Raw genomic sequence first — 56286 nt, 5'->3', positions numbered from 1 at the left:
GCTGATATCGTTTTCCCGGGCGCTGTGGAAAGTCTGCTCGGAGGCCTCACCGCTGAGGAACAGATCGACCCCCGCCGCCACACCCTGATCGATATAACCTTGACCGCCACCGGTGCACCAGCCGACCCGACGAATCATCGCGCTGCCTTCGACCAGCAGCGGCTCGCGGCCCATGACGTCTTTCACCTTGCGGGCGAAATCACCCGCGGTCATTGGCTCACTCAACGAACCAACCAGCCCGACAATCTTGAGGTTGTCCGGATCCAGCGGCCCTTCGACGGTAATGTCCAACTGACGCGCCAACTGCACGTTGTTGCCGACCTCCGGATGCAGGTCCAGCGGCAAGTGATAGGCGAGCAGACTGATGTCGTGCTTGAGCAACGTCTTCAAGCGGCGCTGCTTCATGCCGGTGATGCACGGGTTCTCGCCCTTCCAGAAATAGCCGTGATGCACCAGCACCAGATCGGCTTCGGCTTCCACCGCAGCATCGAGCAAGGCCTGACTGGCGGTGACGCCACTGACGATGCGCATCACTTGCGGACGGCCTTCGACCTGCAGCCCATTGGGGCAGTAATCGGCGATTCTGGCACTGCCAAGGTAACGGTCGGCTTCTTCGACGAGGGTGCTGAGGGCGACGGCCATGAAAGACTCCTAAATATCCCGTTCAGAGGCGCGCGCGGCCTCGTATAATGCGCGACATTATGGGCGGTCTGACCCCGCCTGCAACTTTTCCAGGACGTGCTTAATGCTCAAGGCGCTGCGTTTTTTCGGCTGGCCGCTGTTGGCCGGTGTGCTTATCGCTCTGTTGATTATTCAGCGTTACCCGCAGTGGGTCGGGCTTCCAAGCCTCGACGTCAATCTGCAACAGGCTCCGCAAACCACCAGCGTGCAACAGGGGCCAGTGTCCTATGCCGATGCGGTCACCATCGCCGCGCCATCGGTGGTCAACCTCTACACCACCAAGGTCATCAATAAACCGGCGCACCCGCTGTTTGAAGACCCGCAGTTCCGCCGCTTCTTCGGTGACAACTCGCCGAAGCAGAAACGCATGGAATCGAGCCTCGGTTCCGGCGTGATCATGAGCCCGGAAGGCTACATCCTGACCAACAACCACGTGACGACCGGCGCCGATCAGATCGTTGTCGCCCTCAAGGACGGTCGCGAAACCCTCGCCCGGGTGATCGGCAGTGACCCGGAAACTGACCTCGCGGTCCTGAAGATCGACCTCAAAAGCCTCCCTGCGATCACCGTCGGCCGCTCCGACAACATTCGCATCGGCGACGTCGCACTGGCCATCGGCAACCCGTTCGGCGTCGGCCAGACCGTGACCATGGGCATCATCAGCGCCACCGGGCGTAACCAGTTAGGCCTGAACAACTACGAAGATTTCATCCAGACCGACGCGGCGATCAACCCGGGCAACTCCGGCGGCGCGCTGGTCGATGCCAACGGCAACCTCACCGGCATCAACACCGCGATTTTCTCCAAGTCCGGCGGCTCGCAGGGCATCGGTTTCGCGATCCCGGTGAAACTGGCGATGGAAGTGATGAAGTCGATCATCGAGCACGGTCAGGTGATTCGTGGCTGGCTCGGCATTGAAGTACAACCGCTGACCCAGGAACTGGCCGAATCGTTTGGCTTGTCCGGGCGTCCGGGGATTGTCGTGGCGGGGATCTTCCGCGATGGTCCGGCGCAGAAGGCCGGGCTGCAGTTGGGTGACGTGATTCTGAGTATCGACGGTGAACCGGCGGGCGATGGTCGGCGTTCGATGAACCAGGTGGCGCGGATCAAACCGACCGACAAGGTGACCATTCAGGTGATGCGCAACGGTAAAGAACTGAAGCTGACCGCTGAAATTGGTCTGCGTCCGCCTCCGGCGCCGGTGAAAGAAGAAGAGTAAGCCGCCAGTAAAAACCAATGTGGGAGCGAGCCTGCTCGCGAAGGGGGCTAAACATTCAGCATTGATGTTGAATGAAAAACCGCTTTCGCGAGCAGGCTCGCTCCCACAGGTTCAGTGCTGCTCAGAGGTCGCCGAGGCCGTCGATCAGCGCCTGATTCTGCTCCGGCGTACCAATCGAAATCCGCAGGAACTGCGCAATCCGCTCTTGCTTGAAGTGCCGCACAATCACGCCTTGCTCGCGCAGCTTGGCCGCCAGGCCCGCTGCGTCATGTTGCGGATGCCGGGCGAAAATGAAGTTCGCCGCCGACGGTAGCACTTCAAAGCCTTTCGCCTGCAACTGCGCGATCACCCATTCACGACTCTCGATGACCAGACGGCAGGTCTTGTCGAAGTACTCACGATCTTCGAACGCCGCTGCAGCCCCGACAATCGCCAGACGATCCAGCGGATAAGAGTTGAAGCTGTTCTTGATTCGCTCCAGCGCCTCGATCAAGTCCGGATGCCCTACCGCCAGACCAACGCGCAAACCAGCCAGCGAACGCGACTTGGACAGGGTCTGCGTTACCAGCAGGTTCGGGTAACGGTCCACCAGGCTGATCGCCGTTTCGCCGCCAAAGTCGATGTACGCCTCATCCACCACAACCACTGAATCAGGGCTGGCCTTGAGGATTTGTTCAACCGCGTCCAGCGCCAGCAGGCAACCGGTCGGGGCGTTCGGGTTAGGGAAAATGATCCCGCCGTTCGGCTTGGCATAGTCGGTCGGGTCGATCTGGAACTGTGCGTCCAGCGGCACCGCGTCGAACTTGATGCCGTACAGACCGCAGTAAACCGGATAGAAGCTGTAGCTGATGTCCGGGAACAGCAGCGGCTGATCGTGTTGCAGCAAACCGTGGAAAATGTGCGCGAGCACTTCATCCGAACCGTTACCGAGGAACACCTGATTGCTCTGCACGCCGTAATACTCGGCGACCGCAGTTTTCAGCAGATCGCTGTTCGGGTCCGGGTACAGGCGCAGGTTGTCATTCAGTTCGACCTGCATCGCCGCTAGAGCTTTTGGCGATGGGCCGTATGGGTTTTCGTTAGTGTTGAGCTTGACCAGTCTGGTCAGTTTCGGCTGTTCGCCCGGCACGTACGGCACCAGATCCTTGACGAACGGGCTCCAGAATTTACTCATGTTCACTCCCCCTGCCCTTGAAGAAAGTCTTCGTCTTTGATGCGGTATTCGGCGCTGCGTGCGTGCGCGCTCAGGGATTCGCCACGGGCCAGCACCGAAGCGGTCTTGCCCAGCTCGGAAGCACCGGCTTCGGAGCAGAAGATGATCGACGAACGTTTCTGGAAGTCGTACACACCCAACGGCGAGGAGAAACGCGCGGTGCCGGAAGTCGGCAACACGTGGTTCGGGCCCGCGCAGTAATCGCCCAGCGCTTCCGAGGTGTGACGGCCCATGAAGATCGCGCCGGCGTGACGGATCTGCGGCAACCAGGCCTGTGGGTCAGCGACCGACAACTCCAAGTGTTCCGGGGCGATGCGGTTGGCGACTTCGATGGCTTGCGCCATGTCCTTAACGTGAATCAGTGCACCACGGCCATTGATCGAGGTTTCGATGATGGTCGCGCGGTCCATGGTCGGCAGCAGTTTGTCGATGCTCGCGGCCACCTTGTCGAGAAACTCGGCGTCAGGGCTGACCAGAATCGCCTGGGCGTCTTCGTCGTGTTCAGCCTGGGAGAACAGGTCCATGGCGATCCAGTCCGGATCGGTCTGGCCGTCGCACACCACGAGGATTTCCGAAGGGCCGGCGATCATGTCGATGCCGACCTGACCGAACACGTGACGCTTGGCAGTGGCGACATAGATGTTGCCCGGGCCAACCACCTTATCGACTTTCGGCACACTTTCGGTGCCGTAGGCCAACGCAGCGACGGCTTGTGCACCACCGATGGTGAACACGCGGTCAACGCCGGCGATACATGCAGCCGCCAGCACCAGTTCGTTGATCTCACCGCGCGGGGTCGGCACAACCATGACCACTTCGGTCACACCGGCGACCTTGGCCGGAATCGCATTCATCAACACCGACGACGGGTACGACGCTTTGCCGCCCGGCACGTACAGACCGGCACGATCCAGTGGCGTGACCTTCTGGCCGAGCACCGTGCCGTCAGCCTCGGTGTAGCTCCAGGAGTCCTGTTTCTGTTTTTCGTGGTAGCTGCGCACACGAGCGGCGGCTTTTTCCAACGCCTCGCGCTGCGGCACGGTGATCCGAGTCAGGGCCAGTTCCAGGCGCTCGCGCGGCAGGATCAGGTCAGCCATCGAGGCAACTTCGAGGCCGTCGAACTTCTGGGTGAACTCGACCAGCGCCGCGTCACCGCGCTCGCGCACAGCCTTGATGATGTCCAGCACCCGCTGATTGACCGAGTCGTCAGACACACTTTCCCAGCTCAGCAGATGATCCAGATGATGCGCGAAATCCGGGTCAGCAGCGTTGAGTCGGCGAATTGCAGTCGGTGCGGTCATAGCGAGAGCCTCATAGGAATGGCGAAAAACTCAGGCGCCCGAAACTATCATTCGATCCGCTTGGGCACCTGAGAATTCTGGCTATGAGGCGGATAGACGGCGCGACCTGGGGTCGCGCAGGTAAATCAGCCGCGGTGTCGCGATTCCACTGCGTTGCGCAGGGTATCGATCAACGCCTGGATTCGGGCGTGTTGCATCTTCATCGAAGCCTTGTTGACCACCAGGCGCGAGCTGATCGTGGCGATCAGTTCCTGAGGTTCCAGACCGTTGGCGCGCAGGGTGTTGCCGGTGTCGACCACGTCGATGATCTTGTCTGCCAGACCGATCAGCGGCGCCAGTTCCATCGAGCCGTAGAGCTTGATGATGTCGACCTGACGACCCTGCTCGGCGTAGTAACGCTTGGCCACGTTGACGAATTTGGTCGCCACACGCAGACGGCCCTTGGGCTCCGGCGCACCGATCTTGCCGGCGGTCATCAGCTTGCACTGGGCAATCTGCAGATCCAGTGGCTCATACAGGCCCTGACCGGTGTATTCCATCAACACGTCTTTACCGGCGACACCGAGGTCAGCCGCGCCATGCTCGACATAGGTCGGCACGTCGGTGGCACGCACGATCAACAGACGTACGTCATCCTGAGTGGTGGGGATGATCAGCTTGCGGCTCTTGTCCGGATTCTCGGTCGGCACGATGCCCGCTTCGGCGAGAAGCGGCAGGGTGTCGTCAAGGATGCGGCCCTTGGACAGTGCGATGGTCAACATGGGAAACGTCAGTCCTTATCAAGGTACTCATGTCCGGTCGCAATCGACGCCGGACACACATCGAGCCGGGACCGGCTCGACTCGAAACGAATTCAGTGGACACTTCCCTGTGTCCGCATGCAGCGATTAACCCGGAACGCGACGGATCTTGGCGCCCAGCATCTGCAGTTTTTCTTCGATGCACTCGTAACCACGGTCGATGTGGTAGATGCGGTCGATCAGCGTGTCACCTTCAGCAACCAGTGCCGAGATCACCAGACTGGCCGAAGCACGCAGGTCGGTCGCCATCACTGGCGCGCCCTTGAGGACTTCAGTACCGGTGACGATGGCAGTGTTGCCTTCGACCTGGATCTTGGCGCCCATGCGGTGCAGCTCGTACACGTGCATGAAACGGTTTTCGAAGATCGTCTCGATCACCGCACCGGTGCCTTCGGCAATGGCGTTGAGCGAGATGAACTGGGCCTGCATGTCGGTCGGGAACGCCGGGTACGGCGCAGTGCGCACGTTGACCGCTTTCGGGCGTTTGCCGTGCATGTTCAGCTCGATCCAGTCTTCACCGCTGGTGACTTCAGCGCCAGCTTCGCGGAGTTTTTCCAGAACGGCTTCGAGGATGGTCGGATCAGTGTCCTTGACCTTCACCCGGCCACCGGTGACTGCAGCGGCCACCAGGTAGGTGCCGGTTTCGATACGGTCAGGCATGACCTTATAGAAGCACGAACCCAGGCGCTCGACGCCATCAATGGTGATGGTATCGGTGCCGGCGCCGGAAACCTTGGCGCCCATGGCGTTGAGAAAGTTCGCCAGGTCAACCACTTCAGGCTCGCGCGCAGCGTTCTGCAGCACGCTGCGGCCTTTGGCCAGAGCAGCAGCCATCATGATGTTCTCGGTACCGGTCACACTGACGGTATCGAAGAAGAAACTCGCGCCGCGCAGGCCGCCTTCAGGCGCCTTGGCCTTGATGTAGCCGCCCTCGACGTCGATGACCGCGCCCATGGCTTCGAGGCCACGGATGTGCAGGTCGACCGGACGCGAACCGATGGCGCAACCGCCAGGCAGTGCGACTTCGGCTTCACCGAAACGGGCAACCATCGGGCCCAGTACCAGGATCGAGGCACGCATGGTTTTCACCAGTTCGTACGGTGCGATCAGGGTCTTGATAGTGCGTGGGTCGATTTCGACGCTGAGCTTCTCGTCGATCACAGGCTCGATGCCCATGCGACCGAACAGCTCGATCATGGTGGTGATGTCGTGCAGGTGCGGCAGGTTGCCAACGGTCACCGGGCCATCGCACAGCAGAGTGGCGGCCAGAATCGGCAGGGCGGAGTTCTTCGCCCCGGAGATACGGATTTCGCCATCAAGACGAACGCCACCGGTAATAATCAATTTATCCATAAGAATCTCGACGCCCTAGGGCTCAGGTGCGCTCGGCCCAGGCCGCGCGGCTGAAAAATTTCATAGTGACCGCGTGGATGCTGCCATCAGCAATCCAAGGGTTCAAATGGGCATAGATGCTCTGCTGACGCTTGACCGGGCTTAACGCCGCCAGTTCATCGCTAATCACGTTCAGTTGGAAATTGCAGCCTTCGCCTTCAACTTCTACCTGAATTCCTGGCAGCTTCCCTTCAAGGAAGCTCTTCACTTCTACGGCCTGCATGCTCAACCTCAATCGGCGCCCTGTGCGCACGGGTCGGACATCATACAAAAAAGCCCCGCGCCTGCGAACCCCGCATTGGCAGGACTCTGACGGGGGGCTTCTTTATCGATGCGGGTTCAGGGGTGCGCCAGCAACTCGGTCAGCTCACTGACCTGAGCGATTTCGCGCATGTCTTCCGGCATCGCGCGAATGCTCACGGCCTTGCCGGCCGCCTGGGCATCGCGCATGAAGCACAGCAGCAACGACAAGCCAACGCTGCTGGACTTCTTCACAGCCGAACAATCGATCACAAGCGTAGCAGCCTTGCTGGACTTGATCAGCGCCTGGCCTTCCTTGCGCAGGTCGGGACCTGTGCGGTAGTCCAGCACTCCGCTGAGCAATAGCTCGTCGACATCACTCATACGAACTGCCGCCTCATTCATTGCGCTGGCTTCGCGGCAGCTTTGTCGGTTTCTTCCTTGGCCTTGGCGACTTCACCAGCCCAACCGTTGATGGTCTTGTCCAGATCGTTGCCATTGCGCTGCATCGCATCCGCGAACTGATCACGGAACAGCTTGCCGATGTTGATGCCGTTGATGATCACGTTGCGCAGCTTCCACTCGCCGTTGATCTTCTCCAGCGTGTACTGCACAGGGTAGATCGCGCCGTTGCTGCCCTTGACGGTCATGCCGACGCTGGTGCGATCGCCCGACTCATCCTTGGCAGGATCAACCGTGATGCCCTGGTTGTTGTACTCGAGCAAGGCGTTGCCATAGAACTGGAACAGGCCTTTCTTGAAGTTTTCCTGGAAGGTCTGCATCTGCGCAGGGGTGGCCTTGCGCGAATACTTGACCGTCATGATGCTTTTGGAAATGCCTTCGGCATCGACCACCGGACCGACAATAGTGTTCAGCGCGGCATAGAAGTCAGCCGGATCCTGCTTGTACTTCGCTTTATTGGCCGACAGATCGGCCAGCATCCGGTTCGTGGTGTCCTGAACCAGTTCGTGCGCCGACTGCCCAGGCGCAGCGTTGGCCAGCAGTGGCAGTGTCGCGAGCAACACCAACAGGCCACGTCGCAAGGTAGAGATCATTCAAAAGCTCCTCATTTGGCGTCTTTGCTAACGGTATTGAGCAGGAATTTACCGATCAGGTCTTCCAGTACCAGAGACGACTGCGTGTCGTGGATGGTTCCACCATCCTTCAGGCGGGTATCTTCCCCGCCCACGCTGATACCGATGTACTTCTCGCCCAACAGGCCAGCGGTCAGGATAGACGCTGTGGAGTCGGTCGGCAGGTTGTCGACCTTTTTATCCACTTGCAGGGTTACCCGACCGGTGAAGCTGTCGCGATCCAGATCGATTGCCGTGACCTTGCCGATCGTCACACCGGCCATGGTCACTTTGGCTCTGACCGTCAAACCGGCGATATTGTCGAAGTAGGCGTAAAGTTTATACGTGTCAGTGGTCGAAGTCGGAGACAGGCCACTGACCCGCAGAGCAAGCAGCAACAAGGCCAGGATCCCTGCCAGCAGGAACAGGCCGACACCGATTTCCAGGGTGCGGTTTTGCATCAGAAATCTCCAAACATCAAAGCGGTCAGAATAAAGTCCAGGCCCAGTACTGCCAGCGAGGCGAATACCACGGTCTTGGTGGTGGCGCGACTGATGCCCTCGGAAGTGGGCTCACAGTCATAGCCTTGGAATACGGCGATCCAGGTCACGACGAAGGCGAAAACGATACTTTTGATGACGCCGTTGAGCACATCGCTAGTGAAGTTCACGCTGTTTTGCATGTTCGCCCAGTAGGAGCCTTCATACACTCCGAGCCAGTCGACAGCCACCCACGAACCGCCCCAGATACCCACCACGCTGAAAATCATCGCCAGCACCGGCAGGGAAATGAAACCGGCCCACAGACGCGGGGCAATAATGTACTTGAGCGGATCGACACCGATCATTTCCAGGCTGGAAAGCTGTTCGGTGGACTTCATGTTGCCGATTTCAGCCGTCAGCGCCGAACCTGCACGCCCGGCAAACAGCAATGCCGTCACCACCGGACCCAGTTCACGCAGCAACGTCAGGGCCACCATCTGCCCCACCGCCTGCTCCGAACCGTAGCTCGACAGAATACTGAAGCCCTGCAGCGCCAGCACCATGCCGATGAATATCCCGGACACGACGATGATCACCAGCGACATGACACCGACCGAATGCAGCTGTTTGACCAGCAGGCCGAAACCGCCGCTGATGCCGCCGCGACCAAGCAGGGCATGAAACAGGAACAAAGTCGCGCGGCCAAACACCGCGACGGCGTCGATCGCCGTCTCGCCAAACCGGCGCACGCGTTCTATCAATGAAATTCTGCGCATCAGCGCTTCCCCAGAAGATCTGCGCGGTAATCCGTCGCTGGAAAATGGTACGGCACCGGGCCATCGGGGTTGCCGGTCATGAACTGGCGGATACGCGGCTCATCCGAATTCATCAACTCGTCCGGCGTGCCCTGCCCCAGTACCTGACCATCACCCACTACATAGATGTAGTCAGCGATGCTCGCGGTTTCGGCCAGATCGTGGGAGACCACGATACTGGTGATACCCAGCGCATCATTGAGCAGACGGATCAGGCGGACCAGCACGCCCATGGCGATTGGATCCTGACCGACGAACGGCTCGTCGTACATGAGAATCTGCGGATCGAGTGCAATCGCACGGGCCAAAGCGACCCGACGCTTCATGCCCCCCGAGAGCTCGTCGGGCATCAGCTCGATCGCACCGCGCAGCCCGACCGCCTGCAATTTGAGCAGGACGATGTCGCGGATCATCTCATCCGGCAATTGGGTATGAACACGCAGGGGGAAAGCGACGTTCTCGAAAACATCGAGATCGGTGAACAGCGCGCCACTCTGAAACAGCACGCCCATGTGCTTTCGCGCATCGAACAGATCACTGCGCGACAGCGTCGGCAGGTTCTGACCGTTGACCCAGACTTCCCCGCTGGAAGGACGCAATTGCGCGCCCATCAAACGCAGCAGCGTGGTCTTGCCGCACCCGGAAGGTCCCATGATGCCGGTGACCTTGCCGCGCGGGATGCGAATATCGACGTTATTGAAAATGCTGCGCGCACCGCGCTTGAAGGAGACTCCCTTCAGCTCGACCGCGTAGGCGTTATCGGCACTCATCTAAACTCCTTGCGATGCAGCCTCTCACTCGGACGCCTGGCTTTCCTTGGAAAGCACATACCTCCCCCGGGCAGGCCGAACTGGCGGCGAACTATATCACTGCAAACGCCAAGCGCCCAAGGCCCATGCCCGTCCACGTTCAGCGATATGACAGGCCTGATGGCACTTTTTCAGGGTTTTGGTTACGAGGAATGACAAAGCACGACGAACTTGCGTGAGGCTTTTCAACATAACCGCTATAATCGCCGCCTTTTCATCGGGCTATACGATTTCTGACATGAGCCAATCCAGCGACCTGATTCAATCGGCACAACGCACCATCCGCCTCGAAGTGGAAGCCGTACAAGGCTTGTTGCCCCATATCGACGCCGATTTCGTACGCGCTTGCGAGATGATTCTGGCCAGTAAGGGCCGTGTGGTCGTGGTGGGCATGGGCAAGTCCGGGCACATTGGCAACAAGATTGCCGCGACTCTGGCCAGCACCGGCACCCCGGCGTTTTTCGTCCACCCGGCTGAAGCCAGCCATGGTGACATGGGCATGATCACCCGCGACGACGTGATCCTGGCCCTGTCCAACTCCGGCTCGACCAACGAAATCGTCACCCTGCTGCCACTGATCAAACGCCTGGGCATCCAGCTGATCAGCCTGACTGGCAACCCGCAGTCGCCGCTGGCCAAGGCCGCCGAAGTCAACCTCAACGTGCATGTCGAGCACGAAGCCTGCCCACTGAATCTGGCGCCGACTTCCTCGACAACCGCTGCGCTGGTCATGGGCGACGCCCTGGCCGTGGCGCTGCTGGAAGCCCGTGGCTTCACCGCTGAAGATTTCGCATTTTCCCACCCGGGCGGCGCACTGGGCCGACGCCTGCTGCTGAAAGTGGAAAACGTCATGCACGCCGGCCAGGAGTTGCCGCAAGTACAGCGCGGCACCCTGCTCAAGGACGCGCTCATGGAAATGACCCGCAAGGGCCTGGGCATGACCGCGATCCTTGAAGCCGACGGCAAACTGGCCGGGATCTTCACCGACGGCGATTTGCGTCGCACGCTGGATCGCAGCATCGACATCCGTAGTGCCACCATCGACCAGGTCATGACCGCACACGGCAAGACTGCACGGCCGGAGATGCTCGCTGCCGAAGCGCTGAAAATCATGGAAGACCACCGAATCAACGCACTGGTGGTCGTGGACGACGAAGATCGCCCGATCGGCGCCTTCAACCTCTCCGATCTGCTGCGTGCAGGAGTGATGTAATGACGAACGATCTGCTGCAGCGCGGCAAAGCGATCAAACTGGCAGTGTTCGACGTTGACGGTGTGCTCACCGACGGGCGCCTGTACTTCCTTGAAGACGGCAGCGAATTCAAGACGTTCAACACCCTCGACGGCCAAGGCATCAAAATGCTGATGAACGCCGGCGTCGAAACCGCCATCATCAGCGGCCGCAAGACTCCAGTGGTCGAGCGCCGGGCGAAGAACCTCGGCATCCCGCACCTGTTTCAGGGCCGCGAAGACAAATTGGTGGTTCTGGACGGTCTTCTGCAGCAACTGGGCCTAAGCTATGAACAGGTCGCCTACCTCGGTGACGACCTGCCTGACCTGCCGGTGATCCGCCGCGTAGGTCTGGGCATGGCCGTCGCCAATGCCGCCGACTTCGTGCGCGAGCACGCCCATGGCGTCACTCGGGCCCGAGGTGGCGAAGGTGCCGCCCGCGAATTCTGCGAATTGATCCTGCGCGCCCAGGGCCGCCTCGATGCGGCCAACGCCGCGTACCTGTGAGCCAAGCCATGTTTAGCAAAAAATTTCGCAACTTCCTGCTGTTCGGCTGCATCGCTGCAATGTTTGCAGCGGTCGGCTACTGGAACATCAGCCCGGAACGCTTCCTCGACAAACCCCCGGTCAAGGTTGAAGACACGGCCATCGACTGGTACGCGACCAATACGCATACCCTGCAATATCTGCCGGACGGCAAGCTGCAGTACGAGATGACGTCCGACAAGGCCGAGCACCTGAAAGCGACGGACGTGACCCTGGTCACCAAACCTGACCTGAACATGTTCCGCGGCACCGAGTTTCCGTGGCACGTGACCAGCGAGCGCGGCGAAGTGAACCCTGACGGAACTCAGGTAGAACTGATCGACTCGGTACGTATCAAGCGCACCGATGAAAAAAACCGCGACACCCTGATCACCAGCACACGCATGACGGTGTTCCCTCAGCAGCAATATGCGCAGACCGAGCAACCCGTTAGAATCGACGGCGCTGGCGGTGTATCGACTGGCGTGGGAATGAAGGCGTATTTGAAGGAAAGCAGGATACACCTGCAATCGAACGTAAGAGGACAGTATGAGGCTCGTTAAAACCCTCCCTATTTTGCTCAGTCTGGGCGCAGCACTGGGAAGCGTGAGCGCCTGGGCTCTGCCGAACGATCAGCAGCAACCTATCCGCATCCAGGCCGACGACGCCCAACTGGACGACAAGAACGGCATCGCCACCTATAAAGGTGATGTGATCATCACCCAGGGTTCGATGATCGTTAAAGGCAACACGGTCACCATCACCCGCACCCCGACCGGCGACATCGACGTGGTGACCTCGGTGGGCAACCTTGCCTACTTCGAGCAACTGCAGACCCAGGGTGACACCAAGCCTGTACAGGGCTGGGGCGTGACGATCCAATACCACGCCGCGCAAAACCGTGTCGTGCTGATCGACAAGGCCAAGGTTGTCGACAAGGACAACAACACCACCCTGGGCGAGAAAATTGTCTACGACACAGTGAGAAAACTGGCCAGCGCCGGCCGCGCTACCGGCAATAAAGTCACCGAGACGCGCCCGCGCATCGACATGGTGATCCAGCCGAAGAAGAAAACCGACGAGAAGGCCCAGTAATGGCAACTCTGAAAGCCCAGCACCTGGCCAAGGCCTATAAAAGCCGCCAGGTTGTGCGTGACGTCAGCCTGTCGATCGACAGCGGCCAGATCGTCGGCCTGCTCGGCCCGAACGGTGCCGGCAAGACCACGTGCTTCTACATGATCGTCGGCCTGGTGCAGGCCGATCAGGGCCGCGTGCTGATCGACGATCTGGACGTCAGCCATCAGCCAATGCACGGTCGCGCCAAGGCCGGTATCGGCTATCTGCCGCAAGAAGCGTCGATCTTCCGCAAGCTGTCGGTGGCCGATAACATCATGGCCATCCTCGAGACCCGTCAAGAACTCGACAAGGCCGGTCGTCGCAAGGAGCTGGAAAGCCTGCTGCAGGAATTCCACATCAGCCACATCCGCGACAACCTCGGCATGAGTTTGTCCGGTGGTGAGCGCCGCCGCGTGGAAATCGCCCGCGCCCTGGCCACCGCACCGAAATTCATCCTGCTCGACGAACCGTTCGCCGGTGTCGACCCGATCTCGGTCGGCGATATCAAGCAGATCATCCACCACCTCAAGGCCAAGGGCATCGGCGTACTGATCACCGACCACAACGTGCGTGAGACCCTGGATATCTGCGAAACCGCCTACATCGTCAACGACGGTCAACTGATTGCCGAAGGTGATTCCGCGACTATCCTGGCCAACGATCTGGTCAAGGAAGTGTACCTGGGCCACGAGTTCCGCCTCTAAAGCGCGATTGAGTTCGGCCAGCCGGCAGAGTGCTGTAGCGTTGAAGTGAAGTTTTATACGCTTTTATTGTTACAGCGCTCTAGGCAAACACGACGCCTCAAAGATGTTCACCGCGCTTTGAGGCGATACGTCAACAAAGTTTTATAAGCTTTTATTGTTACAGCGCTCTAGGCAAACACTTCAGTTTCAGGCATATAATTTGCTTAAGTTTGGCGCTTCGGCGCCCTGTAGTGGATGGCGCATGTGCGCCGGCGAATAAGGTGTTAAGCCCCTGCCATGAAACCATCGCTAGTCTTGAGAATGGGCCAGCAGCTGACGATGACACCGCAGCTGCAACAGGCCATCCGCCTGCTCCAATTGTCGACCCTGGACCTGCAACAGGAAATCCAGGAGGCCCTGGAATCCAATCCGATGCTCGAACGCCAGGAAGAAGGCGACGACTTCGACAACTCCGATCCTTTGGCCGACAACGCCGAACAAAAACCCAACACCGAAATTCAGGAACCCTCCTATCAGGAAACCGCACCGACGGTGGACAACCTGGAGGATGGCGAATGGAACGAGCGCATCCCCAACGAATTGCCCGTCGATACCGCCTGGGAAGACGTCTACCAGACCAGCGCCAGCAGCCTGCCCAGCAGCGATGATGACGAGTGGGACTTCACCACCCGCACCTCCGCCGGGGAAAGCCTGCAAAGCCATCTGTTGTGGCAATTGAACCTGGCGCCGATGTCCGACACCGACCGCCTGATCGCCGTGACCCTGATCGACTGCATCAACAATCAGGGCTACCTCGACGAAACCCTCCAAGAAATTCTCGACGCCTTTGATCCGGAGCTCGACATCGAGCTGGACGAGATCGAAGCCGTCCTGCACCGCATCCAGCAGTTCGAACCGGCCGGCATCGGCGCCCGCAACCTCGGCGAATGCCTGCTGCTGCAACTGCGCCAACTGCCGGCCAAGACCCCGTGGCTGAACGAAGCCAAGCGTCTGGTCAGCGATTACATCGACCTGCTCGGCAGCCGCGACTACAGCCAACTGATGCGGCGCATGAAGCTCAAGGAAGATGAGCTGCGCCAGATCATCGAACTGGTACAAAGCCTCAACCCGCGCCCGGGTTCGCAGATCGAATCGACCGAAGCCGAGTACGTGGTCCCCGACGTCATTGTGCGCAAGGACAACGAACGCTGGCTGGTCGAACTGAACCAGGAATCGGTGCCGCGCCTGCGGGTCAACGCTCAGTACGCCGGTTTCGTTCGCCGTGCCGACACCAGCGCCGACAACACCTTCATGCGCAATCAGCTGCAGGAAGCGCGCTGGTTCATCAAAAGCCTGCAAAGCCGCAATGAAACCCTGATGAAGGTGGCCACCCAGATCGTCGAGCACCAGCGCGGCTTCCTGGAATATGGCGACGAGGCCATGAAGCCGTTGGTCCTGCACGACATCGCCGAGGCGGTGGGCATGCACGAATCGACGATTTCCCGGGTGACCACGCAGAAATTCATGCATACCCCACGCGGTATTTATGAGCTGAAATACTTTTTCTCCAGCCACGTCAGCACCTCCGAAGGCGGCGAATGCTCGTCCACGGCGATCCGCGCGATCATCAAAAAACTGGTTGCAGCGGAAAATCAGAAAAAGCCGTTGAGTGACAGCAAAATCGCTGGTTTACTGGAGGCACAAGGCATTCAGGTGGCTCGCCGCACCGTCGCCAAGTACCGCGAATCCCTCGGGATCGCGCCTTCGAGCGAACGCAAGCGGTTGATGTAAGCCACGTTACAGCGTTCCAGTGGCAGGCTATCCAGCCTGCCGCTTTATGCACTGGCAACGAAGGAGAAGCTGTATGCAAGTCAACATCAGTGGACACCAACTGGAAGTGACCGAACCGCTGCGCACCTACATCAACGAGAAACTCGAACGATTGGAGCGCCATTTCGACAAGATCACCAACGTGCAAGTCACGATGTGTGTCGAAAAACTGAAGCAGAAAATCGAAGCCACCTTGCATATTCCCGGCAGCGAAGTGGTCGCCAACGCAGAAGATACCGACATGTATGCTGCGATCGACTCACTGACCGACAAGCTGGATCGCCAACTCAAAAAGCATAAGGAAAAGACCCAGAGCCTCCTCCAGGGCGCAACAGGTCGTTAACACCCCCAACCCATGATCCGACTTGAAAGTATCCTGACCCCCGGCCGTTCCCTGGTGAACGTGCCGGGCGGCAGTAAAAAGAAAGCCCTCGAACAGATTGCCAACCTGATCGCCCGCGAAGTGCCGGATCTGGAGATGCAGGATGTCTTCGAAGCGCTGATCGCCCGAGAAAAACTCGGCTCTACCGGTTTCGGCAACGGCATCGCCATTCCCCACTGTCGTCTCAAAGGCTGCGAAGCGCCCATCAGCGCATTGATGCACCTTGACGCCCCCATCGATTTCGATGCAATCGACGGCGCACCGGTTGACCTGCTGTTTGTCCTGCTGGTCCCGGAAGCGGCCACCGATGCTCACCTGGAATTACTCCGCCAGATCGCCAGCATGCTCGATCGCAAGGAAGTGCGCGAAAAACTGCGCAGCGCACCGAGTAACGAAGCCTTGTATCAGGTTGTCCTGAGCGAGCAAAACGGTCATTAATCATGCGTTTGATCATCGTCAGCGGCCGTTCCGGCTCGGGTAAAAGTACCGCCCTGGATGTCCTTGAGGACAACGGCTACTACTGCATCGACAACCTGCCGGCCGGCCTGCTGCCTGAATTGGCCGAGCGCGCTCTGGTTCACACCGAGCTGGCCCAGCCGCTGGTAGCCGTCTCGATCGATGCCCGCAACCTGCCAAGCCATTTGTCGCGCTTCCCCGAGCTTTTGGAGGAAGTCCGCAGCCGCCATATCCAGTGCGATGTGCTCTATCTGGATGCCGATGAGGAAACCCTGCTCAAGCGTTTCTCGGAAACCCGTCGGCGCCATCCACTGAGTACCGCCAATCGCTCGCTGGCCGAAGCAATCAACGACGAAACCGCCCTGCTCGGCCCGATCGCCGACCTGGCCGACCTCAAGGTCAACACCACCAATCTGAATCTGTACCAGTTGCGCGACACCATCAAGCTGCGCCTGCTGAACCAGCCGGAGCCGGGTACGGCCTTTCTGGTCGAGTCGTTCGGCTTCAAGCGCGGCATGCCGGTGGATGCCGATCTGGTGTTCGACGTACGCTGCCTGCCCAACCCGTACTGGAAGCCGGAACTTCGCGCACAATCGGGTCTTGATGCACCGGTCGCCGAATACCTGGCGGCGCAGCCGGAAGTCGAAGAGATGTATCAGGACATCTTCGGCTACCTGAATAAATGGCTGCCGCGCTTTGCCGCGAGCAATCGCGCCTACGTCACCATTGCCATTGGCTGCACCGGCGGGCATCACCGCTCCGTTTACCTGACCGAACGCCTGGGTCAGGCCCTGCAGAAAACCCTGAAGAACGTCCAGGTTCGCCACCGCGACCTCACTTAAAGGATTCACACCGCGATGCCTGCTCTGGAAATCGAAATCATCAACAAACTGGGCTTGCACGCCCGCGCGTCGGCCAAGTTCGTTGGCGTGGCAGGCCAGTACCCGGATTGCACCATCAGAGTGGGTCGCACCCCTGAAGCCACGGTGGACGGCAAAAGCATCATGGCGATGATGATGCTCGCCGCCGGCAAGGGCACGAAAATCTATCTGAGTACTGAAGGCCATCAGGAACAGGAAGCGCTGGATGCACTGGTGGCGTTGATCAACAACTACTTCGACGAAGGTGGTTGACTCCGTGTAGAGAGGGAGCTTGCTTGCTCCCTTTCTAAACTTCAGCTCAATGCTGTATCCATCACCATCATCAGACAGAAGCCGATCAGCAAGCCAAGACTGGCGAGCTTGTCATGACCATTGCGTCGCGACTCGGGAATCACTTCATGAGTCACCACCAGCAACATCGCTCCCGCCGCCAGCGCCAGCCCCAACGGCAGTAACAGCTCTGCCAGGCTGACCAGCCACGCACACAGCAACGCAAACACCGGCTCGACCAGACCTGACGCCGCGCCGATCAAGAACGCCTTGACCCGCGACATCCCCGCCCCGACCAGCACCAGCGCAATCACCAACCCCTCCGGCACATCCTGCAAGGCAATGCCCATCGCCAGACTGTCCGCGTCGACCATGCCACCACCGGCCGACACACCGACTGCCATGCCTTCGGGAATGTTGTGGGCAATGATCGCGAAGACGAACAGCCAGATTCTTGGTGGAATCACCGGGTGCTCAAGGGTGCCAACAAGCATTTCCGGTGAAGCGCCGGACAACCGCAGGTCCACCATATACAGGCCGAACGCACCGAGCATGATGCCCAGGCAGATCAGACCACTGGCGCCCCACGGGGTCATGCCCAGGCTTTGCGCGGCGGCGATGCCTGGCACGATCAGCGAAAACGCCGTGGCGGCCAGCATCACCCCGGCGCCAAACCCCAGCAGAGTATCGCTGAGCATCTGCGGCATGCGCCGGATCACCAGCACCGGCACCGCCCCGAGCGCCGTGCCGAGGGCGCAGATCGCCCCGCCTTGCAACGCCCGGGAAAGCCTCGGCTCCAGATCCAGCCATTCCAGCCCGTGCGCCGCCAGCAAGGTCATGCCCGCCAGCAGCAACAGCGACCCGACCGCGTAACGAAACATGCGCCCACCGCCGATCGCCAGTGTTTCAGTGCCCATAGTCTGCCTTGGATTGTTTTTATAGAAGACTTAAACCAGTGCGGCCTGATAACGCGCAGCGACTTCCGGCCAATTGATCACGTTGTAGAACGCGTTGATGTATTCCGGCCGACGGTTCTGATAACGCAGGTAGTAGGCGTGCTCCCAGACGTCCAGACCGAGAATCGGCGTATTACCGTTCATCAACGGGCTGTCCTGGTTACCGCTGCTTTCCACCACCAGTTGCTTGTCCGGCGTCACGCTGAGCCAGGCCCAACCACTGCCAAAACGGGTCAGCGCGGCTTTAGTGAACGCTTCCTTGAAACTGTCGAGGCCGCCCAGTTGTGCATCGATCGCCATGGCCAGCGCACCGTCCGGCTTGCCGCCGCCGTTGGGCACCATGACTTCCCAGAACAGCGAATGGTTGGCGTGTCCGCCGCCCTGGTTGATCACTGCGGCGCGAAGTTTTTCCGGCAGTTGCTGAACGCTGGCGACCAGTTTCTCGACCGGCCACTCGGCAAACTCAGTGCCCTCGACCGCCGCGTTGAGGTTGTTGATATAGGTCTGGTGGTGCTTGGTGTAGTGAATTTCCATGGTTTGCGCATCGATATGCGGTTCCAGGGCGTCATAGGCGTACGGCAAGGCAGGCAAGGTAAAAGCCATTTCAGTGAACTCCATGGTGATGTGCGGCTGACGCGCGGCGCGCATTGCCGGTATCCGGGTGCAGCAGGCGTTGCGTGCGCGGGTATTCGCCGTGCTCGCTGATGAAACTCAGCAGCTCGACGTAGGTCTTGCTACTCTGGCGCAGCGCCGCTTCACGCAGGGCCGGGCGCAAGCGCTCGTCCTGCATGGTCTCCAGCAGCCGATGATGGATCGCGCAGAGGTACTCGGCGCTTTCCTCCGGCTGGTTCAGGCGCAAGTGCAGATCCGCCAGGTTGTGGTGGGAGATGACGCAGGCCGCCACCGCTTCGTCAGCATCGGCCCAGCGTTCGAACAACACTTGCGCCAGGGCCAAGGCTTGCAGGTAAGCCTCGCGGGCATCGATCAGCTCGCCGAGCATGAAGCAGCGATTGGCCCGTTCGATCGTGCGTTTCCAGTGCTCCATGGTGAACCTCCAAAGCGGTTGCGGGATTTACACGCCGCCGGCGGTGAGTTTCTCGGGATTGAGCAACTCTTCCAGCTGGCTGCGGGACAGGTCGGTGTGCTCCAGTGCAACGTCGATCACCGGGCGCCCCTGTTTGTAGGCCTGCTTGGCGATTTGCGCGGCTTTCTGGTAGCCGATGATCGGGTTGAGCGCGGTCACCAGAATCGGGTTGCGCGACAACGCTTCCTTGAGCCGCGACTCATTGACCTTGAAGCTGGCGATGGCTTTGTCACCGAGCAAGCGACTGGAATTGGCCAGCAATTCGATGCTGCTCAGCAGGTTTTGGGCGATGATCGGCAACATCACGTTCAGCTCGAAGTTGCCCGACTGCCCGGCGATGGTGATCACCGAGTCATTGCCGATGACTTGCGCGGCGACCATCGCGGTGGCTTCCGGGATCACCGGATTGACCTTGCCCGGCATGATCGACGAACCCGGTTGCAGGCCCTCAAGTTCGATTTCTCCGAGACCGGCGAGCGGGCCCGAGTTCATCCAGCGCAGGTCATTGGCGATTTTCATCAGCGACACAGCGGTGGCCTTGAGCTGCCCAGAGACGGCGACGGCGGTGTCCTGCGAACCGATCAGGGCGAACAGATCCTTGCCCGGAGTGAACTGCACATTCGTCAGTTGGCTCAATTGGCGGCTGAAACGCGCGGCGAACTCAGGATGCGCATTGATCCCGGTGCCAACTGCCGTACCGCCCTGCGCCAGCGACTGCAGGCTCGGCAACAAATCCTGCAGGTGAGCGATATTGGCCTTGAGCTGCTGCGCCCAGCCATTGAGCACCTGGCTCATACGCACCGGCATCGCGTCCATCAGGTGGGTGCGACCGGTTTTGATGTGGTGATGCACTTGCCCGGCTTTCTTTTCGATCACCTGTACCAGGTGCAGCAGCGCTGGCAGCAGTTGTTCGTGCAAGGCCAGGGCGGCGCTGACGTGGATGGTGGTCGGGATGATGTCGTTGCTGCTCTGGCCACAGTTGACGTGATCGTTCGGATTGAGCGGTTCGTCGAGCAGACGGCTGGCGAGGGTCGCGATCACTTCGTTGGCGTTCATGTTGGAACTGGTGCCAGAACCGGTCTGGAAGATATCCACCGGGAAATGCTGCATGAAATCGCCTTCGAGCAGGCCTTGCGCCGCGTCGCTGATGGCCTTGCCTTGTGCGGCGCTGAGCTGATTGAGTTCGACGTTGGCCCGGGCAGCGGCGGCTTTGGCGAGGATCAGCGCGCGAATGAATTGGGTCGGCATCGGTTGGCCGCTGATCGGGAAGTTATCCACTGCGCGCTGGGTTTGCGCGCCGTAGAGAGCGTCCACCGGCACCCGCAGTTCGCCCATGCTGTCGCGCTCAATACGTGTCTTGGTCATCGGTAAATCCTTGGACTAATTCAATAAGAGGAATCGAGGGAAGCAGTTCGCAGGTGGCGAGCTGCCAGGTGTAGCGCTGCCAACGCTGGAGCCGGCAGTTACACCGCGACAGGCGCTCCATTTCACGCAACGGGCGCCAGGCTTGATCAAGACAGAGGCTGCGCCAGTGCCACGGCAACGCGATGTCGGTGGCCGTGTCGAGTAGCAGACGGAAGGAAGTTTCAGCGATGTTCCAGGGAGACGTCGCCGTGCAGCAGGCGAGATAACGGCCTTCGGCCAGGTAATGTTCGATCAGGCGCGGTTCGTCAGGATCCATCGCGCAACGGATCTGGCGACTCATCCAGCGCCAGCTTTCGAGGTATGGCTGCTCGTGCAAGGCAGAACTCATGATCCGGGACTCGTTCGGAGATGAGATTTATTATTAGATGATAATGAGAACCAAAACAAGAGTACCGAGTTACGCAGAGTCCATTGTGGGAGCGAACCTGCTCGCGAAGGCGTCGTGTCAGTCACCACTGCGATCGGCAGTTAAATCACTTTCGCAAGCAGGCTCGCTCCCACATGGTTTTGTGTGGGGCCAATAAAAAAGGCGCGCCACCCGTTGAGGTGGCGCGCCTTGTTTTGTGACGGCTGAGGTTAGCTGCCCGCTACCGTCATCCGCTCGATCAGCACCGAGCCTGTACGAATGTTGCTGCGCAGTTCCAGATCATTACCGACCGCGACGATCTGCTTGAACATGTCGCGCATGTTGCCGGCGATGGTCACTTCCTGCACCGCGAACTGGATTTCGCCGTTCTCGACCCAGAAACCTGCCGCCCCGCGCGAATAGTCGCCGGTGACCATGTTCAAGCCATGGCCCATCAATTCGGTGACCAACAGCCCACGACCCATACGGCGCAGCAGCGCCGCCTGATCTTCATCGCCGTGCGTCACGAACAGGTTGTGCACGCCGCCGGCGTTGGCGGTGCTCGGCATGCCGAGTTTGCGCCCGGAGTACGTGCCGAGGATGTACGACACCAGCTCGCCCTTCTCGACGAACGGTTTGGCGTAGGTCGCCAGGCCATCACCGTCGTAGGACGCACTGCCCATGGCGCGCATCAGGTGTGGACGTTCGTCGATCGTCAGCCACTCCGGAAACAGCTTCTGCCCTAGCGTGCCTTCCAGGAACGACGATTTGCGGTACAGACTGCCGCCAGACACCGCCGACAAGAAGCTGCCGAACAAGCCCCCGGCCAGCTCAGCGGAGAACAGCACCGGCACTTCGCAGGTCGGCACCGGACGTGCGCCCAGACGGCTCGCCGCCCGTTGCGCGGCACGCTGGCCGATACTCACCGGGTCTGCGAGCAGACTGCCCTGACGATTGACGTCATACCAGTAATCACGCTGCATCTGGCCGTCGGCTTCAGCGATCATCACGCAGCTGAGGCTGTGCCGGGTCGACGCATAACCACCGACAAAACCGTGGCTGTTGCCATACACACGGCAGCCCTGATGGGTGCTGAGCGTGGTGCCGTCGGCATTCTTGATCCGCGCATCGGCATCGAACGCGGCCGCTTCACAGAGCAACGCCTTCTCGATGGCTTGTTCCGGGGTGATGTCCCATTCATGGAACAGGTCGAAATCCTGCTGATCCTTGGCCATCAGTGCCGCATCGGCCAGGCCCGAGGCTTCGTCTTCAGAGGTGTGTTTGGCGATTGCCAGTGCCGCAGCAACCGTTTCGCGAATCGCATCCGGCCCGGTGGCGGACGTGCTGGCCGAGCCTTTGCGCTGCCCCACGTACAGAGTAATGCCAAAGCCCTGATCGCGGTTGAACTCGACCGTCTCGACCTCACGCTGGCGCACCGATGTCGACAAACCCTGCTCCAGCGACACCGCTACTTCGCAGGCACTGGCGCCCTGACGCTTGGCTTCGGCGATGATCTGCTCGACCTGTTCCTGCAGTGCCGGCAATGCTTGCGGGCCGACGCTTTGAACTGCACTCATGCTCATCTCCACTCAAATTCTGCTTTCGGCTGGGGTCATCGAGCGACCGGGCCGGACAAGCGGCCCCCGACTGGTTATCATGGCGGCGTTTCTTTGCGGACTGCCACCATGGTTGATTCTTACGACGACTCCCTCGATACGGGAGAAAAAAGCAAATCTCAGGTCAAACGCGAGCTGCATGCTCTGGTTGACCTTGGCGAGCGCCTTACAACACTCAAGCCCGACTTGCAGGCAAAACTGCCATTGACCGACGCTTTGCGCCGGGCCCTGGCCGATGCGCCCAAGCACACCGCGAACATCGCGCGTAAACGGCACCTGCAGTTCATCGGCAAACTGATGCGCGATCAGGACACTGACGCGATTCTGACGTTGCTCGATCAACTCGATGCCTCCACCCGTCAGTACAACGAGCGTTTCCACAACCTCGAACGCTGGCGTGACCGCCTGATCGCCGGTGACGATGCCGTGCTGGAGAAATTCGTCGTCGAGTACCCGGACGCCGATCGCCAGCAATTGCGTTCCCTGATCCGTCAGGCTCAGCACGAGGTTGCGCAAAACAAACCTCCTGCTTCCAGCCGCAAGATCTTCAAGTACATCCGTGAGCTGGACGATACCCAACGCGGCCTGCGTTGATATTCGCCATCGGGTGGCCGCACTGTGCGCCACCCGCAGCTCCATCCCCTTTTATGCGCCCGTGCCACCCACGGTGATCGCATCGATCTTCAATGTTGGCTGACCGACACCCACCGGCACCGACTGTCCATCCTTGCCACATGTGCCCACACCGCTGTCCAGCGCCAGATCGTTACCGACCATCGACACCCGGCTCATCGCTTCAGGGCCGTTGCCGATCAACGTCGCGCCTTTGACCGGCGCAGTGATCTTGCCGTCCTCGATCAAGTAGGCCTCGCTGGTGGAGAACACGAACTTGCCGCTGGTGATGTCGACCTGACCGCCGCCAAGGTTGGCGCAGTAGATGCCTTTCTTCACCGAGGCGATGATTTCCGCCGGATCGCTTTCGCCACCGAGCATGTAGGTGTTGGTCATGCGCGGCATCGGCAGATGCGCGTAGGACTCGCGACGACCGTTACCAGTACGGGCCACGCCCATCAGGCGCGCGTTGAGCTTGTCCTGCATGTAGCCCTTGAGCACGCCGTTTTCGATCAGCGTAGTGCACTCGGTCGGAGTGCCCTCGTCGTCGACGCTCAGCGAGCCGCGACGACCACTCAGAGTGCCGTCATCGACGATAGTGCACAGCTTGGAGGCAACCATTTCACCCATGCGCCCGCTGTAGGCAGAGCTGCCCTTGCGGTTGAAGTCGCCTTCCAGACCGTGGCCGACCGCTTCGTGCAGCAGCACGCCGGACCAGCCCGACCCCAACACCACCGGCAAGGTACCGGCCGGCGCCGGGATCGCTTCCAGGTTCACCAGTGCCTGACGCAGCGCTTCACGGGCATAGCCCATGGCGCGGTCTTCGGCGAGGAAATAGCGATAGTCGGTCCGCCCGCCACCGCCATGTCCGCCGCGCTCGCGACGGCCATTCTGCTCGACGATCACGCTGACGTTGAAACGCACCAGCGGACGCACATCGGCGGCCAGACCACCGTCGGTGGACGCCACCAGAATCCGCTCCCAGACCCCGGCCATGCTCACACTGACCTGCTGAATTCGCGGATCGAGGGCGCGCGTGGCAACGTCGATGCGCTTGAGCAGCTCGACTTTTTCGGCACGGCTCAGCACTTCCAGCGGGTTGTCCGGTGCATACAACTGCGCGACATCCTGGGTGGTGAACGCCTGCACCGTACCGTTCTGCCCGGCGCGGGAGATCGAACGCGCGGCACGGGCCGCAGCGCCGAGGGCTTCGAGGGTGATCGCGTTGCTGTAGGCAAAACCGGTCTTCTCCCCGGACTGCGCACGCACGCCGACACCCTGGTCGAGGTTGAAGCTGCCTTCCTTGACGATTCCGTCTTCCAGCGACCACGACTCGGAGATCTGGCCCTGAAAATACAGGTCGGCAGCATCGATGCCCGGGCCGGCCAGGTCGCCGAGCACGCCTTGCAGGCTCTCGATCGTCACGCCGCCGGGCGCCAACAGGTGATCACTGACTGAGGACAACAACTCGCTCATAGGTTTACGCCTTAAATTCATGTTCTGAAGCAGGTCGCTGTGCGCCCTGCGAGAAAAACCGCCGATGATTCGTCACCGGCATTCGCGCCCTGATAGACGCTTGTTCATCACTGTCGCGTTCGGCCAACAACACCGCTTCGCCTTGATCCTGTTGCGCCAGCACACGGCCCCACGGATCGATGATCGCCGCGTGACCGAAGGTTTCCCGCGGTCCCGGGTGGGTCCCGCCCTGTGCTGCCGCCAACACATAACACTGAGTCTCGATGGCCCGGGCGCGAATCAGCACGTCCCAATGCGCCGCACCGGTCACTGCCGTAAATGCCGATGGAGCGGTGATCAACTCGGCACCGGCCGCGCGCAATTCGCTGTACAGCTCGGGAAAGCGCAGGTCGTAACACACCGTCAGACCGACTCGGCCCACCGGCGTATCCGCCACCACGACGCCGCTGCCATAAGCATAGTCATCGGATTCGCGATACCGCCCGCGATTGTCCGCCACATCGACATCGAACAGGTGCAACTTGTCATACCGCGCAACGGTTTCACCCTGATCATTGACCAGCAGCGAACAGGCGTGGGACTTGGCATCCGGCTGCCCAAGCGGCGGCAACGGCAACGTGCCGGCCACTATCCATAACTTGAGGTCGCGGGCGGTCTGTTTCAACCATGGCAGGATCGGGCCTTCGCCGAGCGCTTCGGCGCGGCCGATGTCGGCAATGTCGCGACGGCCCATGGCGGCGAAGTTTTCCGGCAGCACTGCCAGCTTCGCGCCGCCGGCCGCAGCCTGCTCGAGCAGGCGTCGGGCCTGGGCCAGATTGGCCAGTACATCGCTCTGGCTGACCATTTGAATCACCGCTAAAGACATGGCGCACTCCGCAACAGGTATGCGGCCATGCTACTCCATAGGCTTGGGATGTGGCTGTTCAAAAAGGCTTGTCAAAGGTGATTTTCGGCTCTTTCCACGGGCCTTTGACGGTGTATTTGACGCTGGCGAAGCGCGCCACGCGGTCACCGATCAACTTGTCGATCAGGAACAATGCCCCGCCGACGGCCGGCGCGCCGACAATCAGCGCGGCAATCGGCAGGTTGTTGGTCACCGGCAATGTCACCAGCAATTTCGCATCGACCTGCTCACGGACCAGGTCCAGCGTGCCGTTGAGTTCAATGTTGCTCGACGGCCCGGTCAGGCGGATCGGCTCGCGAGTGTCATACACACCGGCGTTGGCCACCAGCAAACCCTTGACCCGGTCGTAGCTCAAGCCTTTGCCAAACAAGTCGGAGAAGTCCAGTCGCAGGCGGCGGCCAATGGAGTTGAAGTTGAGCAGACCGAACACCCGCAGCGCCTGCGCGCCGCCCTCGACTTCGACGAACTGACCTTTATTGAGCGATGCATCCAGCGTGCCGGAGAAACGTTTGGTCGCCAGCCATGCCGGCGAACCAGGCCAGCGGCCATCGACGTCCATGTGAAATTCTTCGCTGGTCACGCTCGGTGCGAAGCCCCAGCCCTTGAGCACATCGGCGAGGTTCTTGCCGCTGATCCGGCCCTTGAACCAACTGTTGGTCGAGCCCGGTGTACCTTCCCAGCCGCCGTTACCCTGCAACAGGATGCCCTTGAGGCCCATGTCGAGGTTGTTCAAGGCGATGCCTTTGGCGGTCGGGCGCACCTTCAGCGACCAGCCTCCGACCAGATCCTGGCCCAGATACAACTGATTGATGGTGATATCCAGCGCGGGAATCTTCGTTGGGTCGACGGAAACCAGTGGGTCGGGCGAATTCTCGTCAGCCTGCACCGTCGGATCCGGCGCCGGCAGCCGCACGTATTGCAGATTGACCGCAATCGGTGCGCCTTTGGCATCGGGAAGGCTGGCCGAACCCTTGGCCTGCTGGCTGTCGAGCGACAGGTTCCAGGCCCACGGCTTGCGATTGACTTGCACCGCAGCCTGATCGAGCGTGGTGCCGAATGCAGTGAGCTTGCCCACCTTGAAATCGGCACTGTTGAGCAGTTGCCTGGCGCTGCCACCCGGATCGTTGCCGGCGTATTTATTGACCAGATCCTGCCACGGCGCGACGTCAAGTTCCGATAGCACACCGCGTATGCGCAAGCCCTTGGCGTCCGGCAAGACCGCGTCGCCGGTGCCGAGAAACAATTCGCCCCGACCATCGGCGATATTGCTCGGCGGCGCGGCGAAGGTGAAGCTGGCCAGTTGATCGTAACTGACCCAGTAGCGCCGCTCCGGGCCCTGCAAGGTCATGCGGAACACCGTGTCGCGCCCCTGCTCGGCCGACATGCCAAACGGCGCCGGCAGATCCACCGCGACGCCTTTCATGCTGGAACTGACCGTCAGTTGACTGTCGGTACCGTCCAGGTTCACCTGCAACTGATAAGGAATGGTCCCGGATACCGGCAACGGCTGGGTCACCCCCAGCCAGTCGGTGAGTTTCTTGACCTCGACCTGCCCGGAGGCCGCGACCCGGGTTTTGAGCTTGTTCGGGCTGCCATCGGCGAAAATCTGTGCGGTCACGGGCTTGTCGAAAGCCCTGGCAGCGATGTTCTGCCCGCTCAGCCCCTTGGCGCTGTCGAAGCGGAAATCACCCTTGAGCTGACTCAGTTCAAGCTTCGGCTCGGCCAGTTTCAGGCGCGCATTGGCGGTCTTGAAGTCGACGAGGATCTTCGGCAGATCGCCCTTTTCCAGCGGAATGTCGAGTTTGACCTTGCCCTGCAGATCGCCCTCGCCTTCCCACCCGGCAAAGGTCTCGCCGGTGCCAATCGGTGCGGTCTGCAGAATTTTCAGGCCATCGCCCAGCCCGCCGGCAAACCCGCCGTCAAGGAACAGATGCGTATGCTGCCCGGCCGGCACATGGGGAATGTTGACGAAAACATCGCTGACCTGGGTGTCGAGCAACTGGCCCTTGTCGGCCACGATGCGCACACCGCTGTCCTCGATGAACACGTCGCCGCTGACCTTGCTCACATGCGGCCAGCCCGGCTGGAACGCCAGCTCGGCGTCATGCACCTTGAAGAACAGACTGATGCTGCGATCAACGTCCTTGGCGTTTTTGCTCAGCGAGCCTTGGTACTGGAAGAAGCCCTGGTCCACCGCGCCCTTGAGGATCGCCGTGCGCAGCCACTCGTCGAGGGCCGGGCTGAGGACTTCGGGCAGGTATTTGGCGGTGTAACGACCGTCGCCATCGACCAGACCGACACGCAGGTCCATGTAGTCTTCCTGGGTATGATCGAAGTGCAGGCGGATCAGGAAGTCGCCGGCAATCTTGCCTTCCTCGCCCAACACCTTCAGGTATGGCGCGATCAGGGTGAAACCGTCTTTGTCGAGTTTCCAGGTCAACCGGGCGTTGGCCTGAATGTATTGCCATGGCTTGGCGAAAATCGGGTCGAGGTGCAGGACGAAATCCTTGCTGTCCATGCGCAATTCGCCACCGTCGAGGTTGCCGCTGAGGCTGCCACTGACGTTGCGCGCTGCCGGAGCACCGTGATAGGCATCGAAACCGACTTGATCCAGATTGGCCGCGAAGCTGAATTTCGAGCCGTCGGTGGCATTGGGACGAAAATCCAGCAGCACGTTGCGCAGCCCACCCGTCACCTTCAAGTGGTCGACGACAGTGGCGAAACCTTCCGGCAGCGGCCCCAGCGCATTCAGCAACGGGGTGATCGGCGTCAGATCGAAACGGTCAGCCTGCAAATGCCAGAGTTCTTCAACTTTATCAGTGGCCGCCGTCTGCTTGAGCTGCACATGGGATTCCCAGCGGGTCTCGCCGAAATTCATCGCCAGTGAGTCGAGGGTAACCGTCGCGCCGTCATCGTCGCGCTGGTAATAACCGTTGAGCGCCAGGTTGTTGATCCGGATCGGCTTGCGCTCGGCGTAGGCGCCGGTCAGTTGTGGCGCGTTCAAACGAATGACGGCGCTCTGCAGGGCACCGTCATTCCAGTTGACCCAGAGCTCGCCACCGGCCTTGATCTCGGAAAAATTCCACTGTTGGGTCAAACGCTCGGGCAGCCACTTCGACCAGTCGCTTTGCGGCAGGCTGACATAGCCCTCCACCGAGCTGTCCGGCAACTGCGTGGGACGGATCCGCGTACGCAGACTCATGGCCACCGGCTGCCCGTCAGGCAAGGTCAACCGCGCATCGAGACGCTGACGACTGGCCCCGGTTTTCAGGTTGAGGCCGACGTAGGTGAAGGTCATCGACGCTTGATTCAGCGGCTGCAAGGTCACCTGACTGTCGAGCACCGACAGTTGCTGAATCATCTGCGAGCGATTGAACAGTTGCTCGGGATCCAGCGGCTGATCGTTTTGCACCGGCAAGCCTTCCAGCGCCCAAGTGCCGTCCTGCGCTTCCTTGAGGCTGACCTTCAGACCGTTCAACTCCAGATGGGCGATGCGCACTTCGCGCGCCAGCAAGCTGCCCCAGAGATCCGGCACCGCGCGTACCCGGTCCAGACGCAAGGCATTCGCGCCATCGCCAACCATCACATCATGGGCCAGCAGGATCGGCGCAAATCCACTCCAGTTGCCTTCCAGTTCGCCGATCCGCAGCGGCATGCCAAGCGCGGCGCTGGCCTTGTCTTCGATATCGGCGCGGTACTCTGCCACCAGCGGCGTCAGTTCCCGACCGAGGCTGACGTACAACGCCATCAACACCAGAACCAACGCGCACAGGCCCAGCCCCCAGCGAGTGAGTGCGGCCAAAATGCGTGTCAGACGCTCCATGTCAGTTGGCTCCCATGGCGAAAATACTGCAAAAAGCTGAGGCCAGCCGTTGTGGATTAAATGTGCCGCAGGGGTTCAGAGCAGCACCACGTCATATTGTTCCTGGGAATACATGGTTTCGACCTGAAAACGTATGGTGCGACCGATGAACCCTTCAAGCTCGGCGACGTTACCGGATTCTTCATCGAGCAGTCGATCCACCACTTTCTGGTTCGCCAAGACGCGATAACCCTCGGCCTGATAGGCGCGGGCTTCACGCAGAATCTCGCGGAAAATTTCGTAACAGATGGTTTCCGGAGTTTTCAGTTTGCCGCGGCCCTGGCAGCTGCTGCACGGCTCGCACAGCACCTGTTCCAGACTTTCGCGGGTGCGCTTGCGGGTCATCTGCACCAGGCCCAGCTCGGTGATGCCGATGATGTTGGTCTTGGCGTGGTCGCGCTCCAGCTGTTTTTCCAGCGTGCGCAGGACCTGACGCTGGTGCTCTTCATCTTCCATGTCGATGAAGTCGATGATGATGATCCCGCCCAGGTTGCGCAGACGCAGTTGACGGGCAATCGCGGTGGCCGCTTCGAGATTGGTCTTGAAGATGGTCTCTTCGAGATTGCGATGACCGACGAACGCCCCGGTGTTGACGTCGATGGTGGTCATGGCTTCCGCCGGATCGACCACCAGATAACCGCCGGACTTGAGCGGTACTTTACGCTCGAGGGCTTTCTGGATTTCGTCTTCGACGCCATAGAGGTCGAAAATCGGTCGTTCGCCCGGGTAGTGTTCCAGACGGTCGGCGATTTCCGGCATCAGTTCGGCGACGAATTGCGTGGTTTTCTGGAAGGTTTCCCGCGAGTCGATGCGAATTTTCTCGATCTTCGGGCTGACCAGATCGCGCAAAGTACGCAAGGCCAGGCCGAGGTCTTCATAAATCACGCTCGGCGCGCCGATGGTCTGGATCTGCGCATTGATCTGATCCCACAGGCGCCGCAGATAGCGGATGTCCATGAGAATTTCATCGGCCCCGGCGCCTTCGGCGGCGGTACGCAGGATGAAGCCACCGGCCTCCTTGATCCCTTCCTTGGCCACACAATCGCTGACCACCTGTTTCAGGCGCTCTCGCTCGGCTTCGTCTTCGATTTTCAGGGAGATGCCGACGTGGGCAGTGCGCGGCATGTACACCAGATAGCGCGACGGAATCGACAGCTGCGTAGTCAGCCGCGCGCCTTTGGAGCCGATCGGGTCCTTGGTGACTTGCACCACCAGGCTCTGGCCTTCGTGCACCAGCGAGCTGATGCTCTCGACCGCCGGCCCTTCGCGCAGGGAGATTTCCGAGGCGTGAATGAAGGCGGCGCGATCCAGGCCGATGTCGACGAAAGCCGCCTGCATGCCCGGCAACACGCGCACGATCTTGCCTTTATAGATGTTGCCAACGATCCCGCGTTTTTGCGTGCGCTCGACGTGGACTTCTTGCAACACACCGTTTTCGACCACCGCCACACGCGATTCCATCGGCGTGATGTTGATCAGAATCTCTTCACTCATGGCAGGGTCTCGTTCAGGCATGTTCACGATAATGGCCGCATCTTGATTCGTACGACGCTCATTGCGCGTGGAGGTTTTGCCAACAGGGTATGCCGAAATGGCCCAACAGTTCTGCGGTTTCGCAAACCGGCAGCCCGACCACCGCCGAATAGCTGCCGTTGAGGCCCGCGACAAACACCGCGCCCAGGCCCTGAATGCCATAACCGCCGGCCTTGTCCCGGGGCTCGCCGCTGGCCCAGTAGGCGGCGGCTTCGTCGCGACTGATCGGGCGGAAGCGCACCAGACTGCGCACAACCTGCGACTCACAGCGCTCGCCTTCGAGCACGGCGATGGCCGTCAGCACTTCATGCTCCTTGCCGGACAACATCATCAGCATGGCGCATGCCTCGGCTTCGTCCACCGGTTTACCAAGAATTTTGCCGTCGAGTACCACGGCGGTGTCCGCTCCCAGCACGCAATACGCCGCGTCGGACGCGAGCGCGCGTTGACCGGCCTCGGCCTTGCCGCGCGCCAGACGCTCGACATAGGCCGAAGGCGATTCTTCGGCTAGTGGGGTTTCATCGATGTCCGCACTGATGGCGGAGAACGGCACGCCGATCTGCGTGAGCAATTCACGCCGGCGCGGCGATCCTGAGGCGAGGTACAGCGGCTTCATCAAAACATCTCCCTGTTCAGTGCCCAGCCTCACCGGATCAATTGATTTTGTAGCGGCGGCGCAATCCACGCAAAGCGAAGCTGACCCAAGGCCAGAGCAAGGCGCTGGTCAATGCCGGCAGCACCAGTGCCAGTGTTGGCTGGCGGTTGCCGGTCAGGGCGCTGAGCCATAGTTGAACCAACTGGGCGAGGCCGAAGATCACCAGGATGACCAGGCATTGCTGCCATATCGGGAACATCCGCAGGCGTTGCTGCAAGGACAGCACCAGGAACGTGATCAGGGTCAGGATCAAGGCGTTCTGACCGAGCAGATCGCCCTGCAGCACGTCTTCGGCCAGCCCCAGACAGAACGCTGTGACCATGCCGACCGTATGCGGCATATACAAGGCCCAGAATGTCAGGAGCAAGGCCAGCCACAGCGGACGCAGGATCTCCATGAAAATCGGTAGTGGCGAGACACTGAGCAGTATGCCAATCAGAAACGTCAGCCAGACAATCCAGCCGTTACGCGATGCGGTAGCCCCGACCATTATTCTTGTCTCCCGGTTGTTGCCGGCGCGATGACAGGCGGTTTGGCCGCCGGTCGAGCAGCAGGTTGACTCACCGGTGGCTTACTGGCTGCAGGTGGTTTTGCAGCAGCGGGCGGTTTGCTTGCAGCGGGCTTGGCCGGTGGAGTACTGGCAGCAGGTGCAGGGGGTGTTGCGGCGGCAGGCGGGGTCACGGTTTTCGGTACCGTTGCGGGAATCACCGGACCACCGCCCTGCGCATCGAGACTTTCCTGGGCCTGCGCCGCATCGTTGGCACGTTCTTCGGCCGTGCGATTGTCGCTGAACACCAGCAACATGTAGCGGCTGCGGTTCAGCGCGGCAGTCGGTACGGCACGAACGATGGCAAACGGCTGGCCGGAATCGTGGATCACTTCCTTCACGGTCGCGACCGGATAGCCTGCCGGGAAGCGCTGACCGAGACCGGAACTGACCAGCAGATCGCCTTCCTTGATGTCCGCCGTGTCGGCCACGTGGCGCAATTCCAGGCGCTCAGGATTGCCGGTGCCGCTGGCAATCGCCCGCAAACCGTTGCGATTGACCTGCACGGGAATGCTGTGAGTGCTGTCAGTGAGCAGCAGCACGCGAGAGGTGTACGGCATCAACTCGACCACCTGGCCCATCAAGCCGCGCGCATCGAGTACAGGCTGACCGAGGACCACGCCATCACGCTCACCTTTATTGATGATGATGCGATGAGTGAACGGGTTGGGGTCCATGCCGATCAACTCGGCCACTTCGACCTTTTCGTTGACCAGCGCGGAGGAATTGAGCAACTCGCGCAGCCGAACGTTCTGCTCGGTGAGGGCGGCAAGCTTCTGCATGCGACCCTGCAAGAGCAGGTTTTCGGTCTTGAGTTTTTCGTTTTCGGCGACAAGCTCGGTGCGGCTGCCGAACTGGCTGGCAATCCCTTCCCACAGCCGTCCAGGCAGGTCAGTGATCCAGTAGGCATCCATAAGCACCAGCGACGCTTGTTTGCGCGCAGGCTTGAGCAGATCGAAGCGGGCATCGACCACCATCAGCGCGATCGACAGCACGGCCAGCACCAACAGGCGCACGCCCAACGAAGGGCCCTTGGCGAAAAGCGGTTTAATAAGCCGCTCCTCCCAGGCAAATGTTCTGTTTATTCATACGGCATCAAACCGGCCTGGATGAAGACTGACAGAAGATAAACGCCAACAGGCAGCACTGCAAAGTGCTGCCTGCGCGCTCACCCACGTATTGCAAACCAGCACTTATTCGCTGGAGAGCAGGTCCATGGTGTGCTTGTCCATCATTTCCAATGCACGGCCACCGCCGCGAGCAACACAGGTCAGCGGGTCTTCGGCAACGATCACCGGCAGACCGGTTTCCTGGGCCAGCAACTTGTCGAGGTCACGCAACAGCGCGCCACCACCGGTCAGCACCAGGCCACGCTCGGCGATGTCGGAAGCCAGTTCCGGCGGCGACTGCTCCAGCGCGCTTTTCACGGCCTGAACGATGGTTGCCAGGGACTCTTGCAGAGCTTCCAGCACTTCGTTGGAGTTCAGGGTGAATGCACGTGGAACGCCTTCGGCCAGGTTACGACCGCGAACGTCGACTTCGCGAACTTCGCCGCCCGGGTAGGCGGTGCCGATTTCCTGCTTGATGCGCTCGGCGGTCGATTCACCGATCAGGCTGCCGTAGTTGCGGCGCACGTAGGTGATGATCGCTTCGTCGAAGCGGTCGCCGCCAACGCGCACGGATTCGGCATACACCACACCGTTCAGGGAGATCAGCGCGATTTCAGTGGTACCACCACCGATATCCACGACCATCGAGCCGCGCGCTTCTTCAACCGGCAGGCCGGCACCGATCGCAGCAGCCATTGGCTCTTCGATCAGGAACACTTCACGCGCACCGGCACCAAGGGCCGATTCACGGATGGCTCGACGCTCAACCTGAGTGGATTTGCATGGAACGCAGATCAGCACACGAGGGCTGGGCTGCAGAAAGCTGTTTTCGTGAACCTTGTTGATAAAGTATTGCAGCATCTTTTCGCAGACGCTGAAATCGGCAATAACGCCGTCCTTCATCGGACGAATGGCAGCAATGTTGCCCGGCGTACGGCCGAGCATGCGCTTGGCTTCGGTGCCGACAGCAACGACACTTTTCTGGTTACCGTGTGTCCGAATGGCCACAACCGACGGCTCATTCAGGACGATACCGCGCTCGCGCACGTAAATAAGGGTGTTGGCAGTGCCCAGGTCAATGGAAAGATCGCTGGAAAACATGCCACGCAGTTTCTTGAACATGGGAAAGGGACCCTAGGCAACGCGTGGGTAAAAAAGTGCGGCAAACTCTAACAACGACAGGGATTTTGGGCAAGGCGCCAATATGTTAAATTGGCCGCTTTTCTGTGCACCAAGCCCCACAATCGCGGCCTTATGACCGTAGAAGTGCGGTAGTGTTCCGACAATCTAACACACGGACGCCGTCCGTTCTGTTTTCCACAGGAGAATCCCGATGGCGCTAGAACGCTCCGACGTGGAAAAAATCGCTCATCTGGCCTGCCTTGGCCTCAATGATGCCGATCTTCCACACATTACTTCCGCCCTCAACAGCATTCTCGGGCTGGTCGACGAAATGCAGGCCGTCAATACCGACGGTATCGAGCCTTTGGCCCACCCGCTGGAAGCCAGTCAGCGCCTGCGCGCCGACGTCGTGACCGAGACCAATCACCGCGAGGCTTACCAGTCCATCGCACCAGCGGTCGAAAACGGCCTGTATCTGGTTCCGAAAGTCATCGACTAAAGGGAAAGAGCCTGCAATGCATCAAATGACTCTGGCCGAGATCGCCCGCGGTCTCGCCGATAAAAAGTTTTCCTCCGAAGAGCTGACCAAAGTCCTGCTGGCGCGCATCACCCAGCTCGATCCGCAGCTCAACAGTTTCATCAGCCTCACCGAAGAGCTGGCCATCGAGCAGGCGAAAGCCGCCGATGCACGCCGCGCCAACGGTGAGAGCGGCGCCCTGCTGGGTGCGCCGATCGCTCACAAGGACCTGTTCTGCACCCAGGGCATTCGCACCAGCTGCGGCTCGAAGATGCTCGACAACTTCAAAGCCCCGTACGACGCCACCGTGGTTGCGAAACTGGCCGCTGCCGGCGCCGTGACCCTGGGCAAGACCAACATGGACGAATTCGCCATGGGTTCGGCCAACGAGTCGAGCTGGTACGGCGCGGTGAAAAACCCGTGGAATCTGGAACACGTACCGGGCGGTTCGTCCGGCGGTTCGGCGGCGGCGGTTGCCGCTCGTCTGTTGCCAGCGGCCACGGCCACCGACACCGGCGGCTCGATCCGTCAGCCAGCCGCGTTCACCAACCTCACCGGCCTGAAACCGACCTACGGTCGTGTTTCGCGCTGGGGCATGATTGCTTACGCCTCCAGCCTCGATCAGGGCGGCCCGTTGGCACGCACTGCCGAAGACTGCGCAATTTTGTTGCAAGGTATGGCCGGGTTCGACCAGAACGACTCCACCAGCATCGACGAGCCGGTTCCGGATTACTCCGCCAGCCTCAACACTTCGCTGCAGGGCCTGCGCATCGGCGTGCCGAAGGAATACTTCAGCGCCGGTCTCGACCCGCGCATCGCCGAGCTGATCCAGAACAGCATCAAAGAGCTGCAGAAGCTCGGTGCGGTGATCAAGGAAATCAGCCTGCCGAACATGCAGCACGCAATCCCTGCGTACTACGTGATCGCGCCGGCAGAAGCCTCCTCGAACCTGTCGCGTTTCGACGGCGTGCGTTTCGGCCACCGTTGCGAGCAGCCGAAAGACCTGATCGACCTGTACAAACGCTCCCGTGGCGAAGGCTTCGGCCCGGAAGTCCAGCGCCGGATCATGGTCGGCGCCTACGCGCTGTCCGCCGGTTACTACGACGCCTACTACCTCAAAGCGCAGAAGATCCGTCGTCTGGTGAAGAACGACTTCATGGCGGCCTTTAATGAAGTCGACATCATCCTCGGCCCGACCACGCCGAACCCGGCCTGGAAACTCGGCGCCAAGAACAGCGACCCGGTCGCTGCCTATCTGGAAGACGTCTACACCATCACCGCCAACCTCGCGGGCCTGCCGGGCCTGTCGATGCCGGCCGGTTTTGTCGATGGTCTGCCGGTTGGCGTGCAGTTGCTCGCGCCGTATTTCCAGGAAGGTCGCCTGCTCAATGTTGCGCACCAGTATCAGCTCAACACTGACTGGCACACCCGCACCCCAACCGGCTTCTGAGGAGACACACATGCAATGGGAAGTCGTGATCGGGCTGGAGATTCACACTCAGCTCACCACCCGGTCGAAAATCTTTTCCGGTAGTTCCACCACGTTCGGTTCCGAGCCGAACACCCAGGCCAGCCTGATCGACCTGGGCATGCCCGGCGTGTTGCCGGTGCTGAACCAGGAAGCCGTGCGCATGGCGGTGATGTTCGGTCTGGCGATTGACGCCGAGATCGGTCAGCACAACGTGTTCGCCCGTAAAAACTACTTCTACCCAGACCTGCCGAAGGGCTACCAGATCAGCCAGATGGAGTTGCCGATCGTCGGCAAGGGCCACCTGGACATCGCCCTGGAAGACGGCACCGTCAAACGTGTCGGCATCACCCGCGCGCATCTGGAAGAAGACGCCGGCAAGAGCCTGCACGAAGAATTCAACGGTGCCACCGGCATCGACCTGAACCGTGCCGGCACGCCGCTGCTGGAAATCGTGTCCGAACCGGACATGCGCAGCGCCAAGGAAGCCGTGGCTTACGTCAAGGCGATCCACGCACTCGTGCGCTATCTGGGCATCTGCGACGGCAACATGGCTGAAGGCTCGCTGCGTTGCGACTGCAACGTGTCGATCCGTCCGAAAGGCCAGGTTGAATTCGGCACCCGCTGCGAGATCAAGAACGTCAACTCGTTCCGTTTCATCGAGAAGGCGATCAACTCCGAGATCCAGCGTCAGATCGAGTTGATCGAAGACGGCGGCAAAGTGATCCAGCAGACCCGTCTGTACGATCCGAACAAGGACGAGACCCGTCCGATGCGTTCCAAAGAGGAAGCCAACGACTACCGTTACTTCCCCGATCCGGACCTGCTGCCAGTGGTCATCGAAGAGTCGTTCCTGGGCGAGGTGCGCGCCACCCTGCCGGAACTGCCACCGCAGAAACGCGAGCGCTTCCAGGAGCAATTCGGTCTGTCGGTCTATGACGCCAGCGTCCTGGCCACCAGCCGCGAGCAAGCCGATTACTTCGAGAAAGTCGCGAGCATCGGCGGCGACGCCAAACTGGCAGCGAACTGGGTAATGGTCGAGTTGGGCAGCCTGCTCAACAAGCAAGGCCTGGACATCGACGAGTCGCCAGTGTCTGCCGAACTATTGGGCGGCATGCTGCAGCGCATCAAGGACAACACCATCTCCGGCAAGATCGCCAAGGTAGTGTTCGAAGCGATGGCCAACGGCGAAGGCAGCGCGGACGAGATCATCGACAAGCGCGGCCTCAAGCAAGTGACCGACACCGGCGCGATCTCCGCAGTGCTGGACGAAATGCTCGCGGCCAACGCCGAGCAAGTTGAACAATATCGTGCGGCTGATGAAGCCAAGCGCGGCAAAATGTTCGGCTTCTTCGTCGGCCAGGCCATGAAAGCCTCCAAAGGCAAGGCCAACCCGCAGCAAGTGAACGAACTGCTGAAAAGCAAGCTCGAAGGCTGACCACAATGGAGCCAGATCCAAAGCCTGGCTCCAATCCATGTGGGAGCAAACTTCTGTGGCAGCAGAGCTTCTGTGGTGAGGGGATTTATCCCCTCACTACAAAAGCTCGTATTCCACAAAGGATTATTCCCACAATTGTTTAGGGAAACCTTTGAATGAAGCGTCTGCTCATTGGCTGCGCCCTGCTCTCGCTACTGGCCGGTTGCGCCAGCAACGACATCATCGACCCGCACGGTTACGACCAGACCGGCGTCGCCTCCTATTACGGTGCCAAGCACCACGGTAAACGCACCGCCAGCGGCGAGGCGTTCAACCAGCATTCCCTGACCGCCGCCCATCGCCAACTGCCGTTCGGCACGCGGGTGAAGGTCACCAACCTGAAAAACGACAAATCCTGCATTGTGCGCATCAATGATCGCGGACCGCACACCCGTGGCCGCTTGATCGATGTCTCGCGTGAGGCTGCCGAACGACTTGGCATGCTCAGCAGCGGCACGGCGCGGGTTCGTATACAGGCTCTCGACGACTGATGGAGCGCTGACTATTTTTGCTCTGGCCGATTTACCGCTGATCAACGTGATCGAACTGCTCAGCGGCCTGTTTCTGCTGATCATCGGCGCCGAACTGATGGTACGCGCCGCTGTGCGTCTGGCCGCGCGCCTGCACGTGCGTCCGCTGATCATCGGCCTGACCATCGTCGCTCTCGGCAGCAGCGCCCCGCAAATGGCCGTCAGCTTGCAGGCGACACTGGCGCACAACCCCGACATCGCCGTCGGCAGCGTGATCGGCAGCAGTATCTTCAACATCCTGGTGACCCTCGGTCTGTCGGCGCTGATCATTCCGCTGCGGGTCTCCAGGCAACTGGTGCGCCTGGACATCCCACTGATGATCGGCGCCAGCCTGCTGGTGTTCGTCCTCGCGTGGAATGAACAGATCGGCCGCTTCGACGGCATTCTGTTGCTCGCCGCGCTGGCGCTGTATCTGGGCCTGCTGCTGCGCCAGTCGCGGCACTCGGCCCGGCCGCATTCGGAATTGCCGAACACGCCGCACGCACCGTGGTTCAGCAGTTTGCTGATGATCGTCGTTGGTTTGGCGCTGCTGGTGTTCGCCGGGCATTTGCTGCTGGGCGCGGCCGTGGCGGTGGCGACTGACCTGGGCTTCTCCGAGCGAGTGATCGGCCTGACCGTGGTCGCGGTCGGCACCTCATTGCCGGAACTCGCCACCTCGCTGATCGCCGCATTGCGCGGCCAGCGCGACATTGCGGTGGGCAACGTGATCGGCGCCAACCTGTTCAACCTGCTAGGGGTGCTCGGCATCACCGCGCTGATCGCACCAACCCCCTTGTCGGTGTCGCCCAACGCGCTGGATTTCGACCTGCCGGTGATGCTCGGCGTCGCCGCGCTTTGCCTGCCGGTGTTCTATTCCGGCTACCGCGTGACCCGTGCCGAAGGTTTGTTGCTGCTCGGTTTGTACCTGGCTTACGGGCTGCATGTGGTGTCGTTCACCACCGGCATGCCGCTGGCCGGCAAACTGGAAAAACTGATGCTGTTTTACGTGCTGCCGACGCTGCTGGCGTTCCTGTTGTTCACGTCCGTACGCGCCTGGCGCCGCCAACACCACAAGAGGGATGTGCCATGACCGATTCGAAGAAATCCGGGGTTGAAATCCGCCGTCAGGTAATGGGCGATGCGTTCGTTGATCGCGCGCTCGGCAACGCCACCGAGTTCACTCAGCCCTTGCAGGATTTCGTCAATGAACACGCCTGGGGTGGTGTGTGGAATCGCGAAGGTCTGCCGCTGAAAACCCGCAGCCTGATCACCCTGGCGGCGCTGACGGCATTGAAGTGCCCGCAGGAATTGAAAGGCCACGTGCGCGGTGCACTGAACAATGGCTGCACAGTGGAAGAGATTCGTGAGGCGCTGCTGCATTGCGCGGTGTATGCCGGCGTGCCGGCGGCGATTGATGCGTTTCGCGCGGCGCAGGAAGTGATCGACAGCTACCAGAAACCTGAGTGACTGATTGAAATTCGAGTAATCCGATCTGACGCCTTCGCGAGCAAACCCGCTCCCACAAGGTTCTTTGGTGTTATTGAAATCTGATTAACAACACAAAACCTGTGGGAGCGGGCTTGCTCGCGAAGAGGCCCTTTGCGCCACTGAAGATCTGTCAGTCAGATCCAGCCACCCCACTGCAACACAAAGATCCCGACATTGGTGGTCACCGCCGCCATCAGCGTGGTCAGCACAATGATCGCCGCCGCCAGCTCATGATTGCCCTGCGCCGCCCGGGCCATGACGAAACTGGCTGCCGCCGTCGGGCTGCCGAAGTACAGAAACAGAATCCCCAGCTCCGCCCCGCGAAAACCCCACAGCCACGCGCCGAGCGTCGCCAGCACTGGCAGGCCGATCATCTTCAGCAGGCTGGAACTGAGCGCCATGCTCCCGCTCTTGCGCAGCGCCGCCAGTGACAGCGTCCCGCCGATGCAGATCAGCGCCAGCGGCAAGGTGGTTTGCGCCAGATACTGGCCAGAGGTTTCCAGCCAGCCCGGCAGGCTGATCTTGAACCAGGCGAACGGCGCGGCAGCAATCACGCTGATGATCAGCGGGTTGCTGAACACGCTTTTGCAGATGCTCCACGGATCGGACTTGATCACCGGGCTGTACACCGCCAGCACGATGGTCGACAGGGTGTTGTAGAACAGGATCACCAGCGCCGCGAGGATCGCCCCGAGGGAAATCCCGTAGTCGCCGTACATGCTCGCCGCCAGTGCCAGGCCGATCACTCCGTTGTTGCCGCGAAACGCGCCCTGGGTATAGATACCGCGATCCTCGCGCGGGCAACGAAAAATCGCCCAACCCCAGGCCAGGGCGAAACTCGCCAGCGTGGCGAGCGCGAAGTAGATCAGCAGCGCCGGTTGCAAAGCAGCGTGCAGGTCGGCATGCAGGATTCCGAGAAACAGCAGCGCCGGCATGCTGACGTTGAACACCAGCGATGAGGCGGTGTGGATGAAGTTGTCGTTGATCCAGTCGATGCGTTTGAGCAACACCCCGAGAAACAGCATGGCGAACACCGGCGCGGTGATGTTCAGGGTTTCGAGGAAGATTGCCAGCATGCCGGAGAGCCTTGGGTGAGCGTCGTCAGGGGACTAATGATATGCCACTTTCACCCCGATCGTTCCCACGCTCTGCGTGGGAACGCCTCCTGTGACGCTCCGCGTCACGCTTTTGAGACGCGGAGCGTCCCGGGCTGCATTCCCACGCGGAGCGTGGGAACGATCAACGGCTCGGTATCAAGTAATCGGCGCCGGATTGAACAGGGTGATGTCGTTATGCAGCTTGTGCTTCTCCGCCCAGGTCTGCTGCTTGCCGCTCGCCACATCCAGGTAGTAGTGGAACAGCTCCCAGCCCAACTCCTCTATCGACGCCCGACCGGTGGCAATCCGTCCGGCATCGATGTCGATCAGGTCCGGCCAGCGCTGCGCCAGCTCGGTCCGGGTCGAGACCTTGACCACTGGCGCCATCGCCAATCCATACGGCGTACCCCGCCCGGTGGTGAACACATGCAGGTTCATCCCCGCCGCCAGTTGCAACGTGCCGCAGACAAAATCGCTGGCCGGGGTCGCGCAGAAAATCAGCCCTTTGCGTTTGAAGCGCTCGCCCGGGCCGAGCACGCCGTTGATCGCACTGCTGCCGGATTTGACGATCGAGCCCAGCGACTTCTCGACAATGTTCGACAGCCCGCCCTTCTTGTTGCCCGGCGTGGTGTTGGCGCTGCGATCCGCCTCGCCCTTGGCCAGGTAATGGTCGTACCAGTCCATCTCACGCACCAGTTCCTCGGCAACGGTTTTGGTTTCGGCGCGTGAAGTCAGCAGGTAAATCGCATCGCGCACTTCGGTGACTTCGGAAAACATCACCGTCGCCCCCGCACGCAACAACAAGTCCGAGGCGTAGCCCAGCGCCGGGTTGGCAGTGATCCCGGAAAACGCATCACTGCCACCGCACTGCATGCCGAGGATCAGCTCAGAGGCCGGCACGGTCTCGCGGCGGCGCTGGTCGAGCTTCTTCAAACGGACTTCCGCCAGCGCCATGATCTGCTCGATCATCTCAGTGAAACCGTGACTGGAATCCTGCAGGCGATACAGCCACGGCTCGCTCAGATCGACCGACGCATCGTCCTCGTGCATCACCTGCCCGGCCTGCAGTTTCTCGCAACCAAGGCTGATCACCAGCGCTTCGCCCCCCAGGTTCGGGTTGCGCGCCAGATTGCGCACAGTGCGGATCGGGATGTACGCATCGGTGGCGGTGATCGCCACGCCGCAGCCGTAACTGTGGGTCAACGCCACCACGTCATCGACGTGTGGATATTTCGGCAGCAGCTCGTCCTTGATGCGTTTCACCGCGTGATCGAGCACGCCGGTAACGCACTGCACCGTGGTGGTGATGCCAAGAATATTGCGCGTACCAACGGTGCCATCGGCATTGCGATAACCCTCGAAGGTGAAGCCTTCCAGCGGCGCCTGTGCGGCCGGCACTTCGGTGGACAGCGGCAGGCTGTCCAGCGGCGGCGCGGTCGGCATGCGCAGTTGATCTTCCTTGACCCAACTGCCACGCGGGATCGGCTGCAACGCGTAGCCGATGGTCTGGCCGTAGCGAATCACCTGGCCGCCCTCGGGAATGTCCTCGAGGGTGACCTTGTGGCTCTGCGGCACAAAGTCCACGGTCAGCAGACCGTCCGGGAACTCGGTGCCGGCCGGTACGCCTTGGTCGTTGACCACAATCACTACGTTGTCCCGCTCGTGCAGGCGGATGTAGCGCGGCGAGTCGGAATGTTCAATCAACTGCATGACGCCGCTCCTCAGGAATGCGCTTGAGACAATTTGCCGGTGATTTCAGAACCACCGTTGGTTGGCGGCTCTTTGAGCACCACCCGTTTGATCGGGCCGACGATCACCAAATAGCTGAACACCGCGACCAGTGCGTTGGCGCCGACAAACACCAGCGCCCATTTGAACGAACCGGTGGAGCTGATGATGTAGCCAATCACGATCGGTGTGGTGATCGAAGCGATGTTGCCGAACATGTTGAACAGACCGCCACTGAGGCCGGCGATCTGCTTCGGCGACGTATCGGAAACCACCGCCCAGCCCAGCGCACCGACGCCTTTGCCGAAGAAGGCCAGGGCCATGAAGCCGACCACCATCCATTCGATATCAACATAGTTGCAGGCGACAATACTGCTCGACACCAGCAAGCCACCAATGATTGGCGCCTTGCGAGCGAAGGTCAGCGAATGGCCCTTGCGCAGCAGGTAATCGGAAATCACCCCGCCGAGCACGCCACCGATGAAACCGCAGATTGCCGGCAGCGAAGCAATGAAACCGGCCTTGAGAATGGTCATGCCGCGTTCCTGCACCAGGTACACCGGGAACCAGGTCAGGAAGAAATAGGTAATGCCGTTGATGCAGTACTGGCCCAGATAAACGCCGAGCATCATGCGGTTGGTCAGCAACTGGCGAATGTAATCCCACTTCGGTCCGTCAGTCTTTTTGCCTTGTTTCACGTCCATGTCGACCATGCCGCCGTTGTCGGCGATGAACTGCACTTCGGCATCGTTGACCATCGGGTGTTGACGCGGGCTGTGGATAACCTTGAGCCAGATCCCCGAGAAGACGATGCCAAACACGCCCATGACGATGAACACATGTTCCCAGCCGAAGGTGTAGACGATCCAGCCCATCAGCGGTGCGAACAGCACGGTGGCGAAGTATTGCGCCGAGTTGAAGATCGCCGAGGCGGTGCCACGTTCTGCGGTCGGGAACCACGCCGCGACGATACGCGCGTTACCGGGGAACGATGGCGCTTCGGCCAGCCCCACCAGAAAGCGCAACATGAACAGCGCGACAATCGCCGTGGACATGCCGAACTCACCGACAAAGCCTTGCAGCACGGTGAACAGCGACCAGCAGAAAATGCTCAGCGCATAGACTTTTTTCGAGCCGAAGCGATCGAGCAGCCAGCCACCGGGAATCTGCCCGGCCACGTAGGCCCAACCGAAAGCGGAGAAGATATAACCGAGGGTGACCGCGTCGATACCGAGGTCTTTTTGCAGGCTGGAACCGGCGATGGCGATCGTGGCGCGATCGGCGTAGTTGATCGTGGTCACCAGGAACAGCATGAGCAGGATCAAATAGCGGACGTGAGTCGGCTTGGACGATTGCATGTAGATGTACTCCCACTGATTATTTTTATGCGCGGGTGAATCTTCTTGGGTCTGTCATCTGTGGGGGCTGCAAGCCAGCCCCCACAGGTATTGCAGGTATCAGGAACCGATGTAGGCCGTTTTCACGACTGTGTAGAACTCTTGCGCATAGCGGCCTTGCTCACGTGAGCCATAGGATGAACCCTTACGGCCACCGAACGGAACGTGATAATCGACACCGGCGGTCGGCAGGTTGACCATCACCATCCCGGCCTGGGAATGACGCTTGAAGTGGTTGGCGTACTTCAGCGAAGTCGTCGCGATACCCGCCGACAGACCGAACTCGGTGTCGTTGGCCATCGCCAGCGCCGCCTCGTAATCGGCCACGCGAACGATGTTGGCCACCGGGCCGAAGATCTCTTCACGGCTGATGCGCATCGACGCTTCGCTGTCGGCAAACAGCGTTGGCGCGAGGAAGTAACCTTCGGTGTCGCAAGTCACCAGACCACCGCCGCTGACCACACGCGCACCTTCGCTCTGGCCGATGTCGATGTACTTCAGGTCCTGTTCCAGTTGCGCTTGCGAGACCACCGGACCGATGTCGGTGCCGGACTTCAGCGCATGACCGACCTTGATCGACTGCATGCGCTCGGCCATCGCCTCGACGAACTTGTCGTGAATTCCGGCGGTGACGATCAAGCGACTCGATGCCGTGCAACGCTGGCCGGTGGAGTAGAACGCGCTCTGCACCGACAGCTCGACCGCTTGTTTGAGGTCGGCGTCGTCGAGAATGATCTGCGGGTTCTTGCCGCCCATTTCCAGTTGTACTTTGGCTTGGCGCGAAACGCAGTTGACTGCGATCTGCCGACCCACGCCAACCGAGCCGGTGAAGCTGATGCCGTCGACTTTCGGGCTCTGCACCAACGCATCGCCAACCACGCGACCGCTACCCATCACCAGGTTGAACACGCCGGCCGGGAAGCCTGCGCGGGAGATGATTTCTGCCAGCGCCCAGGCGCAACCCGGCACCAGGTCCGCCGGTTTCAGCACCACGCAGTTGCCGTAGGCCAGAGCCGGGGCGATCTTCCACGCTGGGATCGCAATCGGGAAGTTCCACGGAGTGATCAGACCGACCACGCCGAGGGCTTCGCGAGTCACTTCGACGTTGACGCCCGGGCGCACCGACGGCACGTAGTCGCCGGACAGACGCAGGCATTCACCGGCGAAGAATTTGAAAATGTTGCCGGCGCGGGTCACCTCGCCGATGGCTTCGGGCAGGGTCTTGCCCTCTTCACGGGCCAACAAAGTACCGAGCTCTTCGCGACGAGCCAGAATCTCAGTACCGACTTTATCCAGCGAATCGTGACGGGCCTGAATGCCGGAGGTCGACCAGGCCGGGAACGCGGCGCGGGCCGCATCGATGGCGGCGTTAACCTGAGTCAGGTCAGCCTTGGCGTAATCGCCGATGGTGTCGCTCAGTTCGGACGGGTTGATGTTGGCCGAGTAGTCGGCACCGGCGACCCATTCGCCGTTGATGTAGTTGTCGTAGCGTTTTGCATTTGTCACAGGGGCAGCCCTCAAATCTCAAAGCCTTCACGCAAAAAGCCGCTGATTGCTCAGCGGCCTCGCTTTTATCGGGTGTTACTGCGCACCTTGCTTGTCGATCAGCGCGGCGAGCATTTCGTACTCTTCGCCGGTCAGATCGGTCAGCGGCGCCCGCACCGGGCCTGCGTCATGGCCGGCGATTTTGGCCCCGGCCTTGACGATGCTCACGGCGTAACCGGCCTTGCGGTTGCGGATGTCGAGGTACGGCAGGAAGAAGTCATCGATGATCTTGCCGACGGTGGCGTGATCTTCACGGGCGATCGCGTGGTAGAAGTCCATCGCGGTTTTCGGGATGAAGTTGAACACCGCCGAGGAGTAAACCGGCACGCCCAGCGCCTTGTAGGCAGCAGCGTAGACTTCGGCGGTCGGCAGGCCACCGAGGTAGCTGAAGCGATCACCGAGGCGGCGACGGATCGACACCATCAGCTCGATATCGCCCAGGCCGTCCTTGTAGCCGATCAGGTTCGGGCAGCGCTCGGCCAGACGTTCCAGCAGCGCCGCGTTCAGACGGCAGACGTTGCGGTTGTAGACCACCACGCCGATGTTCACCGATTTGCACACCGCTTCAACGTGGGCGGCAACGCCATCCTGGCTGGCTTCGGTCAGGTAGTGCGGCAGCAGCAACAGGCCTTTGGCGCCCAGACGCTCGGCTTCCTGTGCGTACTCGATGGCCTGACGGGTCGAGCCGCCGACACCGGCCAGAATCGGCACGCTGGTGGCGCAGGTATCGACTGCAGTCTTGATGATTTCCGAATATTCACTGGCTGCCAGGGAGAAGAACTCACCGGTACCACCGGCGGCGAACAGTGCCGAAGCGCCGTACGGGGCCAGCCATTCCAGACGCTTGATGTAGCCGGCGCGGTTGAAATCGCCCTGAGCGTTGAAATCGGTGACCGGGAACGACAGCAGGCCGGCGGAGAGGATGGACTTCAGTTCTTGTGGATTCATTTTTCGAACACCCTGGGTAACAACGTTTTTTTGTGAGTTTTATGATTCAGCCAGCGCTGAAGTTGTAGGTCATCGTACAACTTAAAAAACAACCGTCAACTGCATTTCATCGCTGCCCGGCATTTTTTGTCGGACAAGATTCTTTCTTGACGTAGGAAAAATCTCGACTAGGATCGACTTTACTGTATATGCATACAGTTAAATTAAATCCACCGCCGACATATCAAGGAGAAAGAAATGTCCGGACTGCACCCCAAACCACAGGAAAGACCCAAGCCGGTTGTCGCCCGTTTCGATGATCTGTTCACCCCAAACGGCATCCGCTTCAGCGCCGACAACCCGCATCTGGTACTGCACATCGCCGATACTCACAGCGATGTCGAACCGGTCACCGCCCTCCCCCGCAAACCGCTCAAAGGCAAACCACAATTGCGCTTCGAAGGCGGCGAACACACGGCCATCGGTGACAACACCCTGCTGCGCTTCGTCGAAAACGCCGAACCGATCCGCGCGCAAAATGTGCAACTGCACTTGCCTAACGGACTCGCCCTGACCTATGGCCAGGTCGTGGCGCTGGCCGGCGATTTCTACGGGGTGGTCGACCGGCCGATCAACGAAGGCGCGACCCCGGCCGATCGCCTGAACCGCTTCAACGCCGCATTCGATTCCCTCGCCGTACTGCCGGCTTCTCGCGCCGAGGCACCGCAGATCCTCGCGGTCATGCAAAAAGAGATCGACGCGGTTAAACAAGCGATCAAGGACGGCAAGCCACCGCACGAAGCCTACGATGCATTAGGAGATACGTTGTCCGAAGAGTGGAACAAGCTCACCGGTGGTGGCAGTTTCGTCTCCGCGCTGTTCCCCCTCGGGCGATACCTGAAACTGGCAGCGAACAACGCCGACCACTTCGGTGAATGGGCCAGACTGGCTTACATCGCCGGCCATACCGCCGCCCTGCAGACCGCCGTCGCGGCCCGCGCCAATCACGATGAACAACAACTGGAACGGGCCTACGCGATGAACGCGTTCGCCGACCACTTCCTCACCGACCTGTTCTCCTCCGGCCACCTGCGCGTGCCGCGCAAAGAGATGGCAGCGGTGGTGACCCCGAGCGATCTCGGCTCGCTGGTGACGCGTTTCATGCACGACGAGGACAGCAAATTCGGCCTCAAGGTGCGCAACGCCCATGGCGATCAATGGCGCGCCTACGGCGACAAGCGCTACTTCGAGGCCAGCGACGCGGACAACCGCACCCAGGTCAATCTGGCGGTGCAGGCCTCGGCGGATGAAATCTTCGCCGCCTACCTCAGCGGTAATGTGCCCGCGCCGTCGGCGTACGCCGCACTGCAACGGCTGCCGGATCTGACGGCGGTACTGAATCTTTCCGACAACTTCTCGCCGCTGTTCCGCGTCGAGGGCGGCAAGGTGCTGCGGCGCAAAGACGTGAACAACCTCAACGACACCGCCACCATTGATGACTGGTGGGGCTGGAGCACGTACCTGCTGCTCAAGGACTACCACCCGACGGGCAACATCAATCAAGGAGAATGACCATGACGATCACATTGAAACTGGAACTGGCGTCGGGCCAATCGCTGCAAGGCGCACCGCTGGAGTTGCTGGCCGATGGCAAGCCGATTGCGCGGGGGGTTGTGGATCAATCAGGAGATGTAGCGTTTGCTGCCAAGCCTGGTAAAGCGCAACTGTCAGTGAGGGTGGATCGCTCGATATTGCCGCGCTGAATTCACCGGCCCCTTCGCGAGCAAGCCCGCTCCCACACTTGAAATGCATTTCAAGTGTGGGAGCGGGCTTGCTCGCGAAAGCGCTTTGTCGTTGCATGAATCAGCGGCTTACCGTTCGTCGAGACTGGTATTTATTACAGGTGCTTTGCTTTCGTGATCAAGACATTAATCAGGTCGTGCCGATATCGGCTTGGACGACCAAAAGGATCTTGAACATGAAAGACAAAAGCTTCGCTGTAACAATGCTGCCGGCTCCTTCGCTTAAAGAAGCGATTAATGGGGTGCTCTACGTTCATAACCTGATTGATCCCGCCCATGGGGAAGTGCCCGTGCTTCGAGACGCAGTCCCTGGGGACACGATCAAACTGACAGTGAGTAACTCGGACGGCTTCCTGGAATGGGATACAAAGATCGTACTGACTGATATCACCATCGAAAAGCCGATTGTATTGCCAATCCCGAAAGCGACGTTTGAAAGAATGCTCAATGCTGGAACGAACGCCGTATTGCAGTACTCCCTCGAAAGTGCGGGCAACCAAAAGCTTTCAATGCACCTGTCAATCGAGCTTAAAGACTGATTCAACCTCACCCCTGCGCCTGCGCCTCTTCATGAGCCTGGCGCAGTCTTTCGCGGCTGTTGGTCAAATGCAGGCGCATCGCCGCCCGCGCCGCGTCGGAATCCTGGCGGGCAATCGCCTCGTAGATTTCCTCGTGCTCACGGCTCAGGCGGTTCATGTAGTGCTGCTGATCATCGTGGGCCAGCCGCGCCGAATTCAGCCGGGTACGCGGAATGATGCTGGTGCCCAGGTGGGTCATGATGTCGGTGAAATAGCGGTTGCCGGTGGACAGGGCGATTTCCAGGTGGAAGGCGAAGTCCGACGCCACCGCATCGCTGGCGTGGGCCACGCTGTCGTTCAAGGCATCGAGGGCCGCGCGCATGGTTGCCAGTTGCTCGGGGCTGCGACGTTGCGCGGCAAGGCCGGCGGATTCCACTTCCAGGCTGATGCGCAATTCGAGAATGGCCAGCACGTCACGCAGGGTGACCACCGTGGCCGGGTCGATGCGGAAACCACTCGGGCTTGGCGTATCGAGCACGAAAGTGCCGATGCCGTGGCGGGTTTCCACCTGGCCTGCGGCCTGCAAACGGGAAATCGCCTCGCGCACCACGGTGCGGCTGACACCATGCTCCTGCATGATCGCCGACTCGGTGGGCAGCTTGTCGCCGCGCTTGAGCAGACCGTCGCGGATCTGCTCGGTCAGCACCGTCACCAGCTCCTGAGCCAGGCTGCGGCGCTTGCGCGGGAGGCGTGGGGTGTCGATCGGGTTTTCCATGGTTAACGTCTGGTCTCGAAAATTCGGCGTGGTTCGCATCATAGCGCAGGCGGGTTGTACGATCACTGTCGAGTCACAACAGCGCTTCTTGTAGGAGTGAGCCTGCTCGCGATTGCGGTTTCACATTCAACAAAGATGTCGACTGTTGCGCCGCTATCGCGAGCAGGCTCACTCCTACAGGGGCATGGTGGTGATCAGGCGGTCACGGCCTGTTCGACCAGATGCCCGCTGTCGATCCGCACATGCCGTGGGTGGAAGCGTTTGAGGCTGCTGCGGTGGCCGACGCTGACGATGCTCAGCCCCGGCAACTGATCGATCAGCGCCTGATACAGCGTCGCCTCGTCTTCTTCATCCATTGCCGACGTGGCTTCGTCCATGTACAGCCATTGCGGTGCGTAGAGCAGCGCGCGGGCGAAGGCCAGGCGTTGCTGCTCACCCGGCGACAGCATGCGCTGCCAGTGATTGGCTTCATCCAGACGCGCGACCAGGTGCGGCAGACGGCAGGTCTCCAGCACCTCGACGTAACGCTGCGGCGCGTAAGTGTCGCCCGGTTGTGGATAACTCAGGGCCTCGCGCAAGGTGCCGATCGGCAGGTACGGTTTCTGCGGCAGGAACAGATAGCGCGCCGCCGGCAGCCGGATGTTGCCGTGGCCCGCGGGCCACAAATGCCCCATCGCCCGCAACAGCGTGGACTTGCCGCTGCCGGAACGCCCGCTGAGCATTAACCGGTCACCCGGTTCCACCGTCATGTCGGCATTGGTCAGCAGGTGACGACCGTCGGCCAGGTCCAGGCCGAGATTGTGCACTTTCAATTCACTGCCCTGATTCTGCACATCGATGGCCGGGATGCGGTCTTCGTTGTCGGTCATGGCCTGACGGAAACTCAGCAGACGATCACAGGTGGCGCGCCATGCGGCAAGGTTCTGGTATGCACTGATGAACCAGCTGAAGCTCTCCTGGACATTGCCGAATGCCGAGCTGATTTGCATCAGTTCACCGAGTTCGATCTTGCCGGCGAGGTAACGCGGCGAGGCAACGATGAACGGGAAAATGATAGCTGCCTGGCTGTAACCAGCGGTGAAGAACGTCAGACGCTTGGACACTTTCATGATGTCCCAGAAGTTATGCCAGACATTGCCGAAGCGCCCACTCAAGCGGCGATTCTCGTTCGGTTCACCGTTATACAACGCGATGCTCTCGGCATTTTCGCGAATCCGCACCATGGAAAAACGCAGGTCGGCTTCAAAGCGTTGTTGTTGGTTGTTCAGGCCGATCAAGCGCCGACCGATCAAGTGCGTCAGCCAACTGCCCAGCACGGCGTAGACCAACACGCACCAGAACATGTAGCCGGGAATGGTGATGCCATAGACTTCAATGCTGCCCGACACGCCCCACAGAATGATCGAGAACGACACCAGGCTGACGATATTGCGCAGCAACCCGATACCCAACTCAAGGGTGTTGGAGGTGAAGTTGTTGAGGTCTTCGGAAATCCGCTGGTCCGGGTTATCGGTATAACCGCCCTGCTCCAGCTGGTAGTAATTCTTGTCGGCAAGCCAACGGGAGAAATGCTTTTCGGTCAGCCAGGCACGCCAGCGAATCGTCAGCATCTGCGTCAGATAAAGCCGATACACCGCGCCGATAATCGCCACCGCTGCAATCGCGCAGAAATACAGAATCAGCTGCCAGAACGCAGCTTCATCTTTCTTCTGCAAAGCGTTGTAGAAATCCTTGTACCAGGTGTTGAACCACACCGAGATCCCCACGCTGAGCAACGACAGCGCGATCACCGCAATCAGCAATGTCCAGGCCTTGCCCTTCTCTTCACTGCACCAGTAAGGCGTGATGATCCCCCACACCTTGCGAAAAAACTGCCCGCGCACAGCATCGTTGACCGCGGAATATTCAGCGTTCTGATTCATGGAAAAGGCTCGATAAAGAAAAGAACAGACACGCACCGATCATAGTTGATCGGTTCGTTTTATCGCGAGGGCTAGTCCGGCCCATTCAGGAAATGTTCAGCTTCAGAAACGTATCAGGCATATGGGCAACACCGTTCGTCGTGACTGTCAGAGTTGACAGTAGAGACCTGCTGTTCTCGATGATCAACTGCCGTGGCCTCCTGCACTCAACTTCCGTGAGCGTCAGGAGAACCCTACCCAACCCTGGCATCGAAAGGAATTGATCATGACTGCAGCAAAAAATCCACTCAACGCGCCAGCCAGCGAATCCATCGAAAACGAAAAACTGTCCATCAGCAAGCTGGGTGCAGCGGGTGCGACCTTCAGGCTTTCATCCAATGATCCGAAAGTCCATATCGGAAGCTTCTGGATCAGACAAGCCAACGAACAAAAAATCGAGGAGCAATCGACTAAAAAGAGTGAAGTCTCTTTTACGATTTCAAAAGCCGTTATCGAGACCTGGTTAGGGCTGCAACTCTTCGCACAATGCAACGCGATTCAAAATGGCGACGTTATCACTTCGCCAAAAACTCTCTTCACCGTTGTAGCTTGAACCCAAGCCGCTGCCCTTTAGCGCCGGGTAGCGGCTTTTGATTCAAAGTCTCATGGCACTCATGTGATTGACCCGAGCCAACAATCTTCAGCGACGAACCGGGCGCTTCTGCAGTTTGCGCTGCAGGGTGCGGCGGTGCATGCCCAGGGCGCGGGCAGTGGCGGAGATGTTGCCTTCGTGTTCGGTCAGCACACGCTGGATGTGTTCCCACTGCAGACGATCGACCGACATCGGGTTTTCCGGCACCAGGCTGTCGAGGTCAGCGTGCTCGGAGAGCAGCGCGGCCAGTACGTCGTCGGCGTCGGCCGGTTTGCACAGGTAGTTGCAGGCGCCGCGCTTGATCGCTTCGACCGCGGTGGCAATGCTCGAATAGCCGGTGAGGATCACCACGCGCATTTCCGGGTCCAGCTCCAGCAGCTTGGGCAGCAGCACCAGGCCGGAGTCGCCGTCCATTTTCAGGTCCAGCGCGGCGTAATCAGGCAAATCGGCCTGGGCGATGGTCAGACCTTCCTCGGCGGAACCTGCGGTGCTGACGCGAAAGCCACGGCGGGCCATGGCACGGGCCATCACCCGGGTGAAGGTCGCGTCGTCGTCGACCAGCAGCAAATGCGGCAGTTCTTCGCCTTCGACTTGGATTTCGTCACTCATGTTGGTCTCCTCGGGCGCCGTGGGGCAGGCGCAGCTCGGTGAGCGTGCCGCCTTCCTCATGACTATAGAGTTTCACTGAGCCGCCGGCGCGTGTCACGCTGGCCTTGCTCAAAAACAGGCCCAGGCCGAAACCTTTGCCCTTGGTGGTAAAAAACGGTTTGCCGATCTGTTCGGCGATGGCCAACGGCACACCGGCGCCGTGGTCACGAATGCTGATGGTCACGGTTTCCGCGTCCCAGTCCAACGTCACCTGGAGATTTTCCGGGCAGGCGTCGGCGGCATTGTTGAGCAAATTAAGCAGCGCCTGAGTCAGGTCCGGCGGCGGTGCCATGCGCGGCACGTTGCCCTGGCCGAGGCGGTGGAAGCGGTAACTGGCTTCCGGACGCATCAGGTGCCAGCGGTTCAGCGCTTCGTCGAGCCACTGGGTGACATCCTGCATTTCTACTGCCAGACGTCGGTTGGCCTCGGCGGCGCGCACCAGTTGTTGCAGGGTCTCTTTGCACAGTTTGACCTGATCCTGCAGCACCTTCAGATCGTCCTGCAGCATCGGGTCGGGATGATCCTGCTGCATTTCCTTGAGCAACACGCTCATGGTCGCCAGCGGCGTGCCGAGTTCATGGGCGGCGCCGGCGGCCTGAGTGGCGACAGCGAGCAACTGCTGATCACGCAGGCCCTCTTCGCGACGAATCGCCCGCAACTCCTCCTGACGACGCAGCTCTTCGGCCATGCGCGCAGCGAAGAAGGTGATCACCGCAGCAGCGAGGGCGAAGCTCAGCCACATGCCGTAGATCTGCAGGTTCTCGCGGGCGACCGGTAGGGTTTCCAGCGGATAGAAACGCGTGAGCATCACGGTGTACAGCGCCAGCGCGATACCCGACAGAATCACCGAATAACGCCACGGCAACGTCACCGCGGCGATGGTCAGCGGCACCAGATAATAGGACACGAACGGGTTGGTCGAACCGCCGGAGAAATACAGCAACGCACTGTGGATCACCAGATCACAGGCCAGTTGCAGGGCGTACTCGAGCTCGGTCACCGGCCACGATGTGCGCAGACGCACGGCGGTGAACACGCACAGCAGAATCGAGCAGCCGAGGGTCATCGCCAGTTGCACCCACGGCAACGGCAACAATTGCAGCCAGTAGGCCAGGCCTACGGAACCGGCCTGCGCGGCAAGTACCAGGGTGCGGATGAAAGTCAGCCGCCAGAGGTTCTGGCGAGTGGCGGAAGTCAGTTGTACGGGGGCGAGCATGAGCTCTCCTGATGAGCGCTCCAGGCGGATCGCACGGAGTATAACCAAGCCGCGACCCCGAGAGGCGAAAGTGCGGCAAACGACCACATGGCGCTGGCGGTAAATTCGGCTACTCGCATGCAATTCCCAAGGTTGAGGAGATCAACTGTGGTGAGGGGATTCATCCCCGATCGGCTACGCAGCAGTCGTAAAATCTGCAACCCCATTCTCCTGAAATAAATCTGGTTGCAGCATTTGGGGCGGCTTCGCCACCCATCGGGGATAAATCCCCTCACCACAGATTCCTCTCAGCTCAGAAATGCATGCCCCTGTGGGAGCGAGCCTGCTCGCGAATGGCTGCGCAGCAGCCCCCTGCATCTGTATAGAAGTTGTAACTGGGCGAACCCGGGCATAAAAGCTAGAGTCTGATGGTTTCACGCAGGGACGAACCAACACCTGCGCATTATTCAAGGAGCCTTCATGCACACCTTTCGCCGCAGCGCCGCCCTTCTCGCCCTGACCGTCGGCAGTGTCGCCAGCCTTCCGGCCCTGGCCGCCGATGAGCTGCACTACAACCAGATTTCCCTGCGCGCCGAAGTCAGCCAGGAAGTCGCCCGCGACCTGATGATCGTGACGCTCTACACCGAAGAGCAAAACACCGACCCGGCCAAACTCGCCGCCGACGTCAGCACCACCATGAACAAGGCGCTGGCCCAGGCCAAGCAAGTCAAGGACATCACCCTGCGCCAGGGCAGCCGCAACAGCTACCCGATCTACGACACTAAAGGCCAGAAGATCACCGGTTGGCGTGAACGCGCCGAACTGCGCCTGGAAAGCGCCGACTTCGCCGCCCTGTCCAAACTCACCGGCGAACTGCTGACCGACCTGAAAATGGGCGGCATGGACTTCGCCATCGCCGAGCCGACCCGCAAGGCCAGCGAAGACAAACTGCTCAAGGAAGCCGTCAGCGCCTTCAAGGCCCGCGCCCAACTGGCCACCGATGCCCTGGGCGGCAAGGGCTACAAAATCGTCAACCTGAACCTCAACAGCAACGGCTACCCACAACCGTACATGCGCGCCCCGATGATGATGAAAGCCGCCGGCATGGATTCAGCACCGGTGACGCCTGAAGTCGAAGCCGGCACCAGCCAGGTCAGCCTGACCGCCGATGGCTCGATCGAAGTGTTGATGCAGTGATTTGATGCGGGCTGAATGAAAAACCGGCGATCAGTGAATGATCGCCGGTTTTTTTGTGCCTGGAATTTGTGGTGAAAGATCCGACGCCTTCGCGAGCAGGCTCGCTCCCACATTTGGAATGCGATTTTCTGCGGGAGTGAGCCTGCTCGCGAAAAACGATGACGCGTTCTCAAGCCTGCGGATCAACCCGATCCAGCGCCCGGTTCACCGCCAGCTCGGCCAGACAAAAGTCTGCCCGCACAAAGCCGCCATAACGTAATTGCATACAGCGTACTGGCTGGCGGCAATTATGCGGGTATGGGCACTGAATGACTATGAACTGCCGGGTTCTCACGCCCGATCGCTGAATCTTCAGCGACAACCCAAGGCCAGAGAGCCGGCGTCCGACGGACAACCTGAAAACCTGAAAACCTTGTGGGAAGGTTCTGGTTATTTGAAACGATTTTAAACAGGCCAATCTGATTGGGTGACCGGGCGGGCCTCTTCGCGAGCAAGCCCGCTCCCACAGTGGGATTGGGTGTGGTCTGTTAAAGATTGGTCGGCTGGCAGGCAGCCATCGCGAGCAGGCTCACTCCTACAAATGGATCGCATGCAGCCTGCAAGACAATAGTCGGCTGTCAGGCAGGCTCCCACAGTTTTGATTTGCCTAAGCCCATGCGGCGCAGCCGCCCCACTCAACAGGATGAGCGCAAGCTCGGCTGCAGCTCTTGATCTTCTGGCCCCATCGGCAGGCTGAGTGGAGGGATTGATCCGGGGGTGGGAGCGTAGCGACCGTTTGGCGCAGCCAAACACAGCGAGAG

General features: G+C 60.3%; 58 protein-coding genes (1 of these 58 only partly in view). 24 read left to right on the top strand and 34 right to left on the bottom strand.

Going from position 1 to position 56286, the window contains the following annotated elements; translation table 11 throughout:
- Window positions 1–642, bottom strand: partial view of a Nif3-like dinuclear metal center hexameric protein gene (locus PseAD21_RS13305; RefSeq protein WP_102356087.1) — the 5' portion only. Its footprint begins 117 nt before the window's first position; only the first 642 of its 759 coding nucleotides appear in the window; the start codon lies at window positions 640–642; its stop codon lies off the left edge, out of view.
- Window positions 643–745: 103 nt separating this feature from the next.
- Here PseAD21_RS13305 and algW point away from each other — a divergent pair, with 103 nt between their 5' ends.
- Complete coding sequence (gene algW, locus PseAD21_RS13300) at window positions 746–1900, top strand: Do family serine endopeptidase AlgW (protein ID WP_102356086.1); 1155 nt, start codon at window positions 746–748, stop codon at window positions 1898–1900.
- 121 nt (window positions 1901–2021) lie between these two features.
- Here the strand turns inward: algW and hisC are convergent, their stop codons facing one another.
- From hisC to PseAD21_RS13250, 10 genes are all read right to left on the bottom strand, one after another.
- The gene (gene hisC / locus PseAD21_RS13295; RefSeq protein WP_102356085.1) at window positions 2022–3074 is read right to left on the bottom strand and encodes a histidinol-phosphate transaminase; all 1053 of its coding nucleotides are present in this window, start codon (window positions 3072–3074) and stop codon (window positions 2022–2024) included.
- 2 nt (window positions 3075–3076) lie between these two features.
- Window positions 3077–4414 carry a histidinol dehydrogenase gene (gene hisD, locus PseAD21_RS13290; protein WP_102356084.1) on the bottom strand — a complete coding sequence of 446 codons (1338 nt, stop codon included), beginning with the start codon at window positions 4412–4414 and terminating at the stop codon, window positions 3077–3079.
- Window positions 4415–4539: 125 nt separating this feature from the next.
- A complete protein-coding gene (gene hisG, locus PseAD21_RS13285) occupies window positions 4540–5175 on the bottom strand; it encodes an ATP phosphoribosyltransferase (protein WP_007912384.1) in 636 nt (211 codons plus the stop codon).
- Window positions 5176–5301: 126 nt separating this feature from the next.
- A complete protein-coding gene (gene murA, locus PseAD21_RS13280) occupies window positions 5302–6567 on the bottom strand; it encodes a UDP-N-acetylglucosamine 1-carboxyvinyltransferase (RefSeq protein ID WP_045122295.1) in 1266 nt (421 codons plus the stop codon).
- Between the two features lie 22 nt (window positions 6568–6589).
- The gene (locus tag PseAD21_RS13275) at window positions 6590–6829 is read right to left on the bottom strand and encodes a BolA family protein (RefSeq protein ID WP_102356083.1); all 240 of its coding nucleotides are present in this window, start codon (window positions 6827–6829) and stop codon (window positions 6590–6592) included.
- A gap of 116 nt (window positions 6830–6945) precedes the next feature.
- Complete coding sequence (locus PseAD21_RS13270) at window positions 6946–7251, bottom strand: lipid asymmetry maintenance protein MlaB (protein WP_102356082.1); 306 nt, start codon at window positions 7249–7251, stop codon at window positions 6946–6948.
- A complete protein-coding gene (locus PseAD21_RS13265) occupies window positions 7248–7901 on the bottom strand; it encodes a phospholipid-binding protein MlaC (protein ID WP_102356081.1) in 654 nt (217 codons plus the stop codon). Before PseAD21_RS13265 ends, PseAD21_RS13270 begins: the two co-directional genes overlap by 4 nt.
- 11 nt (window positions 7902–7912) lie before the next feature.
- Window positions 7913–8380 carry an outer membrane lipid asymmetry maintenance protein MlaD gene (gene mlaD / locus PseAD21_RS13260; RefSeq protein ID WP_007967220.1) on the bottom strand — a complete coding sequence of 156 codons (468 nt, stop codon included), beginning with the start codon at window positions 8378–8380 and terminating at the stop codon, window positions 7913–7915.
- The gene (gene mlaE / locus PseAD21_RS13255) at window positions 8380–9177 is read right to left on the bottom strand and encodes a lipid asymmetry maintenance ABC transporter permease subunit MlaE (RefSeq protein ID WP_025109452.1); all 798 of its coding nucleotides are present in this window, start codon (window positions 9175–9177) and stop codon (window positions 8380–8382) included. The genes mlaD and mlaE overlap by 1 nt, the downstream gene beginning before the upstream one ends.
- Complete coding sequence (locus tag PseAD21_RS13250; RefSeq protein WP_003221703.1) at window positions 9177–9986, bottom strand: ATP-binding cassette domain-containing protein; 810 nt, start codon at window positions 9984–9986, stop codon at window positions 9177–9179. The genes mlaE and PseAD21_RS13250 overlap by 1 nt, the downstream gene beginning before the upstream one ends.
- 277 nt (window positions 9987–10263) lie before the next feature.
- Between PseAD21_RS13250 and PseAD21_RS13245 the strand changes: the two genes are divergently transcribed.
- From PseAD21_RS13245 to PseAD21_RS13200, 10 genes are all read left to right on the top strand, one after another.
- Window positions 10264–11238, top strand: a complete 975-nt coding sequence (locus tag PseAD21_RS13245; RefSeq protein WP_102356080.1) for a KpsF/GutQ family sugar-phosphate isomerase — start codon at window positions 10264–10266, stop codon at window positions 11236–11238.
- Window positions 11238–11762, top strand: a complete 525-nt coding sequence (locus tag PseAD21_RS13240) for an HAD family hydrolase (protein WP_102356079.1) — start codon at window positions 11238–11240, stop codon at window positions 11760–11762. Before PseAD21_RS13245 ends, PseAD21_RS13240 begins: the two co-directional genes overlap by 1 nt.
- Before the next feature lie 8 nt (window positions 11763–11770).
- Window positions 11771–12343 (top strand): LPS export ABC transporter periplasmic protein LptC, encoded by a 573-nt coding sequence (lptC, locus tag PseAD21_RS13235; RefSeq protein WP_102356078.1) that lies wholly within the window; start codon window positions 11771–11773, stop codon window positions 12341–12343.
- On the top strand, window positions 12330–12875 hold the full coding sequence (gene lptA / locus PseAD21_RS13230) for a lipopolysaccharide transport periplasmic protein LptA (RefSeq protein WP_102356077.1): 546 nt from the start codon (window positions 12330–12332) through the stop codon (window positions 12873–12875). The genes lptC and lptA overlap by 14 nt, the downstream gene beginning before the upstream one ends.
- Window positions 12875–13600 (top strand): LPS export ABC transporter ATP-binding protein, encoded by a 726-nt coding sequence (gene lptB / locus PseAD21_RS13225; RefSeq protein ID WP_007953572.1) that lies wholly within the window; start codon window positions 12875–12877, stop codon window positions 13598–13600. The genes lptA and lptB overlap by 1 nt, the downstream gene beginning before the upstream one ends.
- A gap of 276 nt (window positions 13601–13876) precedes the next feature.
- Window positions 13877–15370, top strand: coding sequence for an RNA polymerase factor sigma-54 (locus tag PseAD21_RS13220; protein WP_102356076.1), 1494 nt, complete (start codon window positions 13877–13879; stop codon window positions 15368–15370).
- Window positions 15371–15443: 73 nt separating this feature from the next.
- The gene (gene hpf / locus PseAD21_RS13215; protein ID WP_025109458.1) at window positions 15444–15752 is read left to right on the top strand and encodes a ribosome hibernation-promoting factor, HPF/YfiA family; all 309 of its coding nucleotides are present in this window, start codon (window positions 15444–15446) and stop codon (window positions 15750–15752) included.
- A 12-nt stretch (window positions 15753–15764) separates the two neighbouring features.
- A complete protein-coding gene (ptsN, locus tag PseAD21_RS13210; RefSeq protein WP_025109459.1) occupies window positions 15765–16229 on the top strand; it encodes a PTS IIA-like nitrogen regulatory protein PtsN in 465 nt (154 codons plus the stop codon).
- A 2-nt stretch (window positions 16230–16231) separates the two neighbouring features.
- Window positions 16232–17089 (top strand): RNase adapter RapZ, encoded by an 858-nt coding sequence (gene rapZ / locus PseAD21_RS13205; protein ID WP_102356075.1) that lies wholly within the window; start codon window positions 16232–16234, stop codon window positions 17087–17089.
- A 15-nt stretch (window positions 17090–17104) separates the two neighbouring features.
- Window positions 17105–17380: an HPr family phosphocarrier protein gene (locus PseAD21_RS13200; RefSeq protein WP_102356074.1), complete on the top strand. Its 276-nt coding sequence runs from the start codon at window positions 17105–17107 to the stop codon at window positions 17378–17380.
- A 41-nt stretch (window positions 17381–17421) separates the two neighbouring features.
- Here the strand turns inward: PseAD21_RS13200 and PseAD21_RS13195 are convergent, their stop codons facing one another.
- The 6 genes from PseAD21_RS13195 to pmbA form a co-directional block, all read right to left on the bottom strand.
- Window positions 17422–18315, bottom strand: coding sequence for a ZIP family metal transporter (locus PseAD21_RS13195; protein ID WP_102356073.1), 894 nt, complete (start codon window positions 18313–18315; stop codon window positions 17422–17424).
- Between the two features lie 30 nt (window positions 18316–18345).
- Entirely contained in the window at window positions 18346–18957 is a 612-nt protein-coding gene (locus PseAD21_RS13190) for a superoxide dismutase (RefSeq protein ID WP_102356129.1), read from the bottom strand.
- Between the two features lies 1 nt (window position 18958).
- Window positions 18959–19399 (bottom strand): hypothetical protein, encoded by a 441-nt coding sequence (locus PseAD21_RS13185; protein WP_102356072.1) that lies wholly within the window; start codon window positions 19397–19399, stop codon window positions 18959–18961.
- A 27-nt stretch (window positions 19400–19426) separates the two neighbouring features.
- A complete protein-coding gene (locus PseAD21_RS13180) occupies window positions 19427–20803 on the bottom strand; it encodes an aspartate ammonia-lyase (protein WP_102356071.1) in 1377 nt (458 codons plus the stop codon).
- Entirely contained in the window at window positions 20784–21191 is a 408-nt protein-coding gene (locus PseAD21_RS13175; RefSeq protein WP_102356070.1) for a FagA protein, read from the bottom strand. Before PseAD21_RS13175 ends, PseAD21_RS13180 begins: the two co-directional genes overlap by 20 nt.
- Window positions 21192–21439: 248 nt before the next feature.
- Window positions 21440–22792, bottom strand: coding sequence for a metalloprotease PmbA (gene pmbA, locus PseAD21_RS13170; protein WP_178082128.1), 1353 nt, complete (start codon window positions 22790–22792; stop codon window positions 21440–21442).
- A 102-nt stretch (window positions 22793–22894) separates the two neighbouring features.
- Between pmbA and yjgA the strand changes: the two genes are divergently transcribed.
- Window positions 22895–23419 (top strand): ribosome biogenesis factor YjgA, encoded by a 525-nt coding sequence (gene yjgA, locus PseAD21_RS13165; RefSeq protein ID WP_025109468.1) that lies wholly within the window; start codon window positions 22895–22897, stop codon window positions 23417–23419.
- 51 nt (window positions 23420–23470) lie between these two features.
- Here yjgA and tldD read toward each other — a convergent pair whose 3' ends face one another.
- From tldD to mreB, 8 genes are all read right to left on the bottom strand, one after another.
- Window positions 23471–24913, bottom strand: coding sequence for a metalloprotease TldD (gene tldD / locus PseAD21_RS13160; RefSeq protein WP_102356068.1), 1443 nt, complete (start codon window positions 24911–24913; stop codon window positions 23471–23473).
- A gap of 4 nt (window positions 24914–24917) precedes the next feature.
- Window positions 24918–25778 (bottom strand): carbon-nitrogen hydrolase family protein, encoded by an 861-nt coding sequence (locus PseAD21_RS13155; protein ID WP_102356067.1) that lies wholly within the window; start codon window positions 25776–25778, stop codon window positions 24918–24920.
- Between the two features lie 58 nt (window positions 25779–25836).
- Complete coding sequence (locus PseAD21_RS13150; RefSeq protein WP_102356066.1) at window positions 25837–29640, bottom strand: YhdP family protein; 3804 nt, start codon at window positions 29638–29640, stop codon at window positions 25837–25839.
- Window positions 29641–29715: 75 nt separating this feature from the next.
- Window positions 29716–31173, bottom strand: a complete 1458-nt coding sequence (gene rng, locus PseAD21_RS13145) for a ribonuclease G (RefSeq protein WP_064585972.1) — start codon at window positions 31171–31173, stop codon at window positions 29716–29718.
- A 58-nt stretch (window positions 31174–31231) separates the two neighbouring features.
- Complete coding sequence (locus tag PseAD21_RS13140) at window positions 31232–31828, bottom strand: nucleoside triphosphate pyrophosphatase (RefSeq protein WP_102356065.1); 597 nt, start codon at window positions 31826–31828, stop codon at window positions 31232–31234.
- A 37-nt stretch (window positions 31829–31865) separates the two neighbouring features.
- Complete coding sequence (mreD, locus tag PseAD21_RS13135) at window positions 31866–32357, bottom strand: rod shape-determining protein MreD (protein WP_102356064.1); 492 nt, start codon at window positions 32355–32357, stop codon at window positions 31866–31868.
- The gene (mreC, locus tag PseAD21_RS13130; RefSeq protein ID WP_102356063.1) at window positions 32357–33466 is read right to left on the bottom strand and encodes a rod shape-determining protein MreC; all 1110 of its coding nucleotides are present in this window, start codon (window positions 33464–33466) and stop codon (window positions 32357–32359) included. The genes mreD and mreC overlap by 1 nt, the downstream gene beginning before the upstream one ends.
- Before the next feature lie 141 nt (window positions 33467–33607).
- Window positions 33608–34645, bottom strand: a complete 1038-nt coding sequence (gene mreB / locus PseAD21_RS13125; RefSeq protein WP_002555108.1) for a rod shape-determining protein MreB — start codon at window positions 34643–34645, stop codon at window positions 33608–33610.
- A gap of 211 nt (window positions 34646–34856) precedes the next feature.
- On the opposite strand from mreB, the gene gatC reads away from it, so the two are divergent.
- The 6 genes from gatC to PseAD21_RS13095 all read left to right on the top strand — a co-directional run bounded on the left by gatC (window position 34857) and on the right by PseAD21_RS13095 (window position 40083).
- The gene (gatC, locus tag PseAD21_RS13120) at window positions 34857–35144 is read left to right on the top strand and encodes an Asp-tRNA(Asn)/Glu-tRNA(Gln) amidotransferase subunit GatC (RefSeq protein WP_007901429.1); all 288 of its coding nucleotides are present in this window, start codon (window positions 34857–34859) and stop codon (window positions 35142–35144) included.
- A gap of 16 nt (window positions 35145–35160) precedes the next feature.
- Window positions 35161–36612 carry an Asp-tRNA(Asn)/Glu-tRNA(Gln) amidotransferase subunit GatA gene (gene gatA / locus PseAD21_RS13115; RefSeq protein ID WP_102356062.1) on the top strand — a complete coding sequence of 484 codons (1452 nt, stop codon included), beginning with the start codon at window positions 35161–35163 and terminating at the stop codon, window positions 36610–36612.
- A 10-nt stretch (window positions 36613–36622) separates the two neighbouring features.
- Window positions 36623–38068, top strand: coding sequence for an Asp-tRNA(Asn)/Glu-tRNA(Gln) amidotransferase subunit GatB (gene gatB / locus PseAD21_RS13110; protein ID WP_102356061.1), 1446 nt, complete (start codon window positions 36623–36625; stop codon window positions 38066–38068).
- Between the two features lie 155 nt (window positions 38069–38223).
- Window positions 38224–38598, top strand: a complete 375-nt coding sequence (locus tag PseAD21_RS13105; protein WP_102356060.1) for a septal ring lytic transglycosylase RlpA family protein — start codon at window positions 38224–38226, stop codon at window positions 38596–38598.
- Window positions 38599–38644: 46 nt separating this feature from the next.
- Window positions 38645–39706, top strand: a complete 1062-nt coding sequence (locus tag PseAD21_RS13100; RefSeq protein WP_102356059.1) for a calcium/sodium antiporter — start codon at window positions 38645–38647, stop codon at window positions 39704–39706.
- Complete coding sequence (locus PseAD21_RS13095; protein WP_102356058.1) at window positions 39703–40083, top strand: carboxymuconolactone decarboxylase family protein; 381 nt, start codon at window positions 39703–39705, stop codon at window positions 40081–40083. Before PseAD21_RS13100 ends, PseAD21_RS13095 begins: the two co-directional genes overlap by 4 nt.
- 155 nt (window positions 40084–40238) lie before the next feature.
- On the opposite strand, the gene PseAD21_RS13090 is transcribed toward PseAD21_RS13095, so the two are convergent.
- From PseAD21_RS13090 to kdgD, 5 genes are all read right to left on the bottom strand, one after another.
- Window positions 40239–41180, bottom strand: a complete 942-nt coding sequence (locus PseAD21_RS13090) for an AEC family transporter (protein ID WP_102356057.1) — start codon at window positions 41178–41180, stop codon at window positions 40239–40241.
- A 177-nt stretch (window positions 41181–41357) separates the two neighbouring features.
- On the bottom strand, window positions 41358–42911 hold the full coding sequence (garD, locus tag PseAD21_RS13085; protein ID WP_102356056.1) for a galactarate dehydratase: 1554 nt from the start codon (window positions 42909–42911) through the stop codon (window positions 41358–41360).
- Between the two features lie 11 nt (window positions 42912–42922).
- Window positions 42923–44287 (bottom strand): MFS transporter, encoded by a 1365-nt coding sequence (locus PseAD21_RS13080; RefSeq protein WP_102356055.1) that lies wholly within the window; start codon window positions 44285–44287, stop codon window positions 42923–42925.
- A 99-nt stretch (window positions 44288–44386) separates the two neighbouring features.
- Window positions 44387–45832: an aldehyde dehydrogenase family protein gene (locus PseAD21_RS13075; RefSeq protein WP_102356054.1), complete on the bottom strand. Its 1446-nt coding sequence runs from the start codon at window positions 45830–45832 to the stop codon at window positions 44387–44389.
- A 75-nt stretch (window positions 45833–45907) separates the two neighbouring features.
- Entirely contained in the window at window positions 45908–46819 is a 912-nt protein-coding gene (gene kdgD / locus PseAD21_RS13070; RefSeq protein WP_102356053.1) for a 5-dehydro-4-deoxyglucarate dehydratase, read from the bottom strand.
- A 237-nt stretch (window positions 46820–47056) separates the two neighbouring features.
- Here kdgD and PseAD21_RS13065 point away from each other — a divergent pair, with 237 nt between their 5' ends.
- The 3 genes from PseAD21_RS13065 to PseAD21_RS13055 all read left to right on the top strand — a co-directional run bounded on the left by PseAD21_RS13065 (window position 47057) and on the right by PseAD21_RS13055 (window position 49139).
- Window positions 47057–48370 (top strand): phospholipase, encoded by a 1314-nt coding sequence (locus tag PseAD21_RS13065; RefSeq protein WP_102356052.1) that lies wholly within the window; start codon window positions 47057–47059, stop codon window positions 48368–48370.
- 2 nt (window positions 48371–48372) lie between these two features.
- Window positions 48373–48561 carry a hypothetical protein gene (locus tag PseAD21_RS13060; protein ID WP_102356051.1) on the top strand — a complete coding sequence of 63 codons (189 nt, stop codon included), beginning with the start codon at window positions 48373–48375 and terminating at the stop codon, window positions 48559–48561.
- Between the two features lie 215 nt (window positions 48562–48776).
- Entirely contained in the window at window positions 48777–49139 is a 363-nt protein-coding gene (locus PseAD21_RS13055) for a hypothetical protein (RefSeq protein ID WP_102356050.1), read from the top strand.
- A gap of 7 nt (window positions 49140–49146) precedes the next feature.
- Here PseAD21_RS13055 and PseAD21_RS13050 read toward each other — a convergent pair whose 3' ends face one another.
- Window positions 49147–49893, bottom strand: coding sequence for a FadR/GntR family transcriptional regulator (locus tag PseAD21_RS13050; RefSeq protein ID WP_177440032.1), 747 nt, complete (start codon window positions 49891–49893; stop codon window positions 49147–49149).
- 194 nt (window positions 49894–50087) lie between these two features.
- Window positions 50088–51815 carry an ABC transporter ATP-binding protein/permease gene (locus PseAD21_RS13045; protein WP_102356049.1) on the bottom strand — a complete coding sequence of 576 codons (1728 nt, stop codon included), beginning with the start codon at window positions 51813–51815 and terminating at the stop codon, window positions 50088–50090.
- Between the two features lie 265 nt (window positions 51816–52080).
- Between PseAD21_RS13045 and PseAD21_RS13040 the strand changes: the two genes are divergently transcribed.
- The gene (locus PseAD21_RS13040) at window positions 52081–52407 is read left to right on the top strand and encodes a hypothetical protein (protein WP_102356048.1); all 327 of its coding nucleotides are present in this window, start codon (window positions 52081–52083) and stop codon (window positions 52405–52407) included.
- 87 nt (window positions 52408–52494) lie between these two features.
- On the opposite strand, the gene PseAD21_RS13035 is transcribed toward PseAD21_RS13040, so the two are convergent.
- Both PseAD21_RS13035 and PseAD21_RS13030 read right to left on the bottom strand, forming a co-directional pair.
- Window positions 52495–53055: a response regulator transcription factor gene (locus PseAD21_RS13035; RefSeq protein WP_003221630.1), complete on the bottom strand. Its 561-nt coding sequence runs from the start codon at window positions 53053–53055 to the stop codon at window positions 52495–52497.
- The gene (locus tag PseAD21_RS13030) at window positions 53048–54310 is read right to left on the bottom strand and encodes an ATP-binding protein (RefSeq protein ID WP_102356047.1); all 1263 of its coding nucleotides are present in this window, start codon (window positions 54308–54310) and stop codon (window positions 53048–53050) included. Before PseAD21_RS13030 ends, PseAD21_RS13035 begins: the two co-directional genes overlap by 8 nt.
- A gap of 459 nt (window positions 54311–54769) precedes the next feature.
- Here PseAD21_RS13030 and PseAD21_RS13025 point away from each other — a divergent pair, with 459 nt between their 5' ends.
- A complete protein-coding gene (locus tag PseAD21_RS13025; protein WP_102356046.1) occupies window positions 54770–55486 on the top strand; it encodes an SIMPL domain-containing protein in 717 nt (238 codons plus the stop codon).
- Window positions 55487–55523: 37 nt separating this feature from the next.
- Complete coding sequence (locus tag PseAD21_RS13020) at window positions 55524–55745, top strand: hypothetical protein (protein ID WP_102356045.1); 222 nt, start codon at window positions 55524–55526, stop codon at window positions 55743–55745.
- Window positions 55746–56286: the final 541 nt, after the last annotated feature.

The organism is Pseudomonas sp. AD21 (assembly GCF_002878485.1).
GTDB lineage: Bacteria > Pseudomonadota > Gammaproteobacteria > Pseudomonadales > Pseudomonadaceae > Aquipseudomonas.
The sequence above is the reverse complement of the archived record's forward strand: the minus strand, read 5'-3'. Positions and strand labels throughout refer to the sequence as shown.

Coding starts and splice junctions, on each gene's coding strand:
- PseAD21_RS13190 (WP_102356129.1), bottom strand. CDS start 18,957: ATGGCTTTTACCTTGCCTGCCTTGCCGTACGCCTATGACGCCCTGGAA.
- gatA (WP_102356062.1), top strand. CDS start 35,161: ATGCATCAAATGACTCTGGCCGAGATCGCCCGCGGTCTCGCCGATAAA.
- PseAD21_RS13065 (WP_102356052.1), top strand. CDS start 47,057: ATGTCCGGACTGCACCCCAAACCACAGGAAAGACCCAAGCCGGTTGTC.
- PseAD21_RS13150 (WP_102356066.1), bottom strand. CDS start 29,640: ATGGAGCGTCTGACACGCATTTTGGCCGCACTCACTCGCTGGGGGCTG.
- PseAD21_RS13245 (WP_102356080.1), top strand. CDS start 10,264: ATGAGCCAATCCAGCGACCTGATTCAATCGGCACAACGCACCATCCGC.
- PseAD21_RS13025 (WP_102356046.1), top strand. CDS start 54,770: ATGCACACCTTTCGCCGCAGCGCCGCCCTTCTCGCCCTGACCGTCGGC.
- PseAD21_RS13240 (WP_102356079.1), top strand. CDS start 11,238: ATGACGAACGATCTGCTGCAGCGCGGCAAAGCGATCAAACTGGCAGTG.
- garD (WP_102356056.1), bottom strand. CDS start 42,911: ATGCAGTTGATTGAACATTCCGACTCGCCGCGCTACATCCGCCTGCAC.
- PseAD21_RS13270 (WP_102356082.1), bottom strand. CDS start 7,251: ATGAATGAGGCGGCAGTTCGTATGAGTGATGTCGACGAGCTATTGCTC.
- PseAD21_RS13220 (WP_102356076.1), top strand. CDS start 13,877: ATGAAACCATCGCTAGTCTTGAGAATGGGCCAGCAGCTGACGATGACA.
- gatB (WP_102356061.1), top strand. CDS start 36,623: ATGCAATGGGAAGTCGTGATCGGGCTGGAGATTCACACTCAGCTCACC.
- PseAD21_RS13050 (WP_177440032.1), bottom strand. CDS start 49,893: ATGGAAAACCCGATCGACACCCCACGCCTCCCGCGCAAGCGCCGCAGC.
- PseAD21_RS13020 (WP_102356045.1), top strand. CDS start 55,524: ATGATCGCCGGTTTTTTTGTGCCTGGAATTTGTGGTGAAAGATCCGAC.
- PseAD21_RS13060 (WP_102356051.1), top strand. CDS start 48,373: ATGACGATCACATTGAAACTGGAACTGGCGTCGGGCCAATCGCTGCAA.
- PseAD21_RS13140 (WP_102356065.1), bottom strand. CDS start 31,828: ATGAAGCCGCTGTACCTCGCCTCAGGATCGCCGCGCCGGCGTGAATTG.
- murA (WP_045122295.1), bottom strand. CDS start 6,567: ATGGATAAATTGATTATTACCGGTGGCGTTCGTCTTGATGGCGAAATC.
- PseAD21_RS13035 (WP_003221630.1), bottom strand. CDS start 53,055: ATGAGTGACGAAATCCAAGTCGAAGGCGAAGAACTGCCGCATTTGCTG.
- PseAD21_RS13185 (WP_102356072.1), bottom strand. CDS start 19,399: ATGGAGCACTGGAAACGCACGATCGAACGGGCCAATCGCTGCTTCATG.
- lptA (WP_102356077.1), top strand. CDS start 12,330: ATGAGGCTCGTTAAAACCCTCCCTATTTTGCTCAGTCTGGGCGCAGCA.
- yjgA (WP_025109468.1), top strand. CDS start 22,895: ATGGTTGATTCTTACGACGACTCCCTCGATACGGGAGAAAAAAGCAAA.
- PseAD21_RS13250 (WP_003221703.1), bottom strand. CDS start 9,986: ATGAGTGCCGATAACGCCTACGCGGTCGAGCTGAAGGGAGTCTCCTTC.
- lptC (WP_102356078.1), top strand. CDS start 11,771: ATGTTTAGCAAAAAATTTCGCAACTTCCTGCTGTTCGGCTGCATCGCT.
- hpf (WP_025109458.1), top strand. CDS start 15,444: ATGCAAGTCAACATCAGTGGACACCAACTGGAAGTGACCGAACCGCTG.
- PseAD21_RS13175 (WP_102356070.1), bottom strand. CDS start 21,191: ATGAGTTCTGCCTTGCACGAGCAGCCATACCTCGAAAGCTGGCGCTGG.
- rapZ (WP_102356075.1), top strand. CDS start 16,232: ATGCGTTTGATCATCGTCAGCGGCCGTTCCGGCTCGGGTAAAAGTACC.
- PseAD21_RS13090 (WP_102356057.1), bottom strand. CDS start 41,180: ATGCTGGCAATCTTCCTCGAAACCCTGAACATCACCGCGCCGGTGTTC.
- PseAD21_RS13275 (WP_102356083.1), bottom strand. CDS start 6,829: ATGCAGGCCGTAGAAGTGAAGAGCTTCCTTGAAGGGAAGCTGCCAGGA.
- PseAD21_RS13180 (WP_102356071.1), bottom strand. CDS start 20,803: ATGACCAAGACACGTATTGAGCGCGACAGCATGGGCGAACTGCGGGTG.
- PseAD21_RS13045 (WP_102356049.1), bottom strand. CDS start 51,815: ATGAATCAGAACGCTGAATATTCCGCGGTCAACGATGCTGTGCGCGGG.
- algW (WP_102356086.1), top strand. CDS start 746: ATGCTCAAGGCGCTGCGTTTTTTCGGCTGGCCGCTGTTGGCCGGTGTG.
- mlaE (WP_025109452.1), bottom strand. CDS start 9,177: ATGCGCAGAATTTCATTGATAGAACGCGTGCGCCGGTTTGGCGAGACG.
- PseAD21_RS13200 (WP_102356074.1), top strand. CDS start 17,105: ATGCCTGCTCTGGAAATCGAAATCATCAACAAACTGGGCTTGCACGCC.
- PseAD21_RS13030 (WP_102356047.1), bottom strand. CDS start 54,310: ATGCTCGCCCCCGTACAACTGACTTCCGCCACTCGCCAGAACCTCTGG.
- ptsN (WP_025109459.1), top strand. CDS start 15,765: ATGATCCGACTTGAAAGTATCCTGACCCCCGGCCGTTCCCTGGTGAAC.
- pmbA (WP_178082128.1), bottom strand. CDS start 22,792: ATGAGCATGAGTGCAGTTCAAAGCGTCGGCCCGCAAGCATTGCCGGCA.
- tldD (WP_102356068.1), bottom strand. CDS start 24,913: ATGAGCGAGTTGTTGTCCTCAGTCAGTGATCACCTGTTGGCGCCCGGC.
- mreB (WP_002555108.1), bottom strand. CDS start 34,645: ATGTTCAAGAAACTGCGTGGCATGTTTTCCAGCGATCTTTCCATTGAC.
- lptB (WP_007953572.1), top strand. CDS start 12,875: ATGGCAACTCTGAAAGCCCAGCACCTGGCCAAGGCCTATAAAAGCCGC.
- PseAD21_RS13195 (WP_102356073.1), bottom strand. CDS start 18,315: ATGGGCACTGAAACACTGGCGATCGGCGGTGGGCGCATGTTTCGTTAC.
- kdgD (WP_102356053.1), bottom strand. CDS start 46,819: ATGAATCCACAAGAACTGAAGTCCATCCTCTCCGCCGGCCTGCTGTCG.
- rng (WP_064585972.1), bottom strand. CDS start 31,173: ATGAGTGAAGAGATTCTGATCAACATCACGCCGATGGAATCGCGTGTG.
- gatC (WP_007901429.1), top strand. CDS start 34,857: ATGGCGCTAGAACGCTCCGACGTGGAAAAAATCGCTCATCTGGCCTGC.
- hisG (WP_007912384.1), bottom strand. CDS start 5,175: ATGTTGACCATCGCACTGTCCAAGGGCCGCATCCTTGACGACACCCTG.
- PseAD21_RS13155 (WP_102356067.1), bottom strand. CDS start 25,778: ATGTCTTTAGCGGTGATTCAAATGGTCAGCCAGAGCGATGTACTGGCC.
- mlaD (WP_007967220.1), bottom strand. CDS start 8,380: ATGCAAAACCGCACCCTGGAAATCGGTGTCGGCCTGTTCCTGCTGGCA.
- PseAD21_RS13040 (WP_102356048.1), top strand. CDS start 52,081: ATGACTGCAGCAAAAAATCCACTCAACGCGCCAGCCAGCGAATCCATC.
- PseAD21_RS13055 (WP_102356050.1), top strand. CDS start 48,777: ATGAAAGACAAAAGCTTCGCTGTAACAATGCTGCCGGCTCCTTCGCTT.
- hisD (WP_102356084.1), bottom strand. CDS start 4,414: ATGACCGCACCGACTGCAATTCGCCGACTCAACGCTGCTGACCCGGAT.
- PseAD21_RS13265 (WP_102356081.1), bottom strand. CDS start 7,901: ATGATCTCTACCTTGCGACGTGGCCTGTTGGTGTTGCTCGCGACACTG.
- PseAD21_RS13105 (WP_102356060.1), top strand. CDS start 38,224: ATGAAGCGTCTGCTCATTGGCTGCGCCCTGCTCTCGCTACTGGCCGGT.
- PseAD21_RS13095 (WP_102356058.1), top strand. CDS start 39,703: ATGACCGATTCGAAGAAATCCGGGGTTGAAATCCGCCGTCAGGTAATG.
- mreD (WP_102356064.1), bottom strand. CDS start 32,357: ATGGTCGGGGCTACCGCATCGCGTAACGGCTGGATTGTCTGGCTGACG.
- hisC (WP_102356085.1), bottom strand. CDS start 3,074: ATGAGTAAATTCTGGAGCCCGTTCGTCAAGGATCTGGTGCCGTACGTG.
- PseAD21_RS13080 (WP_102356055.1), bottom strand. CDS start 44,287: ATGCAATCGTCCAAGCCGACTCACGTCCGCTATTTGATCCTGCTCATG.